Here is a 57,671-nt window from a genome sequence, read left to right as displayed (position 1 = left end):
TGCCGCCCGAGGAACTCCTGGTCGGCTCCGTGGTGCCGGCGCCCGCCAGCCTGCGGGTGGGTCTCGCCCGCACCTTCGACCGCGCCGCCGCCGTCGCAGAGGCCGCTGCTGCCAGCCGCCGAGTCGCCCCACCCGCCGCCCCCGCGGCGCCCCGAGAGATCAGCCTCGTCAAGGCGCCGGCTGGGCCCCCAGCTACCCCCGTGTCCGACGCCGCGGAGACATTGATCGCCCCCGCCACCGTGCGCGCGCTGCCGCTGATGCGGATGGACGCCGAGGTCGAAGCCACCAACACCGCTCCGGCGTTCGGCCGAGGGACCCTGGCCTGGCGCAGCCGGCCTGCGATGGCTGCCGCGGCGGCGGTCGTCGTCGCCGCGGTCGGTCTCACCGCGGCGATGAACTGGCCGTCGTCCGATCCCCGCCTGATGTCCGAGAACGGCGTGGCGGTGGTGAGTCCGCCGCGGTCTCTCGACGTGGTTCGCCCCGCCACCGCGCCCGCCGCCCCCAGCGGGGGCACCGCGGCTGCCCCCACCGTCGTCCCGACGGTGGCCGGCGCCTTCACCAGCCGGGCCGCGGCGCCCAGGGAAGTACGGCCCCGCCTCGTGGAGCCAATCGCTCGAGACGTGCACAGGTCCGAGCCGTCCGCCGCGCCAAGCATCGACCGCCCCCGCGCAACCTCGGCAGCGCCCTCGACCACGGCGCCGCGCACCACTCCGCCGAAGCTCCCGGCCAGCACCGCTCCGGCCACGACGGCTGCGACCTCTCCGGCCTCTGGGACCCCTGGGACCCCTGGGACCTCCGCATCGACGACCCCGCCGAGGGCACAGGCGCCACAGCCGACAGCCACCGTCCCATCGCCGGGGAGCGCGCCACCAACCAGCGCCGCGTCGCCCCCCACGACGCCGCCGGGCGGAAATGTTCCGTCCGCGCCAGTCGCCCCGTCCAGCCCTCAACAACAATCCGCCCGGCCGCCGGCGGGCCAGAGCACCGGCAGTACTGGCGGCACTGGCAGTACTGCCGGCACTGGCGGCACTGGCGGCACTGGCGGCACTGGCAGTACCGAAGGCACCAGCCCGACCGGTGCCGGCCCGTCCGAATCCGACGAGCGCATCGTCGGCCCCGTCACCGCACCGGCACCGGTCTCCGTCTAGCCGACGCCCGTCAGCGGACGGTGTAGAACAGCGTCGTCACGTACTGGTCGAAGTCGTTGATCCGCAGGGTCAGCCGGAGCTGCCACTTCCCCGCCAGGGGCGCCTGCACCCGGTCGCTGCGTGCGTGCCCCGGCGCGGCCAGGTCTAGCGGTACCTCGAACGGCCCAAGATCCGCGGTCGGCAGGGATAGTGCCGCGCTTGCCTGCACCAGCTTCTGCGGCTTACCGCTGGGCGCCCAGGTGTACACGTCAAGCGATTCGGCTCCGATCCTGGTCGGGGCGACCCGCACCTTCACCGTCATCGGGCCGGCGAACGCCGTCCCGGTGAACGGCGGTGCATAGCTGGTGCGCGCGGGAACCATGTTCACCAGCGTCGCGGTAAGCCCCAGTACCACCGCCCCGACGACCAGCTCCGAAGCGACACCACGCCGCAGCCCGGTCAGCGCGCCGACGCTGGGCGCCGTCCCCGTCCCATCCGGACCGGAGCGGACATCGACATGATCATCTGCATAGTGACGGCGCACCCACCGCTGGGCGAGGGCGCCGAGAGCGATCATGCCAAGGACAAACCACACCTTGTAGAGCAGCAATCGCCCGTAACCGGTGTCGATGACCGCTCGGAGCGTTCCGATCTCCCGCCAGCTCTGGAACAGGCCGCTGATCACGATCACGGCCACGGCCACGGCTGCCACGCGTGACCAACGCGGAAGCACCTCCGCCAGCTCCACCGCCGCCGCCCGGCGGACCAGGAAGAGCGCGATGACCACCAGCCCGCCGATCCACACGGACATGCCAAGCACATGCACCGTCAAGCTGGCCGTCGCGAGCCACACCAGATCCCCTGCACTGCCGTGGCCGATCGCCGCCAGGGTCACCGCCACCACGAGTCCGAGACCCGCCAGCTCGCAGGTGCGCCACACATCCAGCGAGCCGATACGGAACATCCGGCGCAGCAGCGGAACCGCAAGGCAGAGCGCAAGCAGTCGGATCAGTAACAGGTGACCGAACCGCTCCTCCAGGGTCGCCGACAGCACCGACCAGCGGCCCAGTCCGCTCATTCCCAGGCCGGCGGTGTACGGCCCCTGGAGGAGTAGCTGCCCCAGCCCCGCGAGCGCCGACAGTCCCCATGCCCCCGCCACCAGTTGGCTCGCACCGCTCAACCGCAGGCCCTGCGGCCACAGCATCAGCAGAAAGAAGCAGGCCCCCAGCAGAACGCCGATACCTGCGTATCCAGCGAACCGCGCGACACCGAACAGGAATCCGACCGTCCGCGAACCGGAGGTGTCCGCCTCCGCGCTGGCAGCCCCGGCCTCCGGCGGTCCGCCCACACCGAAGGCGAAGGCACCCGAGATCGGGTGACTGTCCGCAGAGATGACCCGCCAGCTGGCCACGTAGGTGCCCCTGGGCAGATCGGGTCGCAGCGCAACCATCGCCTGGGACGCCTTCTGCCCCGAATGCGCCTGTCCGTCGTCGACCCGGGCACCGGCCGAATCGAGCACTCGGATGGAATCCCGCGAGACCCGAACCGACTCGCTGTAACTGATCACAACTCGAGTCGGCGCCGCGGCAAGCGCCGCACCGTCCGCCGGACTGGTGCCCGTCATCAGGGCGTGAGCAGACGCCGGCGCGACGCCGAGCCCAAGCCCGATCGAGGTGGTGACCATGGCCAGAACGGCCATGGTCACCACCATCACTCTTCGCATGGAGTTACGCCCGCCGCCGCGAGGTCACCAGTGCGAAGGCACCGGCCAGCAGACCGAGCGCGCCCAGGACCACTCCGACTATCCCGAGCCAGCGGGCGGTCCCGTCGCTGCCATCCGGCTGCGAGGTTTCCGCGGCGTTCTGCGTCGACACCGAATCGTGGGCGCCGGTGGATGAACCCGCGTCCGCTCCGGCTGCGGTTACCGTCAGCGACGGCGCCGGCTTCTCCGGTTCCCCGGCTCCAGGCTGCGCCACATCGACCCACCGCACCACGTCCCCGTTCGAATAGGTCTGCAGCGTCTTGAACGTGAGCTGTCCGGCCTTGTCCGGCAACGGACCGGCGGAGACGGTGAACGTGTCAAACTCCCCCGGCTTGATCCCCTGACTCCCCTGCGCCGACCAGGTGATGCGGGTGACCACCTCGCTCACCTGGCCGTCGTCTGTACTCAGAGGCTTCGCTGGCGCCGCCTTCGCGACCTTGTAGGTCCAGCCGGCCTTGGGCTGCACCGACACCGACGCGAGCGGTGTGTCCACGGGGAACTGAACATCGATACCAGTGGTGGACGCGTTGTCCTCCTCGGTCGGCACCTTGAACGAGAGCGTGGCGTAGCTACCTGCGGACGCCGTGGACGGTTGAAGGGTGACGTGCGCGGAGGCCGGCACTGTCATGGCGAGTACGGCCGCGCCGGCAACCACGCCGAGTACGCCCGCACGACTAAAGAGGCGAATCATATAAATCCTTCCAAACGGTCCCACAGCGCAGCGGGAACACAGAGATTCCGTGTCTCTCGGGCGCCGGAGTGTCGTTCGTCAGGCCATGGCNAAAAGCAGCGATGAGCAATCTGTGGCACACCGCTCCATCCGACCGATCTCCGGCTGGCCCTGCGGCGGACCACGCCTACGGGCGGATGGCCCGAGCGGTCTGGTATGGGGACGGGGGGCCCGTCGGCGGACGTCGACGCGTGGCACTGGCGGGACCGAGGGCACGGCCCGATCCGCCACCGGCCGGAACAGACGGAACAGGACCGCATGGGGACGGAGCCCGGACGCCGACCACAGCACACGCTCCGCGCGGCGCAGCAGCACCGCGACGCACACCGCCGCCAGACCGTGCGCGAACACCATCCGCGCCTCGATCGAGCAGCCGCCCGCCCGATGCGTGTGCGGGTGCGCGAGAGCAAAGGTGATGTGGAGCAGAACCTGGGTCCCCGCGACGCCTGCCACGAGCATCGGAAGGCGCCGCTCCCGGCCACCGAGGCCATAGGCGATCCGGGTGAACAGGAGAAAGGCAATGATCATCGTTGTGGCCGGCGACCGCTGGGCACCACCGACCACGTGCGCCGCCCACGCCAGGCACACGGAGGACGACGCGAAGGTGGCAGCTCGTCCAAGGCGAGCCGTCCCTCCACCCGCCGACCAACCTGTGCTCACAGGGACCAAGACTGCCATGTCCGACCCGCTCATCGCCACACCCCCTCCCGCAACGTCGTCAAGCCGTCAGTTGTCCTGCTGGCAGCTCCCCCCGAAATCCGTCAACCTCGGACGGTCAACACCCATCCACGGGTAGCGTCGGNCTTCTCCGACGCCGGAGCCCAGGATCCCGAAGAAGGGCTGATGCATCGTGCGGGTGGTCATCGCCGAGGATTCGGTACTGCTCCGTGAGGGGTTGCGTCGCCTTCTCACCGACGCCGGTTGCGAAGTAGTCGCCACGGTCGGAGACGGGCCCGGCCTGGTCGATGCGGTGGTGGCGCACCAGCCCGACGTCTCCGTCGTGGACGTCCGAATGCCTCCGTCCCACCGCGACGAAGGGCTGCGAGCCGCGATCAGGGCCCGCTCCGAGGTCACCGGCTCACCGGTTCTCGTCCTGAGCCAGTACGTCGAGAAACAGTACGCGGCGGAGCTTCTCGCTGACGGCGCTGGCGCCGTCGGCTATCTCTTGAAGGACCGCGTCGCCGACGTGCGTGAGTTCGTTGACGCGGTACGTCGGGTCGCCGCAGGCGGCACCGTCATGGATCCGGAAGTGGTGGCACAGCTTCTCGTCCGGAATCGTCGTAACGACCCCATGTCCGCATTGACCCCTCGGGAACGAGAGGTCCTCACTCTCATGGCAGAAGGCCGATCGAACACCGCGATCGCCGCACACCTGGTCGTGAGCAGTGGCGCGGTCGAGAAACACATATCAAACGTCTTCTCGAAACTCGGACTCGAGCCGACCACGAAGGACCACCGTCGGGTCCTGGCGGTCCTCGCCTATCTGCGGAGCTGAGCGACTCGATCGGCAGCTCACCCCCTCCAGCAATTCGAACATGTGATCGATTATGTAACTCGCGCGCACGCTTGTCAAGCGGACCCGGCGTTCACCCCACAACAGCATGGCCATCCACGGNCGCTCCCGTGGACGCGCCGGCGATCACAAGAACGAGATGTGCACCGCGGAGCAGAGAAGCGTTGACATTGGCAGCCACAACCCCAAGAGAGGCAACCGCGACCGACCGCGATGCTGGATGACCTCCTCGACGTGAATTGCGGTGATGCGCGGCACTTGACGAGGAGGCCGACGTGACGCAAAATCGAACACATGTTCGACGATGATCTGAACGCCCTCCCCCTCCCCGACCTTGAGGTGGAAGTCTGCAGCTGGGCTGGTCGCATCTCGGCAGCGACCTGCCGCTGGCTGACTCTGATCGCCGCCTTCGACCGCCGGAAGGGATGGTCCGCAACCGGGCTGCCGACCTGTGCGCACTGGTTGGCCTGGCGCTGCGGGATCGGCCTGCGCGCGAGCTACGAGTATCTGCGCGTCGCTCGCGCACTCCAGACACTTCCACAGATCAGTGCGACCTTCGCCCGAGGCGAGATCTCCTACTCCAAGGTCCGAGCCGTCACGCGCGTCGCAACCCCGGACACGGATGCCGCGTGGGCTCACGAGGCGGCGCGATGCTCAGCCCGCGAGCTCGAACGACTCGTCTCCCTCCAGTCGAAGATCGATTCAGACGGCCAGGACGACCGCGAGAAGAACAGCGGCAAGAAGGACTCCGTGCGCTGTTCCTGGCATTGGAACGAGGACGGCACCTTCTTTCTGATCGCCCATCTCGATTCGGAACGTGGCGCGGTGGTCGCCAAGGCCCTCGCGATGGCCGCGACAAGTCTCGACCAGTCGGCCGGACCACGTGACGACGAGAAGATGTCTATCGATTCAGCAGACGACCCGGAAAAGGTGGTGCCACAAGCCCTGCGAGTCGACGCGCTCGCGGGAGTCGCGGAGTCCTTCCTTACCCACGGCGCGCCGGGACTGACTGATCCGACTTCATACACCGTCAACGTACATGTCGATGTCGACACTTTGATAGGCGGGGCCGAAACTCGTCGGGACGACCGAACCCAAAAGGCCGAGAAGAAGGATCCTAGCGGTCGGACCTGCGAGATCGAGGGCGGTGCCACGCTCGCGCCGAGTGTCGTCCGCCGGCTGTCCTGCGACAGCCTTCTCCGTGCGGTTCTGACCGACCCGAAGGGAAACCCGCTCGCGCTCGGACGCACCCGACGGAGCCCATCCACCAAGCTGCGGAGGGCTATCTATGCGCGAGATAAGGGCGTCTGCCGGTATCCCGGCTGCCGACACACCCAATGGCTTCAGGTTCATCACTTGCAGGAATGGGGCATCGAGAGCGGGCCGACGGATCCCGTGAATCTGGTTCTGCTCTGTTCACTCCATCACCGGCTGATTCACGACAGAGGCCTGGTTCTCGAACGGCGACCGGCCGGAGACCTCCTGGTCTTCCATCCGGATGGTACGGTCACGCAGGAGGCGCCAACGATCAGCAGCGATCCTGACCCGCTGCGCTTCTTCCGCTCTGCCACGCCCCGTGGGCCTGGCCACGGATCCTCGGTCGGACAGGCGGCGTGAGCGCCTCCGCCCAAGCCGAGTGCCGGTCGATCCGCACACGTCGCACTCGACCAGATGCCCCGTCTCGTGACCCAGTCTGGCGTGACACGAGGTCGGTTGCCTGGCTACGTGAGGCGATGCCCGTAGGCTCCCGGTCTTGTGAGCCCCATCCTCGCGTCCGGACGAGCTGGGAACTTCCTCCGATCTGTGTTGATCATTCTTCTGCTCGTTCTGATGATGCGGACGGCCTACCTCCTGTGGTTCTTCCACACCCCGGCCTGGACGTCGCGACCGCACGACGTCCGCTACTGCGGCGGATGGTACGAGCGAGCCGACGCGCCGGATGTCACTGGCCGGCAGGCCAGGAGGACCGCTGGCGGCGACCTCAAGCCAGTGATGCGGTCACCGGTCTTTCGGCCGATCACCGCCTACCGTCCGTCCTCGACCTGCCCGCAGTATCTGTTCGCCAAGGTCGGCAGGGACGTCTACGTGACCTACCGCGCCACCGAAGACTGAGCGGAGTCACTCAAAGCCGGTCCGGTGAGCACGTAGACCCGGGCGTGTATCGAGGTGCGCTGCTGCAGCGCCGCGCGGACCGCCCGATGCAGCCCATCCTCGAGGTAGAGAGCACCCCCCCATTCGATCACGTGCGGGAAGAGGTCTCCATAGAAGGTCGAGTCCTCATCGAGCAGCACATCCAGCGCCAGTACCCGTTTCGTCGTGACGAGCTGATCGAGCCGGACCTGGCGAGGGGGAATGGCCGCCCAGTCCCGCTGGCCAAGGCCGTGCTCNGGGTACGGGCGACCGTCTCCGACCAACTTGAAGATCACCGGCACCTCCTCCTCGAGGGCGAGACATCCGTCGACTACGACAGCCTAGAATCCCCGCCCCGTCCATAAGACCCCGGTCGGCCCAGAGCGGGAACCGGGTGGACATCAGGACCACGGCCGTGTGGCGGATGCCCACATCGGGCCGGCGTATCCCTTGACCTCTGCATCCAGCCTGGCTTAAGTAAGCCTTACCTGAATACATGGAGGTCTCAGTGACGTCGCCAGCCCACACCCAAGACATGATCACTATGGCTCGACAGGCGAGGACGGTCCTTGCCGGTGGCCGCACGGCACTGCTGACCCTCCCCTGTGAGCAGGCACGGGGCTGGGTGGGAGTGATCGATGACGGGGGTGAGCCGGTGCTGATGGCGAGCGCCGTCGGCCGGCTGGCCAGCGCTGCCAGGAATGGGAGGCGAAGCTGGGTCGAGGTGCCAGGGCACTCTGGCGAACGGCTGATCCTGACCGGTCCGCTGCGGGTGGTGCCCGGTACCACAGAGCAGATCCTGAGCCGGCTCGACGATCTGGGTCGCATGGTCAGCACGGAGGACGGCGTCACCGATGGCCTTTCCGTGCTGGCGCTATCGGTCGAGGACGTGGTGCTCTGCCTACCCACTGTGGCCAGGGACGGCCGTCCACGCCGGTGGCCCTCCGCCACGGTGGGTCGGCGCATCGACCTGGCCTCCTATGCGTTTGCCGAGCCGGACCTGATCAGCGCCTACGCGGCGGAGCTCATCGAGCATCTCAACGTCGGACATGCGGATCAGATGCGCCAGCTCGCCCGACACGCTCTGCCGGCGACGATCGAGGGCGACATCGCCGGCGTCCAGGTCAGCGGCCTGGATCGGTACGGCATGGACCTGTGGCGGGTGGACGGCGCCGGAGCCGAGCAGGTACGGGTCGCCTTCCGGCAGCCGCTCGTCGAACCGCGCTCCCTCGGACGCGAACTGCGTCGATTGCTCGACCAGTCGGCCAACGCCTCGGAATGACGCCCATAATCGGCGCCGGACGTTCCTGCCCCACGCCCGGAGGCTCAGATGCCGCGATCACATCACCGTCTGAGCCTTGCAGTCACGGCACTCGTCACGCTTGCGACGCTGACTACCGCAGCCTGTTCCGGCGGATCGGACGGTCCCGACGCTTCCGGTCCAGCCGCCGGATCCGCGCGGCCGGCGAGCCCGGCGTCGCCGAGAAACGAGAACCCGGCGGTCACCCGAACCACTCGGCTCACTGCCGGCAAGGATGGCCCCGTCGAGATCGGGCTCGTCGACCTGCATGTCAGCGGCAGACTCGCCGTCCTGCGGCTGATCTTCACACCGCACCTGCGCACAGACCGGCCCGGCGGCGTCTCCCTGTTGGACATGGCGGGTGGTCGAGGCGCCAGCGTGAGCCTGGTCGATACCGAGCACCTGCGCCGCTACCTGGTCGTCCGCGACAGCCACAATGAGCCGCTCGGTCCGAACCCGGTCCTGGCTCGCACCGCCAACGACAGTCCACTGGCTGCGACCTTCACGTTCGCCGCGCCGCCGGCCGAGGTCAAGAAGATCGACGTCTATCTGGACGATCAGATCGTCTTCGACGGTGTGGACGTCGCCTCGTGAGTGGACGTCGCCTCGTGAGTGGGACGGCCCGAGCGATGTTGGCGTTGGTCGCCGTGCTGGCGCTCGTCGCTGCGGCCCCCGTGCCGGACGACGAGCTGCGTACCGCGGTGCACGAGCTGCGGACCGATGAGGCGGTCCGCCCGATCGACCTCGCCAGGAGCGTCGTCGAGCTTCGCACCGAGGAACATCGTGGCACCGAGACCACGCTCACCCTGAGCGCGGACGTGCTGTTCGCCTTCGACTCAGCCGAGCTCACCGCGATCGCGCGCCGCCAGATCGCCGACGTGGCGGGCCGGCTCGCCGACTCCGTCACGCCGGTCCGGGTAGACGGGTACACCGACAGCTTCGGCACCCCGGCCTACAACGTGATCCTGTCCCAACGGCGCGCCAGCGCCGTCGCCGATCTTCTGCGTCCCGCGGCGCCAGCGGGGGTGCTCGTCTCCGCCAGGGGACATGGATCCGCCGATCCGATCGCCCGCAACACCCTGCCCGACGGCTCGGACGACCCGGCCGGACGAGCGATCAACCGCCGAGTGACCATCACCTTCGGCGACCAGTGAGTCCAATTTGACATCGGCATCGAAAATCGTTTCCAATTAGGTCATGTCCCGACCCGCCGCGATCGTCTTCGACCAGGCGAGCATCGCCTATGGGCGGGTGCCTGCGTTGGAGCAGGTCCACGGCACGGTGCGCCGAGGGGAGATCGTCGCGCTCGTCGGGCCCAACGGCGCCGGCAAGTCAACCCTGATCAAGGCGCTGCTTGGCCTGGTGCCGGTCGCGTCGGGTTCGATCACCGTCCTCGGCCAGGCGCCCGCGCAGGCGCGCCGGCTGGTCGCCTACGTGCCGCAGGCGGACACGCTCGACCCGGACTTCCCGATCTCGGTGGCACAGGTCGTCCTGATGGGCCGCTACCGGCGGATCGGCTGGCTGCGGCCACCCGGGCGGGCTGATCGAGATGCGGCCGCCGAAGCACTGGCGGCAGTGGGCCTCGCGCACCGGGCGGCAGACCGGTTCGGCACGCTGTCCGGGGGGCAGCGGCAGCGGGTGCTGCTCGCGCGGGCGATCGCGGCGCAACCGGAGGCTCTACTGCTCGACGAGCCCTTCAACGGGGTCGACGCGGTCTCCCAGGAGGCTCTGCTGGACACGATCAAGACTCTCGCCGCCGGCGGCGCCGCGGTCGTCGTGTCCACCCATGACCTGGGCCTGGCGCAGTTGACGTGCGACGGTATCTGCCTGCTCAACCGGCATCAGTTCGGTTTCGGCCCGCCTGCCGACGTGCTCACCCCCGACCTGCTGCGGGCCGCCTACGGCGGGGCGGCGTTGGAGCTGGGCGATCGCGGGCTGATCGTCGCTCGCTCATGATTGACATCCTGGTCACGCCGTTCGACCGGCCGTACATGACACGGGCTCTCGTCGAGGCACTGCTCCTCGGTGCGCTCTGCGGCGCGGTCGGCGTGTATGTGCTGCTACGACGGCTGGCGTTCCTGACGGACGCCGTCACCCACACCGTCTTTCCCGGGGTCGTCGTCGGGTTTCTGGTCTCGGGCCGGTCCGGCATCGTGCCGGGCGCGCTCGTCTGCGCGGTGGCCGCCGCAGCCCTGTTCACGGCGATCGCGGCGACCCGGCGGGTGAACGAGGACGCGACCCTGGCCGTGCTGCTGACGGCCTTCTTCGCGGTGGGGGTGATCCTCATCTCGCGGCAGCATTCCTACACCGCCGATCTCACCGCCTTCCTGTTCGGGCACGTGCTGACCATCGACACGACGGACATCGTGGTCACCGCGGCGGTGACCGTCCTGGCCGGCCTGGTTCTGCTCGGGCTGGGCAAGGAGCTGCTGCTGCGGGCCTTCGATCCGGAGTGGGCCCGGGCGACGGGCTACCGGATCACCGCGCTCGATCTGGTCAGCAACATGCTGATCGCGCTGGTCGTGGTCGCCTCGGTCCAGGCTGTCGGGACCGTGCTCGTGATCGCGATGCTCGTCGTGCCGGCTGCGGCGGCGCGGCTGCTGTCCGAGCGGCTCGGCGTCATCGTCGCCGTGGCGGTGCTCGTCGGCATGGTCGGCGCCTGGCTGGGTCTCGCCACCAGCTACGAGGCGTCGGTCGGTCACGACCTGCGGCTCGCCGCCGGGGCCACGATCGTGCTCGTCCTCGTCGCCTTCTACGCCCTGGTGACGCTCGGCCAGGCCACCCGCCGGCTGGTGCGGCGGTGATTCTGCTCACCTCGCTCGGCGACGGCTACGTGCGGCGCGCGCTGCTGGAGGTCGTGATCGTCGGGGTGCTCTGCGGTGCGGTCGGCGTCCATGTCGTGCTGCGTCGGCTGAGCTTCCTGACCACGGCGTTGACCCACGCGACCTTCCCCGGAGTGGTGATCGCGACGCTGCTCGGCCTGGGCCTCGTCCTCGGCGCGGGGGTGTTCGGCGTGCTTCTCGTGGCTGTCGTGGCGGCGCTGACCGGCCCGCGCGGCGCTGAGCACGGGCGGGAGACGACCAGCGTCACCGCCGTGGTGCTCTCCGGCGGCTTCGCCCTGGGGATGGCGCTGATGTCGACACAGGAGGGCTTCAGCCGGGACCTCACCGCCTTCCTGGTCGGTTCGGTGCTCACCGTCCAGCCGAGCGATCTCGTCGTCAGCGCGGTGACGGCGGCGGTCGTGCTGGGGATGCTGGCGGCGCTGCGCAAGGAACTGCACCTCGCCGCCTTCGATCCGGACGCCCTCGCCGCCGCGGGCTATCCGGCCCGCCGGCTCGATCTCGTCCTGCTGCTGGCACTCGAGGCGACGGTGGTGACCTCCCTGCCCGCTGTCGGCACGATCATGGCTGTCGCCCTGATCGTGGGTCCGGCGGCAACCGCCCGGCTCTGGTGCTCCCGGACATCCACGATGACCGCCGTGGCCATCGGCGTCGGCGTCGCCTCAGGGGTGATCGGACTCGCTGTCAGCGAGCAGTGGAATGTCGCGGCCGGCGGTGCAATCGTCCTCTCCGTCGCCGCATTCTTCATGACCTCGCTGGTGTTGCGGTCACTCCCGTGGGGTGAACTGGCCGTCGCGGTCGTGGGCCGCCGGAAATCCGCTGGACGCCCCACCTACTCTGGGTAGATGGAGTTCACCCAGTCCGACAAGCTCGCCGACGTCTGCTACGACGTCCGCGGGCCTGTCCTCGACGAAGCGACCCGGCTGGAAGCCGCGGGCGCGCGCATCCTCAAGCTGAACATCGGCAACCCGGCGCCGTTCGGCTTCTCCGCACCGCCGGAGGTACTTGAGGCCGTCGTGGCAAACCTGGCGGACGCACAGGGGTACAGCGACTCCAAGGGTCTGCGCGCCGCGCGCGAGGCGGTCGTGGGCTACCACAACCGCAAGGGCATCACCGGAATCACGTCCGACAGCGTGTACCTGGGCAACGGCGTCTCCGAGATGATCATGATGTCGTTGCAGGCGCTGCTCAACAACGGCGACGAGGTGCTGCTGCCGGCGCCGGACTACCCGCTGTGGACGGCCGTGGTGAGCCTCTGCGGCGGGCGGCCGGTGCACTACCTCTGCGACGAGACCGCCGGCTGGGCGCCGGACGTGGCGGACATCGCTCGCAAGGTCACCCCGCGGACCAGGGCGATCGTCATCATCAACCCGAACAACCCCACCGGCGCCGTCTACGACCGGCGGGTGCTGGAGGACATCGTCGAGGTCGCGCGGCGCCACCATCTGATGCTGCTGTCCGACGAGATCTACGATCGGATCCTCTACGACGACGCTGAGCACATCGCGACCGCGTCGCTGGCTCCGGACCTGGTCTGCATGACCTTCAACGGGCTGTCGAAGGCGTACCGGCTGGCTGGGTTCCGCTCCGGCTGGATGGTGCTGTCGGGCCCGCGTGGACACGCCTCGTCCTACATCGAGGGGCTGAACATCCTCGCGAACATGCGGCTGTGCGCGAATGTGCCCGGGCAGTTCGCCACGCTCGCCGCACTCGCCGAGAACGGCGGTGCGGGTGATCTCGTCCTGCCCGGCGGCCGGCTGCGGGAGCAGCGGGACACGGTCGTGAAGCTGCTCAACGACATCCCGGGCGTGTCCTGCGTGCCGCCGCGAGGCGCGCTGTACGCGTTCCCGAGGCTCGACCCCGAGGTCTATCCGATCGAGGACGACGAGCGGTTCGTCTTTGACCTGCTGGCGGCCGAGAAGATTCTTCTTGTGCAGGGAACCGGCTTCAACTGGCCACATCCCGACCATGTCCGGATCGTGACGCTGCCCTCGGTGGACGATCTCACCGACGCCGTCGGGCGGATCGACCGGTTCCTGGCCCGGTACAAGCAGAACTAGTCCTATCGACACCATCGACGAGGTTGTCCACAGGCAGGCGGCGGCTTGTGGACAACCTGTGGACAACTCGCGCCGCGACCTGCGGGTCGCGCTTCTGCTCGCCGTCGCCGTCATCGCGGTGGAGATCACGCTGCACGCCCGGATCGGGCGTCCGCTCTGGTACGACGAGCTCTGGCGCCCGCACTTCGCCGGCGAGCCGTGGCCGACGTTCTGGCCGGAGCTCAAGTCGGCAAACGCGCCGTCGTCGCTGGGATCGATCGCGCTGACCCGGCTGACCGGCAACGTTCTCGGCTGGCATGCCTGGACGCTGCGCACCGTCACGGCCGGCATCTGGCTGCCGGTGCTGGCGGTGGCGACATTCCTGTCCGCGCGGCGCTTCACCGGCGTCCTCCCGGCCGCGGGCGGCGCGGTCGCGGTGGCGCTGAGCGGCACCGTCGTCGACTCCGGCACCCAGCTCAAGCCGTATGTCCTCGAGGCCGTCGTCTCCCTCGCGGTGTTCGCCCTGTGGACGGCGCCCGGCGCGCCGCTGCGGAACCGAACTGCCGCCGGCGCCCTGGCCGCGGTCTCGCTGCCCGCCGTGTTCCTGCTGGTACCGCTGGCCGTGGGCGACCTCGTCCGCGACCGCCGAACCGGCTGGCGCGCCGCGCCGGCGCTGCTGCTGGCCGGCGGGCACACGCTGCTGTTCGTCTCCCACCAGTCCAGCCAGCGCGCGAGCCACTTCTGGGACGATCAGTTCCTCGCCGGGCGAGGCGTTCTCGGCGGGCTGCGCTTCACCGCCGACCAGGCACTCGCGGTGCTGGGCGGCGCGCCACCCGGCATCGACCGCTACGACCCCAACCTGGTGCATTCCCTGCTCGAGGGCCACCGACTCGCCACGGCCCTCGTGGGAACCGCGACGGCCGTCGCCATGCTCGCGGGCGCCCGGGCGCTGCGCCGCCGGACGGACGGCGCGACCCTGCTGTGGAGCCTGGTCGGCGCCGAGCTCCTTCAGCTCGCGGCGAGCGGCGGACGTTACTGGCCCTTCGGGGCCTGCCGGCCGAACCTGTTCCTCGTCCCGTTGCTGACCATCGTCGCGGCGGTCGGCGCGGGCGAGCTGGCGGCCGCGGCCTGTCGGCGCCGCGGTCACGTCATCAGGGCGGCCAGCGTGCTCTGCCTCGCGGGCGTCGCGGCGACGCCGGTCTGCGCGGCCGCCGGGATCGGCACCATGTGGCGGGAGCGCCACGATGTGCGCCCGATCGAGGGCATGGTGGACGCCACTCTGGCAGTGCGCGACCAGTACCGCCCGGGTGACGCCGTCATCGTCGGCGGCCGCCTCGCTCGGGCGGGCTGGCTGTACGGGATGGAGCTCAGCGCCGACGGCCCGCGGCGACCAGGTGCACGGGTGCCGCGCTCGGCGACGACGTTCCTGACCGCCATCGGTCGCGGTGGGGCGGAGCGGGCCGTGCGGACCCGCCAGCATCCCCCGCGGCGCGTCCTGCTGTTCGTCCTCGCCTACGACCGCCGGGGCACGGCCGCAGAGCTCGCCACCCTGCGCCGCGGCGGATGGTGCAACCGCGGCGTCCGCTCGTTCCCGCTGACCGGGACGTTGCACGAGCTGGACCGCTGCGCGGTCACGGGGCGGCGGGGGCCGCCGTCGCCATCGGCTGGCCGATGATCGCCGCCAACGCCGCCCACTCCCGGTCACCGTCGGCCAGCGAGGTGCGGATGCGCTGCTGCAGAACGCCGACCTCGATGCGGGTGCCGTCGAACAACTGGGCGCAGGAGGCCGTCGCCGCGGTATAGCCACGGCCTCCTGCGTCGTAACGGGCCCGTGCCCCGGCGGTGGGTGGCACCGGCGCGGTGATCGCCGCCGAGATGTCGGTTCCAAGGGTGGCGCACGCGGGTTTCAGGGCGGCGCCGTTCTGCGCGGCGAGCTGGGAACGGACGGTGGCCACGTCGGTGGCCACCCGGATCCGTAGTCCCTCGCTCCCGTGGTACCAGGACGCCAGCTCCGCGGCGTCGTTCTCGGCGGACACCGGGACGGCCGAGACGGGGGCCGTCGAGACGGGGGCGGGGGTACTCGCGTGCGTGCCACCGGCGGGCAGGCCGGATGCGGGCTGCTCGCCCCCGGTCACGATGGCCACGGCGCCACCGATGATCAGCGCGATCATGCCGAGAATGGCGAGCCGGCTCCCGATCGGATTCTGCAACGGGTCCGGCTCACGCAGCCAACCCGGCCGGCCGCCCTGCCGCGCCATGCCGATCCTCCTCCGCCCATCCGGCCCTGACACCCGACGCAGGGCAAAGGTTATGCCGCGGGGAGGGGCCGGCCGGCGCCGGGGGAGCTCAGCAGTTGACGAGCTCGGGCTTCTGATTGAGGATCTGCGCCTCGCGGGACACGAACTGCCGGTACTGCTCCCCACCGATCGCGTCGAGGCCGAACATCCCGACCCGGTGGCAGTTCTGAAACACGAGGGCCACGCCGAAACGCCGCTCCAACGCTGAGCGGATGGAGGTGCTGGCCATCGCGCGCAGTAGCTGGCCCCCCTCCGCGTCGGTGGGCGGCGTGCCGTCGAAGGCGGTGAAGTCCGACCCGGCGGCTTGGGCCGGCCCGAGCTCGGCCGCGAGCCGCTCGACCAGCTCATAGGCGAACGGCAGCGAGGTGCGGACGCAGTCCAGGAACGCCTCGTCGGTCAGTTCGCCGACACGGGCGGCCTCAACGAGCTGCGGAGTGACTGTGAGTGACATCGGAACCTCCGGGAGTGGTGGCGAGCCTGTTCCCGCCGCGATCCACCTTTTCGGAAATGAATTCCATTGTCAATAACGTTGCCATCGGAGTGCCATCCGGGTCGGCCGAACGGCCCTGACAGCGCGCGAAGGTGAGAAAATGAGATCGTGAAGCACCCCGAGCCGCGACCCGAGCCGCGAGGACGTCGCGGCCCGGCCGGGGTCGACGGCGCCTCGGATCTCTGGGGCGTCTCGGACCTCCGGGGCGTCTCGGACCACAGCACGGACGCGGCGAAGGGAGTGACGGTGAGCATCGCGAGGAACGAGCCCAGATCGCCCGATGCGGACCCGTCCCCTCGGCCGGTCCCCGGCGCGGCGGCGCGCGGCGCACCCGGCCGCGGCACGACGGTGCGCGCCACCCGGCAGGGCGACGCGGTGTGCGCCGCCCTCGCCGAGACCGACGCCTTCACCAGCGCTCAGGACCTGCACGCCCTGCTGCGCTCACGGGGCGCCGGGGTCGGGCTGACCACCGTGTACCGCCATCTCCAGGTGCTGGTGGACCGGGGTGAGGTCGACATGATCCGCCGCGACGACGGCGAGACGGTCTACCGACGCTGCGCCACCGCGGCGCACCACCACCACCTCGTCTGCCGGGTCTGCGGGCGGACCGTGGAGATCGCCGGCCCGGAGATCGAGGCGTGGACCGCCGCCATCGCCGACGCCGAGGGCTTCGTCGACGTCGAGCACACCGTGGAGATCTACGGCACGTGCGCCGACTGCGCGGCAGCGTCCGCCGCCTCCTGAACCATCACGGACCAAACCAGCACGGATCAAACCATCACGGGGCGGTGGCCGCGAGGCCGGTGCAGCCACGCAGGGCGTTCCAGGCGGCGAGCGCCTGGCTGCCGGCGGCNCCGCTCAGCGGCCGCGGTGCGCCCCCCACGATCCGGGCGGGCACCCAGGTGGCGTCGGTGACCGCCCTGCCGGCCACGGTCAGGCGCAGCACCCCGGACTCGGTGTTGCGTCCGGTCCCGGAGGAATAGAAGACGAAGTTCCCCAGGCCGTAGTCGACGTAGACGCCGTCGCTGGTCCAACCCGCCCCGAGCAGGACGTGGGCGTGGCTGCCGACGACGACGTCCGCCCCGGCTGCGGCGAGCCGGGGGACCAGGGATCGCTGCGTGTCGCTCGGGCACTGCTGCTGCTCGACCCCCCAGTGCAGGAACACGACAACGGTGTCGGCCCGCGCCCGCGCGCCCCGCACAGCGGCGACCAGCTTGTCGACCTCCTTCGCCGAGGCGAGGCCAGGCTTGTGCGGCCCGGCGGTCCAGGCGGCGATGAGCTGGTCGTCGAGGACCTGGGTCGCCCCGATGACGGCGATGCGCTGCCCCTTCACCGTCGTCGTGTACGGGGCGAAGGCGCTGGTGTCGTCCTCGCCGATGCCGATGACCGGGAAGTGGGCGTCGCGGGCGTGGCGCAGCGAGTCCTGCAGCCCGGTCAGGCCGTAGTCCATGCCGTGATTGTTCGCCATGGTCACGACATCGATGCCGGCGGCGCGCACCGCGTCGAACGCGGTGGGCGGGGCACGGAAGGTGAACTCCTTCGGCGCCGGGGTGCCGCCGTCGGTCACCGCGGTCTCCAGGTTCGCGACGGCGAGGTCCGCGGCGGCCAGGGTCGCCGAGATCGGCCCGATCGCCGTGGCGGGATCGGCCGCGAGGCGCTGGCCGGGCGTGCCGGCAAAGTGGATGTCACCGCCGAACGCGATCGTGACGGGCTGCCCCGTCGGCCGTCTCGCACCGTTCCCGACCGGGCTGGAACCGTCGGCCGAACCGGTGCCCCCGGCGGCCGCACCCGGGGTGGCCGGGGAACCGGTCCCGCCCCGGCTGGCCGCTGTGGCGGTCGCACCGGTCGGCGCGGGAGTCGGATCCGCGTCGTCGCCGTAGGGCATCGAACAGGCGACGAGCCCGACCAGCAGGACTCCGGCCGTGCCGAGGGCCAACCCCGCGACTGCCGACCGACGCCCGGTCAACCGCCGCGCGAACCCCCCGCCCATGCCGCGTTCCTCCGTCCGACGTCCCCGTCCGGCAAGCCTCGCCGACCCGGCCGCGCCGGGCCAGTGGACGTCACCGGACCGACAGCCGGGACAGGGTAACCAGCCGAGACCGCGCTGACGGCCACCCGGCCGACAGCGGTCACAGGGCCGACAGCAGTTACAGGGCCGACAGCGCCGGTGCCAGTTCGCGCCACTGCCGGCGGGGCAGCCCGCGGCGGTCGAAGTCCAGGACCTGTACGGCGACCTGGTCGGCCCCGGCGTCGAGATGCTCCTTGATCCGGCCGAGCAGGACGTCGGGGTCGCCCCAGGGGACGATCGTGTCGACCAGGCGGTCGGAGCCCGCGCCGGCGAGGTCGTCGTCGTCGAACCCGAACCGGCGCAGGTTGGACGTGTAGTTCGGCAGCCGCAGGTAGGACCCGGTGTGCCGGCGCGCCAGCTCCCGAGCCTGCTCGGGGTCGTCGTGCAGGACGAACGCCTGTTCGGGGACGAGCAGCTTGTCCGGGCCGAGGATCTCGCGGGCCGCCGCGGTGTGCTCGGGCGGGACGAAGTAGGTGTGCGCGCCGTCGGCGCGATCGCGGGCAAGACCCAGCATCTTCGGCCCGAGCGCGGCGAGGACCCGCGGCGGCGGCTCGGCCGGCGCCACCGCCCGGTACTGCTCGGCGGCCATCCGGTCCATCTCGTCGAGGTAGGCCGCCATCTGCGCGAGCGGGCGGGTGTAGGCGGCGCCCCGGATGTGCATCAGCTCGGCATGGGAGACGCCCAGCCCGAGCAGGAAACGGCCGGGGAACGCTTCCGCGAGGGCGAGCTGCGCGGCGGTCATCGTCAGCGGGTTGCGGGCGAGGATCTGCGCGATCCCGGTCGCGATCGTGATCCGTGAGGTGGCCGCGAGGGCGAGGCTCGCGGTGACCAGGACCTCCCGGCCCTTGACCTCACCCGTCCACAGGGTGGGGTAGCCGAGCTCGTCAAGCTCGGCGATGGCCTCCCGGACGACGCCGGCCGGGGAGAAGTCGAACTGCCCGCTCCAGATGCCGACCTTCCCGATGTCGCGGCGGGCCGGCGGGCGGGGCACGTCCTGCGCACTCGTCACCGCGACACCGTACCGACCCGCGGCCCCGGCACCGAGCGGGGAGGCGTGACCACCCGCGCGGCGGACTCGCAGATCGGGTTGCCGGCCTCCGTCTGAGGTCTATCGTTGCCGAGTGTGACGGAGCTCATGCAGCTACTCACTCCGACCGGTCATCGGATCACCGTCGCGTCCCGGGCCAGGACGCCCGAACCGGACGCGCCGCCCGCCGCGCCGCCCGACCGGCCGGCAGACACACCGCCGACCCCTGGCCGTCCGACGCCCGGCCGACCGACCCCCGGCCGTCCGAAGGCTGGCCATCCGAAGGCTGGTCCGGACGCCGGACCGCCGAGTGGAGAACTCACCGCCGTCGACATCGACCTGCCCGCGTACGTCGCCGACCTCACCGACGACGAGCTGTTCGGTNTGTACCGGGACATGGTGCTGGTCCGACGCATGGACGAGGAGGCGACCAGCCTGCAGCGGCAGGGCGAGCTCGGGCTGTGGGCGAGCCTGCGCGGCCAGGAGGCGGCGCAGGTCGGATCCGGGCGGGCGCTCGGGCCCGACGACATGGCGTTCCCGTCCTACCGCGAGCACGGGGTGGCCTGGTGTCGCGGCGTCGACCCGGCGGCGGTCCTGGCCATCTTCCGCGGCGTCAACCTCGGCGGTTGGGATCCGGCCACGCACGGCTTCGCCCTCTACTCGATCGTCGTCGGTTCGCAGACGCTGCACGCCGCCGGCTACGCGATGGGGATGACCTGGGACCGCTCGGCCGGGGCCGCGATCGTCTACTTCGGGGACGGCGCGTCCAGCGAGGGCGACGTCAACGAGGCGTTCGGCTGGGCGAGCGTGTTCTCCGTCCCCCTGGTGTTCTTCTGCCAGAACAACCAGTGGGCCATCTCGGAGCCGACCCGCCGGCAGAGCCGGACCGAGATCTTCCACCGGGCGGCCGGATTCGGCTTCCCCAGCGTGCGCGTCGACGGTAACGACGTGCTGGCCTGCCTCGCCGTGTCCCGGTGGGCGCTGGCGATCGCCCGGGCCGGTCGGGGGCCGGTGCTCGTCGAGGCGGTGACCTACCGGATGGGCGCGCACACGACGGCCGACGACCCCACCCGCTACCGGTCGCCGGTCGAGCTCGAGGTGTGGCGTCGGCGGGATCCGCTGGACCGGATGCGCGCCCATCTTGCGGCCCGTGGCCTGCTCGGTGAGGAGCGTGACCGGCACCTGGCCCTCGAGGCCGACACCTTCGCCCACGAGCTGCGCGCCCGCTGCACGGCGATGCTCGACCCGGACCCGACCAGCCTGTTCGACCATGTGCAGGTCACCGAGAATGGGCTGGTGGCGGAGCAGCGTTCGGCGTTCGCCGCCACGCTCGATCCGGGTGACGGCGGGACGGACGACCGGCTCGACCGGGAGGATCGACCCGGCACCGGGGATCGACCCGGCACCGAGGATCGACTCGGCGTGAGGAATGGGCTCGGCGTGAAGGGTGGACTCGTGGCGGGCGAGACGCACGTACCAGGCGAAACGCAGCTACCAGGGGAGGCGTGGTGACCAGCGGAGCCGTCATCACCGGCGAGCAGCCCGCCGAGGTCGGCGGGGAGCGAACCGGCGAGCCCGCCACCCCCGTGCCGATCACCCTCGCGAAGGCGTTGAACCTGGGCCTGCGCTCGGCGATGGCGGCCGATCCCAAGGTGATCGTGATGGGCGAGGACGTGGGCACCCTCGGCGGCGTGTTCCGGGTGACCGACGGCCTGCAGAAGGAGTTCGGCGAGGCCCGGGTGATCGACACGCCGCTGGCCGAGTCGGCGATCATTGGAACCGCGATCGGGTTGGCCATGCGCGGCTACCGGCCCGTCTGCGAGATCCAGTTCGACGGCTTCGTCTACCCCGCGTTCGACCAGATCGTCAGCCAGCTCGCGAAGCTGCACTACCGCTCCGGCGGGCGGATCAGGCTGCCGGTGACGATCCGCATCCCGTTCGGCGGGGGCATCGGCGCCGTCGAGCACCACAGCGAGTCCCCGGAGGCGTACTTCTGCCACACCGCGGGGCTGAAGGTCGTCGCCTGCTCGCACCCGGTCGATGCCCACCAGATGATCCAGCAGGCGATCCGCTCCGACGACCCGGTCATCTTCCTGGAGCCGAAGCGGCGGTACTGGGAGAAGGCGGTGGTGGACCCCCGTCCGCTGGGCGAGGTGTCCCCGGATGGGACCACCGGCCTGCACAGCAGCGCGGTGGTGCGGGCGGGCACCGACGCGACCCTGGTCGGCTACGGCCCGACGGTGCGGACCTGCCTGGATGCCGCCGAGGTCAGCGCGGCCGACGACGGCCGGTCGTTGGAGGTCGTCGACCTGCGCTCGTTGTCCCCCCTCGACCTCGAGCCGGTGCTCGCCTCCGTGCGGCGGACCGGACGGCTGGTCGTGGTGCACGAGGCGCCGTCGAACGTCTCGGTCTCCGCCGAGGTCGCCGCCCGCGTCGCCGAGCAGGCGTTCTACTCGCTGGAAGCGCCGGTGCTGCGGGTCACCGGGTTCGACACCCCTTACCCTCCCGCCCGTCTCGAGGACCACTACCTGCCCGACGTCGACCGCATCCTCGACGCGGTGGACCGGTCCTTCGGCTACTGACCCGCCCGCACTATCCGAACTGGGGTTCCCCGTGGCGCAGCGACAGTTCCGGCTCCCTGACCTGGGCGAGGGTCTGACCGACGCGGACATCGTCCGCTGGCTCGTCCAGGTCGGCGACTCCGTCACGGTGAACCAGCCGCTCGTGGAGGTCGAGACCGCCAAGGCGGTCGTCGAGATCCCGAGTCCGTTCGCCGGGGTGCTGGTGGAGATCCACGGCGAAGCGGGCAGCACCCTGGCCGTCGGCGAACCGCTGCTGACGGTCCGGACGGCCGATGCCGGGCAGCCCGAGCCCGCGGACGCAGCCCCCGCACCGGCGACGGCCGCGTTCGGGTCCGCCGGCGGTGCGGCGGGCGGGGGGCGGCTGCCGGCCTCCCGCGACGGTGGTGCCGGCGAGCGCGTGCCCGTGCTCGTCGGCTACGGGCCGCGCCAGGGTCAGCAACGTCGCCGCAGTCCCCGCCGCCAGGCTGCCCCGGGACCCGCCCGCGGGAGCGGACCGGCGCGGGTGGACGGCGCGGGGCTCGACAAGCCCGCGGTGCTCGCCAAGTCCGCGGTGCTCGCCAAGCCACCCGTCCGCAAGCTGGCTCGCGACCTCGGTGTCGACCTCGCCGGGATCGCCGGTACCGGCCCCGACGGCACGATCAGCCGGGACGATGTCCAGGCCGCCGTGCACACCGTCGCCCGAGCGGCGCCCGCGGCGACTCCGGCGTCGCAGCCGACCGCACCGGAGGCGCCGGCTACGCCCACCGCACCGGAGGCGACGCCGCCCGCCAACCGGCGGATCGGCGCGGTCCCGGCCGACGCGGCTTTCTCCTCCGCGACCGGGGCCTGGCACGTGCCCGTCGTCGGGGTACGGCGGTCGATGGCTCAGGCCATGGTCGCCAGCGTCACCGCCGCGCCGCACGTCACCGAGTTCCTCAGCGTCGACGTGACCGCCACCATGGCCGCGCGCGAGCGCGTGGCGGCGCTGCCGGAGTTCGGCGGCATCAAGGTCACGCCGCTGCTGTTCGTCGCCAAGGCCCTGCTCGTCGCCGTGCGCCGGCATCCGATGATCAATTCTCGCTGGGTCGAGGACGGGGGCGCGGGGCGGGCGGAAATCCAGGTCCCCGACCGGGTGAACCTCGGCATCGCCGTGGCGGGGCCGCGCGGCCTCGTCGTGCCGAACATCCCCGACGCGGGCCGGCTCGATCTCGTCGGCCTCGCGCGGGCACTCGCGGGGCTCACCGCATCGGCCCGGGCGGACCGGCTCGACCCGACGGATCTTCGTAGCGGGACCATCACCATCACCAACGTGGGGGTGCTCGGCGTCGACGTCGGAACGCCGATCCTGAACCCGCCGGAGGCCGCCATACTTGCTCTGGGCTCGATCCGTCCCACTCCCTGGGTGCACGACGGTCAGCTCACGGTACGTACGGTGGTGCAGCTCGCCCTGTCCTTCGATCACCGCATCGTCGACGGGGAACTGGGTGCGGCGGTGCTCGCGGATGTGGGTGCAGTGCTGACGGATCCCACGCTCGCCCTCGCCTGGTCGTGATCGACTCATCGGATCCACCAGCACGCCACAAAGCACACGAGAGGGGCGCACAACGGCGCACAGTCGGCCCCCTGGTACGGTTGCGCCTCTGACCGGCTTCCGGCACAAAGAGGTGGAACCATGACGCGAGTGGAGGCACTTCAGGCCGCGGACGAGTTCGTCGCCAAGGTTCTGACCTCCGCCAACTCCAGCGGCCGGTTCACCGGCACGCTGAACCTGGCCGAACGGGTCGACCTCACGCTCCGGGTGGCCCGGTTCCTCCTGGAGGGGCAGTCCTCCTCGGACACCGACGACCTGCTGAAGCGGGACATGCGCAACGAGCTGGACCAGGCCTTCCCGCCGCTGCGCACGTCCTGACGCCGACCCCGGACGAACAAGCCGCCCGGAGCCCGGTTCCCCGGACCCGGATCACGGGTCGTTCGGGGAGCCGGGTCGTTCGGGGAGCCGGGTCGTTCGGGGAGCCGGGTCGTTCGGGGAGCTGGGCCGGGCGGCGGCGGGCAGGCGGACGGGCCCGGCAGGAGACAGGAGACAGGAGCTCACCGCCGCGACGCGGAGCGCTCCTCGCTGCCGACGTGCACGACGGGCTGCGGCTCGGGGTTCGCCTCCGGGTGGCGCGCGGAGTTCAGCTTGCGGTCCTCCTCGGGCGTGAGGTCCGGCTCACGCCGACGCGGTGCCTCGACCGGGGTGACCGGGTCGACCAGGATTGTGTCGTCGACCGAGATCGGCGTCGGCACGCCGCTCTCCACCGACTCCTCGACGATCTTGCGGCGCCACTGGTTCTGGTACAGCGTGATGCCGAGACCGACTGCGCTGACGAGCATCATGATGAGGCCGACCATGTCGAGGCTGAGGCCGGAGGGATCGGAGCGGACGGCGAAGGCGAGGATGGCGCCGAGGGCGAAGAAGGCGAGGCTCAACGGGATTCCCATGCCGCCCCATCTACCCGCGGAACCGCCCAATACANCCCCGCCGGGCCGGCAATTGCCACGGACCGCGCGAGACCTTCCGCGATCCGTGGCAACCCTCGCGGACCCACCGCGACTCGTGGATCATCGAGCTCAGAACGCATCCTCGGGGAGATCCATGAGTCCGAGCCCGGTCGACTCGACCACGGCCCGGCGCGCCTTCAGCTCGGGCAGCACGTTCGCCGCGAACCAGCGGCCCGCGGCCACCTTGCCCTGGTAGAAGGCCGTGCCCTGGTGCCCGGCCCGGGCCGGGCCGGTGCCCGCCTCGTCGAGGGCGCGCAGTGCCGCCTCGGCGCCCCGCAGCAGCAGCCAGCCGATGAGCACATCACCGATGCTGAGTAGCAGGCGGGTGGAGTTCAGGCCCACCTTGTAGACCTGCCGGGCGTCGTCGGCGGCACCGGTGAGGTAGCNGACCAGCGAACCCACCATCGCCTGGACGTCGTCCAGCGCGGCTCCCAGCGCCTCCCGCTCGTACTGCAAGGCGCCGTTGCCGGCCTCCGCCTTCACGAAGGTCTGGATCTCCCCCAGCACGGCGGTCAGCGCCTGCCCGCGATCCCGGACGATCTTCCGGAAGAACAGGTCCTGGCCCTGGATCGAGGTGGTGCCCTCGTAGAGGGTGTCGATCTTGGCGTCCCGGATGTACTGCTCGATCGGGTAGTCCTGCAGGTAGCCGGAGCCGCCGAAGATCTGCAACGAGGTCGAGAGCAGCTCGTAGGACCGCTCGGAGCCGACCCCCTTGACGATCGGCAACAGCAGGTCGTTGATCCGGACCGCGAGTTCGTCGTTCTCGCCGCGTGCCGCCGCCTGGGCCACCCGGTCCTGGAACGTCGCGGTGTACAGCACCAGTGAACGCATGCCCTCGGCATACGCCTTCTGCAGCATGAGCATCCGGCGGACGTCGGGATGGTTGATGATCGCCACCCGGGGCGCGGTCTTGTCGGCGGACCGGGTGAGATCGGCGCCCTGTACCCGGGTGCGGGCGAAGTCGAGCGCGTTGAGGTAGCCCGACGACAGCGTGGCGATGGCCTTCGTACCGACCATCATCCGGGCGTACTCGATGACCTGGAACATCTGCGCGATGCCCTCATGCACGTCGCCGACCAGCCAGCCGACCGCCGGCGCCCGCTCGCCGAAGTTCAGCTCGCAGGTCGCGGAGACCTTCAGGCCCATCTTCTTCTCGATGTTGGTGACGTACACGCCGTTGCGCTCCCCGGGCGCTCCGGTCGCCGGATCCGGCATGAACTTCGGCACGACGAACATCGACAGGCCCTTCGTGCCCGGGCCGTGCCCCTCCGGCCGGGCGAGGACAAGGTGGAAGATGTTCTCCGGAACATCCCAGTCGCCGCTGGTGATGAACCGCTTGACGCCCTCGATGTGCCAGGTCCCGTCGGTCTGCTCGACCGCCCGGGTCCGGCCGGCGCCGACGTCGGATCCGGCGTCCGGCTCGGTGAGCACCATCGTCGCGCCCCAGTGCCGCTCGATGGCGTAGCCGGCGAGTGTGCGCTGCCACTCGTTGCCCAGCCGGTGCAGGATCGCCGCGAAGGTCGGACCGGCCATGTACATGAACACGGCCGGGTTCGCCCCGAGCAGCAGCTCCGCGGCAGCCCAGGCAACCGTCGGCGACGCGCCGAGGCCCCCGAGGTCCGTCGGGACGAACAGCCGCCACCACTCGCCGTCCTGGACCGTCCGGTAGGAGCGTTTGAAGGACTCGGGCAGGGTGACCGAGCCGGTGGCCGGGTCGANCGTCGGCGGGTTGCGGTCGGCATCGGCAAACNACTCCGCGACCGGGCCGGTGGCCAGATGCTCCAGCTCGGCGAGCACCTCGTGCGCGGTCTCGGCGTCCATCTCCTCGAACGGAGCGGTGCCGAGCGTGCGATCGACGCCGAACACCTCGAACAGATTGAACTCGAGATCCCGCAGGTTGCTCCGGTAGTGGCCCATGAACGGCTCCTTTCCGGGAGCGCCGGGCGGCGCGCACGGCCGGGACCGGCTTGCTACTCGTGAGTACGGTGTTCCCATGCTACCCACGAGTAACCCGTTGACAAGTAGGGCGACGCAGTAAACAGCTCCACCAATCCGCACCGACCGCGACAAGCGCGGATCGGGCGATGTCCGGCACGTCTACCCTTGCCACCATGCGTGACGAGACGACCCAGGAAGTGCGGCTTGCGGTCGTCATGACCGGTGGCGCCAGCCTCGCCGTGTGGATGGGCGGAGTCGCCACCGAGATCAACCTGGCCACCAGCCCCGGGCACACCCGCGCCGACGATGCCGACGCCGCGGTCGCCGCCCGGTACGCGCGGCTCGCGGCCATCCTCGACGTCGAGCTCAGCGTGGACGTGCTCGCCGGGGCCTCCGCCGGCGGGATCAACGCGACCATGCTCGGCTTCGCGAACGCCCGTCACGGCGACCTCGCCCCGCTGCGCGAGCTGTGGCTGTCCCTGGGCTCGCTGGACACGCTCATGCGCACCCCGGACGAGAAGGCGTACCCGTCGCTGCTGCGGGGGGACGCCGCCGTGCTGCCCGCCCTGCACACCGCCCTCGGCGCCGTGGCCGGGACGACCGCACCGCAGCAGGCCGCCGCCGCCCGGCCGACCTCGGTGTTCGTCACGACGACGATCCTTCGGGGCGAGGTCGCCGAACACTCCGACTCGCTCGGCGGCACGATGTACGACGTCGACTACCGGGGCCTGTTCGTGTTCGGCACACCGGACCTCACCGATCCCGCGGCGATCCCACGCCTGGCGCTCTCCGCCCGGGCCAGCTCCGCGTTCCCTGGGGCGTTCGAGCCGGCCTACGTGCCGGTCGGTCACGCCCTCGACGACACCCACCCGGACATGGCGCGCTTCGTCAACGCCGCCCGTTCCTTCCACGCCTCCGACGGCGGGATCCTCGTCAACCGGCCGATCGGCCCGGCGCTGGCGGCCATCTTCGACCGCCCCGCCGAACGCCAGGTCCGCCGGGTGCTGACCTACGTCGTGCCCTCCCCCCGTCCGACCCCGGCGACGCGCGACGCGCAACCCAGTGACCGGCAGACCCCCGGAACGCACCAGCTCCCCGAAACGCACCAGACACACGGAACGCACCAGACACACGGGCCTGGGCTGTTCCGCGGAACCCGGCTGTTCCGCGGAACACAGCCCGAGCCGGGGCGGGCGACCGATGCGCCGCCAGCGCCGCCGCTGCCGTCGGTGAGCGGCACCCTGCTGGGGGCGCTCGGCGCGGCCCTGAACCAGTCGATCGGCACGGACCTCGCCGCGCTGCGCGAGCACAACGAGGCCGTCCGCGGAGCCCGGGCCGGCCGCCGGCGTCTGCTGCGGCTGGCTCCGGCGGGCTCGGCCCGGCTGGCCGACGACAGCGTCTACGACGCCTACCGGCGCGCGGTGGCCGAACAGATCGCGACGCCGGTCATCGAGGCGCTGCTGCGCGTGCTCACCGACCGCTCGGACCTGCCGCGCCCGCCGGACGCCGATGCGCTGCGCACCGATGCCGCGGGCCGTGCCCGGATGACCAACGCCGCCAGCGGCGCCGTCCTGGAGACGTTGCCCGGCCGGTTACCGGGCGTCGGGGACCTCGACGAGCTGTGGCGGCTCGGTCAGCCCGCCCTCGACGGTGTCCGGGGCATCCTCGTCTCCATGATCAACGAGGGGTACGTGCTGTGCCCCGAGCCGGTCGAGCGGGCCCGCCTCGCCCGGCTCGCCGCCGCCGTGCACGACGCCGCCCTGGCCGGATCCGGCAGCCCGCCGCACCCCACCGGATCCGGCCGCGCAGGGGGGTGCGCGGCCGGGTCGGAAACCGCGGACGCGCGCGGGCCCGCTTCGCTCTACACCTCGTCGCCGCGGCCGGGGGTGTTCACGACAGTCAGCGAGACCCTCGCCGCGATGCCCGGAGCCCCGCTGCTCGACGTCCTCAAGGAGGCGACCCGCCGGTGGCTGCGCTCCGATCCCGCGGGGGCGGCGGATTCAGCGGGTCCCAGCGTTCCAGCGGGTCCCAGCGTTCCAGCGGGCCCCGGCAGCCCAGCGGGGCCCAGCGTTCCAGCGGGGCCCACCAGCCCGGCGGGCCCCGGCAGCCCAGCGGGGCCCGACGACCCAGCGGGGCCCGACGACCCAGCGGGGCCCGACAACCCGGCGCAGCCGGGGTCCGGGTGGGCGTCCCTCGCGCCGGTCGTCGGCGAGCTGCGCGGTGAGATCGCCGCCCTCGTCCGCCGCTGGACCCCGCCCACACCACCCCCCACGGGGCCCGGGATCCAGCCGGCGGGGCTCAGCGTCGGGCAGCGCCGGGCGCTCGCCGCCCGCACGCTCACCGACTTCGTCCACTACCTGCCGACGACCGGTGCGGACGCATTGATCGCCCTGCTCGATCTGCACCTGGTCGAACGCGCCACGACCGGCGGCGTGCTGGACCAGCCGGTCGAGCTCGTTCAGATCAGCGCCGACCTTCCGACCGCCCTCGACCCCGCCCNCCGCCTCGCCGAAGACAAGATCACGGGCCTGCAACTGGGCAACTTCGGCGCCTTCGCGAAGTCCTCCTGGCGGGCCAACGACTGGATGTGGGGGCGGCTCGACGGCGCTGGCTGGCTCGTGCGCATCCTGCTCGACCCGCGCCGGCTCGTGCTGCGGCGGGACCTCGCCGTGCCCACCGGCCCCCCGGCCGGCCCAGGCGGTGCTGCCGACGACGGGCGGGTCGCCGGCACCGCGGCGCTGGCCCGGCGGGGCTGGCTGGTCGCGCTCGTCGACGACCTCGCCGAGGTCGCGGGCACCCCCGTCTCGCAGGACGCGCTCGACGAACTCGCCTTCCTCGCCGATCCGGAGGCGCCGGTGCCGCCCAGCCTGCCGGTCACGGCCACCTGGGTGGCCGCCGGAATTCAGCGGGACATCGCGGCCAAGGAGCTCGTCGGCCTTGCCCGGGCCGTCCGCCAGGACAACGACTCCGGCCTCGATCCGCGACCCACCGCCGACTTCCTCGCCGCCGTCGACCGAGCCCTCGCCCCCGAGCCGGCCAGCACCCCACCGGCCAGCACCCCACCGGCCAGCACCAAGCCGCCGACCAGCACCTCCCCGGCCGGGAACGCTGACGGGACGATGGCGGGTGCTTCCACCGGTGCGGAGGTGATCTCGCTGGCGGCTGCCGCAGCCGCCCGGGTCGCAGCATCGCAGCGGGCCGCGGGAGCGCCGGCGACCGCGCAGGAGCCGCCACCCGCCACGACCGCCACCTCACAACCGTCAACCCCGCCACGACCGCCGGGCCTCAGCGGGGTGCCGGTGGCACCGGGAATGCTCGCGCCGCGAGCCGTGGACGACGTGCTGCGGGCCTGCCAGGTCCCGGCGGAACGCATCACCGACCGGGCGCAGGGCCCGATCCTCGTCACCGACCTGGTCCAGATCGTCGCCGTGGTCGCCGCCTGGATTGCCACGATGCGGATCCTGCCGCGGCCCCTGCGACCGGCGGCGTTCGTGGTGCGCACGGCGGCGCGGCTGGCCTGGGAGCTGGTCCGGGACGTGTCCCATGGCCGGCGGCGGGTGGTGATCGGGCTGGGGGCGGCGCTGGTGGTCCTGGGGATCGTCGGTGGTGTGGTCAGTTCCGGCGTGGTCGGGGGACTCGGCATCCTCGTCGCCCTGCTCGGCCTGCTGATGATCGGGCTGACGAGCTGGCGACGGGTGCCCGGCGGGCTGGCCGTGCTCGCCGCCGGGCTGATCGCGGTGATCGCGGCGGCGGGAGTGTTCCCGGTGCTGCACGACCGGCTGTTCGACTGGTTGGAGGACGACGCGGTTCCCTACCTCGCCGACCATCCCTGGGCCTGGGCGACCGTGTTCGGCGCGCTCGTGCTGCCCGGTGCCTGGTCGCTCGCGGAGGCCCTCACCACCCGCCGGGCCCGCCGCCGGGGCTGAGCGCGGGCTGGCCGACCCCTCCGCGGTCGCTCAGGAGACGTCCGACCAGCTCAGCAGGCCGTTCGGGTCCCGCAGACAGGACACCGGCCGCCCGGCGGAGTCCCGCAGGACCCGGCCGACGTCCGCCGGCTGGCACGACCCGCCCTCTTCCGGCCGCGACTGGGCGGAGGACGTCGGCGGCTCGGTGGACCACCGGCCGTCGGCGGAGGACACACCACCGACGGCGGAGGACGCACCACCGTCGGCCGGGACGCAGTACAGCACCAGGCCGTTGACGGCCATCGCCGGGGCTTTGCTGCGGTCAGGCGCGCACGCCTCGCCGAGGAATACCGCCGACGGCTGCGGGGTCGGCACCGCAGTGGTCGCGGCGGCCCCGCCGGCACCCCCGCTGGTCGCGCCGGGGGCGGGGCTCGCCCCGGGAGCCGCCGGCGCCGCGCCCGCACCCGACCCGGCCGACCCAGCCGCGCCCCCCGACCCAGCCGCGCCCCCCGACCCAGCCGCGCCCCCGGACCCGGAGGCGCCGGACGAACCACCGCCGGCCGTGGCGCCGTCGGGCGCGGCGCTCGCCGACTCGGTGGCACCCCCGGCGGCCGGCGGGGTCGCCGCGGGCGCGGCCGACGTGCCCTGGTCCGGCGGGAAGGGGCTGGTTGTGACCGAGGTGTCCGACCGGGCGGCGACGTCCTCGCCCGTCGAGCCGGACTCCGAGCAGCCGACCAGAACCGCGAGCAACAGTCCGCCCGTCATGGCCAGACCGAGCCGCCCCGGGCCCGAACGGGCGGCCGGCCGGCCGTTCCCCGGACGCGGGCGGGCGGACCCGTGCCGTCCCGGTGCTTGCGCACCACTCACGGCGAACCTCCCGTCGCAGGTCGGGAGCCGAGTCATACCCGGTTTCGGGCCCGGCCGACCAAGGCCCCCGGTCCAGCTTAGGTAGCCTCCTGCTCCCGCCGGGGCAACTTGCCGGGAACTGGGCCGTCCGGGCTCGTTCCCGGCGATGTGGGGACCCGTTGGGCAACGCTGCGCATTGTCGCGGCCGCCTCCACGTCACGAACGCACAACGCAAGCACCGCCACCACCAATGCAAGTTCCGCCACCACCAATGCAAGCTCCACGGGGACGAGGAGGGCCCAACGTCTCGCGGGCGCGTCGGCCGCGCCGAAGCCCGCGGCCGGCAGCGCCAGAACGGTGGCCACGAGCGCGACGCCGAACGCGGAGGCGAGCTGCCGCTGGGCGGTGGACAGCGCCGAGGCGTCGCCGGTGCGAGCCGGGGTGACGGTCGCGAAAGCCGCAGTCTGGGTCAGCAGGAAGACGAAGGACTTGAGACGGGCCGGTCGACAGGGCGTACCGGATGCCGGCCAGCCCACCCCCGGCGAGCAGGTAGCCGACGAGGTCGAATCCACGCGCCGCCGTCGTGGACGTCGGCGGGGCGCAGCACGCGAATCGCGGCCACCTACCCGACCGGGCCCGAGCGCGCCGAACCGACCGGCTGCACGGCCCCGGCGGTCGTCGCGACCTGGTCCGGGACGGCTGCGGCGACGGGCCGCAGCGTGCCGTCCACGGCCAGCTCGGCGGCGACCTGGTCGAGCGGGACCGCGGGCCGCGGCGGCAGCGGCGCGGCCTGGGCCTGCGTGCCGAGCTCGACCCAGCCGACCAGCTCCTCGCCGTCAGCCAGCCCGAAGGCAGCCCGGACCTGCGCGCTGTCCGGCAGCGGCACCGACTTCCAGGCCGAGGCCAGGCCGAGGGCGTGGGCGGCCAGGCAGATGTTCTGCGCCGCGGCGGCGGCGGAGGCGTCCTGCTCGGCGACGGGCACCTTCGACTCGACGCGGGCCGCGACGACGGCGATGAGCGCCGGGGAGCGGGTGGCCTTGCCGGCGGCCTTGCGCACGACCGGCTCGGGCAGGGTGCCGACGGCCTGCGCGGCCGCGGCGATGGCGCCCGCGAGGGTCGCCCGCGCGTCGCCGCGGACGACGACGAACCGCCACGGCCGCAGCATCTTGTGGTCGGGCGCCGTGGTGGCGGCGCCGAGGAGGACGGCGAGCTGCTCGGTCGTCGGCCCGGGCTCGACGAGTCGGGTCGCGGTGCGACGCGTCATGAGGCAGGCGAGGGCATCCACGTGGGACTCCTTCATTGGCGAGGTACCCTCACTATGAGGAATACCATCCTAAGATAACGCCATCACCACCGTAGACGAGGAGGGCGCCCGGATGCCGCCACCGGACACCGGCGACGAGGTCGTGAACCTGCTGCTCGCCGCCGGCCACCAGGTGCGGAACGCGGTCGACGAGGCGTTGCGGGCCAGCGTCGGGCTGACCCTGCGCCGGTTCAAGGTCCTGCAGTTGCTCGCGGACAGCGGGCCCTGCCGGCTGCGCGACCTCGCGGACGCGGTCGCGGTGGCGCCCCGGACGATGACCGAGACGGTGGACGACCTGGAGTCCGACGGCCTGGTGGCGCGCCGCTCGCATCCCACCGACCGGCGTGCGGTGCTGCTGGCGCTCACCCCGGCGGGCCGGGAGGCGCTCGCCGTCGGCCGCCGTCGGCGGGCGGCGACGGTGGCCGGCTTCACCCGCCATCTCACCGCGGCGCAGCGGGCCCAGCTCATCGAGCTGCTGGCGTCCATCCCGCGGCACGTACCCGCCGCGCCCGGACCCACCCCTTCCGGGGCAGCCCAACGGGAGACCGCGGGGAGCGAGCCGCTACCGTAGAGGTCGCCCCGATCGGACGATCCGCCGGGAGGCTCCCGTCACCGCCGTCGTCCAGGTAGACCGCCTGACCAAGCGATACGGGTCGCATCACGCCGTGCGGACCATCAGCTTCGCGGTTCGCGAGGGCGACGTCACCGGGTTCCTCGGCCCGAACGGCTCCGGGAAGACGACGACGCTGCGCGCCCTGCTGGGCCTGGTGGCCCCGACCTCCGGAGCGGCCCTGGTGTTCGGTCACGCCTACCGTGACCTCGATCATCCCGCCCGCAGGGTCGGCGCGGTGCTGGACAGCGCGTCCCATCCCGGCCGCAGCGCCCGTGACCACCTGCGCGCCCTGGCGCTGCCGCTGCGCGTCGGCCGGCGCCGGGTGGACGAGGTCCTGTCGACGGTCGGGCTGGACGCCGCCGCGGACCGCCCGACCGGCGGGTTCTCCCTCGGCATGCGGGGCCGCCTGGCGCTCGCCGCGGCCCTGCTCGGCGATCCCGCGCTGCTCATCCTCGACGAGCCGACCGGCGGCCTGGACCCGCAGGGCATCCGGTGGCTACGGGGTTTCCTGCGGTCGTGGGCGGCCGAGGGACGCACCGCGCTGCTGTCCAGCCACGTCCTCGCCGAGGTCGGCCAGACCGTCGACCACATCGTGATCATCAGTCGGGGTCGCGTCGTGCTCGACGCGCCCGCGGACCGGCTGGGAGGCGGCCACGTCGAGGTGCGCACGGCCGACGCGGCGCGGCTGGCCGGCCTGCTCGCGGAGCAGGGTCTGGTCCCCACCATCGTCGGACGCGACGGGCTGCGGCTGCCGGCCGGAACGGCCGAGCGGGTCGGCCGGGTCGCCGCCCGGCACGGGATCGCGCTCGTCGAACTGCACACCCACGGCCAGGACCTGGAGGAGATCTACTTCGCACTGACCAACCCCGGCGCCGCCGGCCCAGACGGCCCAGACGGTCTGGACGGCCCAGACGGCCCAGCCGGGCCGGACGGCCCAGACGGGCGACCCGGTCCGGGCGGCCCAGCCGGCCGGGCGGGGCCACCGCAGGGTGCCCGCTGAGATGCCCGGACGACAGGCCGGAACAGGCCTGCTGGTGCGTACCGAGCTGTTCAAGATCGCCAGCAGTCGCTGGCAGCCGGTCGCCCTGACGGCGGTCCTGATCCTGCACGTGCCACCGATGCTGTGGGCCGGCCAGGACGCGGCGGCGAGCTGGAACGGGCTGCGGTCGCGCTCGGGGTTGTTCACCGGCTACGCCATGATGGCGTTCGGTGTCCTCGTTGTCGCGCAGGAGTACCGTCACCGAACGGCGGCTCTGGCGTTCCTCGCCGTTCCGGGGCGCCGTCGGATCACGATCGCCCAGTACCTCGCCGTCGCCGCCGTCGGCCTGGTGCTGAGTGCGGCGCTGTTCGCCGGGTGGCTCGCCGTCGGGGCCGTCCGCTACGGCAGACCCGGAATGCACCTCGACCGCCCGGCCGACGTCGCCGCGGCCTACGGGATCGTCGCCGTCACCGTGTGCGCGGCGGGCGCCGTTGGCGTGGGAGCCGGCACCCTGCTGCGCGGATCGACGGGCGCGCTGCTCGCCCTGGGCTGCTGCGGCGCGTTCGAGCCGCTGCTGGACGCGACCCGCTTCCGCGGACCGGTCACCGCACCGTTGGGCGTGCTGGCCTGGCCGACGTCCGAACTTGACACCGCCTCTCTGGCGAGTGCCGTCGGCTGGGGGATTCTTGCCCTGGTCGCCGGGCTGTTCGCGGTGGGACGGGACCTGTCCTCGTGATCGAGGCATCTCGCCCGGCAGCCGGCGGCCCACGCGGTCCGGACCGATCACCCCGCCCCGCGGGCCCACCGTACGGACGGGGCAGAAATGTGGCACCAGTGTGGGACGGATCACCTCCGACGCGTCGGGTAGGCGCATCCCCCACCGCGCCGGCCCGAGATCGGCCTACCATCCGGCACATGGTGCCGTGCCCGACATGCGCGGAGGACAACCCCGAGCGGGCGCGCTTCTGCTCCGGGTGTGGGAACCCCCTGCCCACCGCGGGAAGCGGGGCGCGCAAGACTGTAACGATCATGTTCGTGGACATCGCCCGGTCGACGGACATCGGCGAGAAGATCGACTCCGAACCGCTGCAACAGGTGATGTGGCGGTTCTTCACCACGGTGCGCGAGGTGATCTACAACCACGGCGGCTCGGTCGAGAAGTTCATCGGCGACGCCGTCTTCGCCGTCTTCGGCATCCCGGTGCTGCACGAGGACGACGCGCTGCGCGCCGTGCGCTCGGCACTGGACATCCGGGCCGCCATGGAGGCGCTCAACGCCGACCTGCAGGAGAAGTGGGGCCTGCGGCTGCGGGTGCGGATCGGGATCAACACCGGTGAGGTCACCGTCGCCGGCGGCGGCGTCACCGGGGACGCGGTCAACGTCGCCGCCCGGCTGGAGAGCGCCGCACCGCCGGACGAGATCCTCATCGGTGACACCACCCACCGGTTCATCCGCCACAGCGTCACGGTGACCCCGGTCGGCCCGCTGGTCGTGCAGGGCAAACGTGACCCACTGCGGGTGCACCGGCTCACCGGCCTGGTCGACCCGACGGCGGGCCCGGGCAGCCGGGCGCAGATCCACGGCTTCACCGCGCCGGTGATCGGCCGCAACCGGGAGCGCCGCCGCCTGCAGGACGCGTTCGAGGCGGTCGTCGAGGAGCGCGCCTGCCACCTGTTCACCGTGCTCGGCTCGGCGGGCATCGGCAAGTCTCGGATGGTCGGCGAGTTCTGCACGTCCATGGCCACCAGGGCCACGGTGCTCACCGGCCGTTGCCTGTCCTACGGCGAGGGCATCGCCTACTGGCCCCTGATGGAGATGGTGCGCCAGGCCACCGGGCTGACCGCCGACGAGGCCGCCCCGGACGGCCGGCGCCGGCTGCGCGAGCTGCTCGACGGCGTCGGGCAGGCCGCCGAGATCGTCGAGGCGCTCGCCCCGCTGGTGGGGCTCGGCGGCGCCGAACTCGGCCCGCAGGAGAGCTTCTGGGCGGTCCGCTCGTTCTTCCAGGCCCTGGCGGCGCGCCGGCCACTGATCCTGTGGTTCGACGACGTCCACTGGGCCGAGCCGACGCTGCTCGACCTGATCGAGAACATCGCCGACTGGTCGCGCGACGCACCGATCATGCTGCTCTGCCTGGCCCGCCAGGAGTTGCTGGAGGACCGACGGGACTGGGGCGGCGGCAAGTTCAACGCCACCTCGATGCTGCTCGCCCCGCTGACGGAGGCCCGCTGCCAGCGCCTGATCCGTAGCCTCATGGGCTCCGACGACCTCGATCCGGCGCTGGTCACCCGGATCACCACCTCGGCCGCCGGCAACCCGTTGTTCGTCGAGCAGATGGTCGCCGCCCTCGTCGACGACGGGCTGCTACGCCGGGAGGGCAGCCGCTGGATCGCCACCGGCAGCCTGCGCAACGTGACGGTACCGCCGACGATCTCCTCGCTGCTCGCCGCCCGGCTCGACCGCCTCGACCCGCCCGAGCGCCGCGTGCTGGAACGCGCCGCCGTCGTCGGGGAGCGCTTCTACCTCGACGCCGTCATCGACCTGTCCGATCCGGCCGAGCGGGCAATGGTCGCCGTGCACTGCCTGAACCTGGTCCGCAAGGAGCTGGTCCACCCCGACCGCTCGGACCTGCCCGGCGTCGAGGCCTTCCGGTTCCTGCACGTCCTGCTGCGCGACTGCGCGTACGAGTCCACCGCCAAGCGCCGCCGGGCCGATCTGCACCAGCAGTTCGCCCACTGGCTGCAGGCCCGACTTGTCGGCGGCCCGGGCGAACACGACGAACTCGTCGGCTACCACCTGGAGCAGGCGTTCCGCTACCGGGTGGAGATCGGCCAGCGCGACGCGGAGACCGTCGAGCTGGGCAGGTCCGCGGCGACCTGCCTCATCGAGGCCGCCGACCGGGTGCGTCAGGGCGACGAGACGGGCGCCGCCCAGCTCCTCAAGCGTGCCATCACCCTGCTGCCCGAGACCGACCCGCTGCGGCTGCGCGCCGAGATCGACCTCGGCTGGGCGCTGCACTCGTTCGGCCGGTTCTCCGACGCCGAACGCATCCTTCGCCAGGTCACCGAGCGGGCCCGGCGCGCCGGTGAGGATGGGCTGCGGGCGCACGCCCGGCTCGCCCATCTGCGGGTGCTGTTCTCCACCGACCCGGAGGGCCTGGTCGCGACCACCCTGACCGAGGCCGCAGCGTCGCTGGCCAACTTCGTCCGCTCCGGCGACGACGTCGGCGCGGCACTGGCCTGCCGCAGCCAGGCCAACGCCTACCTGGCCGCCGGCCAGTTCGCCGCGTCCGAGCGGGCGATGGAGAACGCCGTGCGCCACGCCGAGGAGTCCGGTGTGCCGCGGGCGGCGCAGTCATTGCGCCGCGAACTCACGCTGCTGATGAGCTGGGGGCCGCGGCCGGTCGCGAGCAGCCTGGCGCGCGCCGGCGAGGCCCTCGACGCGGCCGGGGACGACCGGGCCCTGCGCCGCGCCCTGCTCGCCCAGCTCGCCGTCCTTACCGCGATGTCGGGCGACCTGGAGGGCGCGCGCATCCACCTCAAGGCCGCCGAGGAGATCGTCCACGACCTGCGGGCCCCGCGGGCCGATCCGTTCCACGGCGGGTTCATCGTCGCCCGGGTGGCCCTGCTCGCCGACGAGCTGATCGTCGCCGAGCGGGAGCTGCGCCGCAGTTGCCGGGCCCTGTCCCGGATGGGGGAGCGGGCGCTGCTGGCCAACCGCGCCGCGGCGCTGGCGGACGTGCTGGTGCGCCTCGGCAAGGTCGACGACGCCGGCAAGTACGTGACCCGCTGCCGGGACGCCGCCGCGGCCGACCAGCTACCCGCCCAGGCCGGCTGGTGCGGGGTGCACGCCAGGCTGCTGTCTCTGCGCGGCCGGGACGCGGAGGCGCTGCGCTTCGCCGACACCGCCGTCGACCTCGCCGGGCGCACCGACGACGTCGACGGGCAGGGCCACGCGTTGCTGTCGCGGGCGGAGGTGCTCTACCGGGCCGGGCGCAAGGACGACGCCGCGGAGAGCATGGAGGCCGGCATCACCCGGTACCTGCAACGCGGCAACATCGCGGCGGCGAATCTCGGGCGACGGCTGTTCGAGACCCTCGACCGGCCATCGTCGCTGTCCGGCTGAGCTCGCCACCGGGCCTGGGTCGCCACCGGGCCTGGGTCGCCACCGGGCCTAGGTCGCCACCGGGCCTAGGTCGCCACCGGGCCTGGAACCCGGGCCGTCAGCGCAGCAGGCCGCGCAGCCGGGCCTGCTCCTGCAGCCAGTGCAGCTCCTGGGCCCACAGCCGCAGCCGCTCGACCGCGGCGAGCTGCCGGGCGAGCGCCTCGGCGACCGCCGGCCGGCTCAGCGCCTCGACCCCGGACGGCGACCACTGCCAGTCGGCCTCCTCCTCGCAGGCCCGGCGGTAGGCGGCGCGCCGCAGGACGATCTCGGCGAGGGCGTAGTCGACCTGCTCGGTAAGCAGATGAAGCCGCGCCAGCAGGTCCGCATCACCGACCCCGGGACGGCCGCTGTAGGCGGGCAACGGTACGGGCCGCACAGACATGTTGTTCGAAGCGTACGAGCGAACCGCCCGCGGGAACAGTACCGGGGGTGGACAGATCGGTGACCTTCCACCCCACCCCGGGGGATACCCGGGTCGGGTGAGATGGCCGCCCGGATGTGAGCAACCGGGGTAGGAGGGAAGGCATACGGTACGGCGCCGGCGGCGTCGATCGGATCCGTAAGTCGGCCTGGGGGTCTTTCGGTGAGTCTCACACCACCCGTCCTGCTGATGGTGCTTGGATTTCCGCTTCTCGTCATGGCTGGAATGCTGATGATGGGTGGGATCGAGAAAAAACTGATCGGTTCACGCAGCATGCTGTCCCGGGTCGCCGAGGAGGCCGCCGCCGCGGTCGGGTCCGCGGCCGCGGGCGGCACCGAGAACCCCGCCGGTGGCGGGTTCCCGCCGTATCCGGCACTTATGGGCCCCTTCCGGACAGACGACGTCCCGACCGCCCCGCTCCGCTTCACGCTACGGACAGTGATGTCGGACGACGGCGTCCGCGCTCCGCGGAACACCACCGCGCCCAGCCTCGCGCCCAGCCTGGCGGCCGCGGTGGCGAGCTCCGCCGCGGTCTCCGCCGCCCACACCCACCCGCTGGACCGCTCCCAGCCGGCTCCCGCCGCCAGCCCCCCACCACTCGCGGGCTGACGGCGGCAGTCAGCGTCGGCGAGCGCCCTCGCCGACGCGGAGGCGACCGTCGAGGCCGGTCTCGTGCACCAGGGCGGCGAACGCCGGGGTCGGCGAGGAGATCCGCAGCTCGCAGTGCACGCGGCGGAGCAGCAGATCGGCCCGGAGCAGGGCGGCGAGCCCCGGGATGTCGATCGAGCGCAGGCCCGCGACGTCCACGGTCACCGTCCCCCCGCCCCGGCCCAGCAGCTCGCCGATCTGCTCCCGGAACCGCAGCCGGCCGGCGGTGTCGAGCTCACCGGCGAGCTCGATGACCACATCCTCGCCCGACCGCCGCACGGACATGGTCAGGGCTCCGGCGTCGACCCGCATGCTGCCCCCGCCCCCCGAAGTCCTCGTCACCGTGCGGGGCCGCCCCCCCGAACTGTTTACGGAGAGTAACATGACGAGGTCGGCCCGATGCCCGTCCGGCGGCCCTCAGGCGCCGCGCAGGCGCCTGATCAACGCGTTCGTCGAGCTGTCGTGGCGCGGCTGCGAGTCCGGGGCCGTCAGCTCCGGCACGATCCGCCCGGCGAGCACCTTGCCGAGTTCGACGCCCCACTGGTCGAAGCTGTTGATGCCCCAGACGGTCCCCTGGGTGAACACCTTGTGCTCGTACAGCGCGATGAGCTGCCCGAGCACGAACGGGGTCAGCTTCGGGGCGAGCAGGGTGTTGGTCGGCCGGTTACCCGGGAACGTCCGGTGTGGGACGAGTTCCGGCGCGACCCCCTCCGCCGCCACCTCCTCGGCGTTCTTGCCGAAGGCGAGAGCCTCGGTCTGTGCGAGGAAGTTGGCCAGCAGCAGCGCGTGCTGATCCGGCCCGTCCGCCGGTCCCACGCCAGGATGGTTCGGCTGGGCGAAGCCGAGGAAATCGGCCGGGACGATCGTCGTCCCCTGGTGCAGGAGCTGGTAGTAGGCGTGCTGGCCGTTCGTCCCGGGCGTTCCCCAGACAATCGGGCCGGTCTGTGCCCCCACCGGCCGGCCGGCGAGATCGACGCTCTTGCCGTTGCTCTCCATGTCGAGCTGCTGGAGATAGGCGGGAAAACGGTTGAGGTACTGGCTGTAGGGCAGCACGGCGTGCGCGGTGAATCCGTGGAAGTCGCGGTACCACACGCCGATCAGCCCGAGCAGCACGGGCAGGTTCCGCTCGAACGGCGCGGTCCGGAAGTGCGTGTCCATCGCGGCGAACCCGGCCAGGAACTCACGGAAGGCCGCCGACCCGATCGCGATCATCACGGACAGGCCGATCGCCGAGCCGACCGAGTAACGGCCGCCCACCCAGTCCCAGAACTCGAACATGTTCTCGGTGTCGATGCCGAACGCCGCAACCTTCTCCGCATTCGTCGAGACCGCGACGAAATGCCGGGAAACCGCGTCCTCACCGAGGGCCGCCGTCAGCCAGGAACGGGCGGCCCGCGCGTTGGCGAGCGTCTCCAGGGTGGTGAACGTCTTCGACGCGACGATGAACAGGGTCCGCGCCGGGTCGAGGTCGACCGTCGCCTCCCAGACGTCGGTCGGGTCGACGTTGGAGACGAACCGGACCGCGATCCCGCGGTCGGAGTAGTCGCGCAGCGCGTCGTACGCCATGGCCGGACCCAGATCGGAGCCGCCGATGCCGATGTTGACGACGGTGGTGATCCGCTCGCCGGTCGCCCCGCGCCACTCCCCCGAACGCACCTTGTCCGCGAACGCGGACATCCGGTCGAGCACCCGGTGCACCTCGGGCACCACGTCCACGCCGTCGACCTCGATGCGGGTTCCCGCCGGGGCCCGCAGCGCCACGTGCAACACCGGCCGGTTCTCGGTGACGTTGATCCGCTCGCCGCGGAACATGGCCTCGATGCGCTCGGTGAGCCGGGCGCGGCGCGCGAGCGCCACGAGCAGCTCGACGGTGCGTGCCGTCAGCCGGTTCTTGGAGTAGTCGAGGTAGAGGCCGTCCGTTTCGGCGGTGAACGCCTCACCCCGGGCGGGATCGGCGTCGAACAGACCTCGCAGCGACACCTCGGACATCTCACGCAGATGCGCCCTCAGCGCCGTCCATTCCTCCGTCGCGGTGATGTCGGGCGGAGCCGCCAGGGCGGCGGACTCGGTTGTCGACATGACGTGGGACGCCCTTCCTCGCAGGTTCAACACGTTGCCGCCACAACCACCATCGGTGTCCGTGGCACGTCATCCGGACTCCTGCCCGTCATCCCGACACCTGTCGCATCATCCCGACACCTGTCGCATCATCCGGACCGTGGCGGCGCCGACACTCGTCGGCCCCAGCAGCATGCACATGTCGCCGATCCGACGTCACAGGGCGCCCCCGGACGGGCGGCGGAATGGGAAGGTCGTGGTCGTAGGATCGCCAGGAACCCGACGAAGGCGTCATTGCAGGCCAGGATGCCGCGGTCGGGACGGGGACGGCGGTGCGGCGGGCTGCCCGACGGCGTTAACGGACGGATCTGAACCTTGTTGATTGACAGATCACTCGTGGAGGCGGCGCTTCCGGGTTACACCGTCGAGGGCGACCTGGGCCGGGGTGGCTACGGGCTCGTGCTCGCCGGGCAGCACCGACTCATCGGACGCAAGGTCGCCATCAAGATCCTGCTGGACACCTCCGACGACGCCGATCTGCGCGCCCGCTTCCTGGCCGAGGCCCGGGTGCTGGCCGAACTGGACCACCCGCACATCGTGCGCATCCACGACTACGTGGAGCACGAGGGCACCTGCCTGCTGGTGATGGAACTGCTCTCCGGCGGCACCCTCAAGCAGCGGATCAGCACGGGTCCGGTGTCCCCGGAGACGACCTGCTCGATCGGCCTGGCGGCCGCCGCGGCCCTGGCCAACGCGCACACGCAGGGCGTGCTGCACCGCGACGTCAAGCCGGACAACATCATGTTCGCCGGGGACGGCCTGCTCAAGGTCACCGACTTCGGCATCGCCAAGATCTTCGACGGGGCGGAGACGACCGCCAGCGCGATCCTCGGCACCCCGCGGTACATGGCCCCCGAACAGATCATGGGCGTGCGACTGTTCCCGTCGACCGACCTCTACGCCCTCGCCGGGGTGCTCTACGAGATGATCGCCGGCCGGCCCCTGTTCGGCCGCCAGATGGCGGTGCAGCCGCTCACCCACCACCACCTGACGGTCATGCCGGAGCCGCTCACCACGGTTCCGCCGCCGATCTCCACCGTGATCATGCGGGCGCTGGCGAAGGACCCGAACGCCCGGTTCGCGGACGCGACCGACTTCGCCCTCGAACTCGCCCGGGCCGGCAGCCGGGCCTTCGGGCCGAACTGGCTGTCCCGGTCGGAGATCAAGGTCCGGGTGGACGACGAGATCCGCGAGGCGGCGCTCGGCGTCTCGACCACCCCGCGGCCGCCGCTCTCGGGCGCGCCGGGCTACCCGGCCGGACCCGCCCACGGATCCGGCCCGGCCCGCCCCGGCTACCCGGCGGGTCCGGGCGCGTTCGGCAACCCCGCCGGCGCCGGTGGCCCGGGCCGGGCCAGCGGTCCCGGCGGACCAGGCGGTCCCGGCGGACCAGGCGGACCAGGCGGACCGGGCGGACCGGGCGGACCGGGCGGACCCGGAGCCCGGAGTGGGCCTGGGCCTGGCGGTCCTGGGCCTGGGCCTGGGCCCGCCGGATCTGGGGCTGGGCCTTCCGGACCTGGGGCTGGTGGACCGGGGGCTGGTGGCTACCCGCCGCCCGGCGGCTACCAGAGGCTTCCCGGCACGCCGGCCGGCCTCGGCGGCCAGCCGGGTTCCGGCGGCGGCCCCGGAGGGCTCGGTGGCCCCGGCGGCCCCGGGTTCACCGGCGCCCCCACGGTGCGGGGCAACCAGGGGCCCGGACCGGGCGGGTGGGGCGGATACCCGCCGGGAAACACGCCTGCGCCGTACACGCCGCCGCCACGCCCCCTGGGCGGTGGTTACGGCGGCGCGCCCGGGGCCGGCGGACCGGGCGGCGCGCAGTTCGGCCCGCGTCCGGGCGGCGTGCCGCTCGACCCGACCAGGCAGGCCGGGCACCACCAGACCGCGGGCACGCGCATCCGCGCCTCCTGGATCATCGGCGGCATCGTCTTCGCCTTCGTCGTGGCGGCCACCGTCGGCATCGTCCTGGCCGTGGCGACCTCCGGCGGCGGAGGCGACGACCGCGCCGCCTCGGCCGCCCCTCGGGTCGCCACCGCGTACCGCGGGCAGGCGCTGACCGTGCAGGGGCTGAGCCCGTACAGCCTCGCCCTCGACCCCGACGGGTCGCTGCTCGTGTCCAGCCTGGCGACCGACCGAATCCAGAAGATCACCTCGGTTGGTGCCGAGAACGACTTCGCGGGCACCGGCGCGGGCGGGAGCGCCGGCGACGGCGGCCCGGCCACCGCGGCCCAGCTTGACGGCCCGGGTTCCACCACCCGAGACAAGGCCGGAAACATCTACATCGGGGACGCGAAGAACAACCGCATCCGCAAGGTCACGCCCGCGGGGGTGATCTCCACGGTCGCCGGCACCGGCACCGCGGGTTACAGCGGCGACGGCGGCCCGGCCACCGCGGCCCAGCTCAACAGCGCCGAGAAGGTGACCACCGGACCCGACGGCAGCGTGTACTTCTCCGACTACGAGAACCACCGCATCCGGAAGATCGACCCGGCGGGGATCATCACGACGTACGTGGGCACCGGCGTCGCCGGCTACACCGGTGCCGGCGGCGCGGCGACCCAGGCGAAGATCAACGGCCCGAACGACATCACGATGACCGACGACGGCACGCTCTACTTCGCCGATCTCGGCAGCGACACCATCCAGAAGGTCACCCCGGACGGCATCATCAGCACGATCGCCGGCACCGGGGAGGCCGGCTACGCCGGCGACGGCGGCCCGGCCCGGTCGGCCAAGCTGAACGTGCCATCCCTGTCGATCGGACCGGACGGGAAGACCTTCTATATCGCCGACTACCGCAACAACCGGGTTCGGAAGATCGACCCGAACGGCATCATCACCACCATCGCGGGCACCGGCACCGAGGGCTCCGGCGGCGACGGCGGTCCGGCGACGGCGGCCCAGTTCAAGAACCCGAGTTCGGTGGTGGTCGACGGCAGCGGCGCCGTGTACGTCGCGGACAACGGCAACGACCGGGTCCGGCGCATCGACCCGGCCGGCACGATCGCGATGATCGCCCAGCCGGGCTGAGCCGACCGTCCGGGTCCGAGTTTCCGGTCGTGGGCGCCCGGCTCGGTGTCCTCGCGTGGGCCTCGACCGGCCACCGGCAGCCCACTCGTGCCGCCAAGGCGCCGTCGCCGCCTGAATTGGCATACCTTCGCCGTGAGACCTGCCTGCCGGTCAGGCCTGCCTGCCGGTCAGTCTCGCCCTCCGGTCAGACCACAGGCCCGGTCAGACCTGCAGGCCCGGTCAGTCCCGCAGGCCCGGTCAGTCACGGTCAGTACCGCAGGCCCGATCGGTGCCGCCCGCCGGACGCTGCCGCTCCCGGTCGGTTCCACGGGCCGGAGGTCGATGCTGCCCCGGCCGGTCGGAGCGCCCGTGGCACACAGTGGCGAGCGGGTGGTGGGTTGCGGACGGCTCTCTGGGAGGACGCGTGGGCGGACCCGACCGCCGGTCGGTGTTACGGGCCGCGGGCGGTGGGCTGGCGCTCGCCGGCGCCGGGCTGGGCAGCACGCTGCTCGCCGGGTGCCGCGGGGATACCCGTCCCGCACCCTCCGCCGTCGACTGGCAGGCCCTCGACGCGCGCCTGACCGGCCCGCTGCTGCGCCCGGCGGACCCGCGATACGCCGCGGCCAGCACGCTGTTCGACCCGGCCTTCGACGCGATCCGACCGCAGGCGGTCGCCCGGGCCACGTCCACCGCCGACGTCCAGGCCTGCGTCGAGTTCGCCCGCCGGACGGGGCTGCCACTGGCCGCCCGCGCCGGCGGGCACAGCTACGGCGGCTATTCGACGACGACCGGCCTGGTCGTGGACGTCACCCCGATGGCCGAGGTGGCCGCGGCGCCCGGCCAGGTCGCGCGGATCGGGGCGGGCGCCCTGCTCGTCGACGTGTACTCCGGTCTCGCGCGCGGGGGGCTGGCGCTGCCGGCGGGTTCATGCCCGACCGTGGGCATCGCCGGACTCGCCATGGGCGGTGGGATCGGCGTGCTCGGCCGGCGCTACGGCCTGACCTGCGACCGGATGGTCTCCGCCGAGGTGGTGCTCGCCTCCGGGGAGGTGGTGCACACCGACGCGGACCACGAGCCGGATCTGTTCTGGGCGCTGCGCGGCGCGGGCGGCGGCAACGTCGGCATCGTCACCTCGTTCACCTTCGCCCCCCACCGGGCGACGCCGTTGGTGCTGTTCACCTATCGCTGGGCCTGGGATGGCGCCGCCGACGTGGTGGCCGCGTGGCAGGACTGGATCTCCGCTCCCGGCGGCGCACCGGAGAGCCTGTGGTCGACATGCGTCGCCTTTTCGGCGCCCTCGGCCGGTGTCGGCGGCACCCCGACGCTGCGGGTGAGCGGGGTGCTGTCGGGCGGTGCCGGTGACGACGCGATGGCCGGCCTGCGCGCGCGGCTCGCCGACCTGGTCGATGCGGCCGGCCACCGGCCCACCGGGACCTACGTCACCACCCGGGGTCACCTGGAGGCGATGCTCATCGAGGGCGGCTGCGCGGGCCGCGCGGTCGAGACCTGCCATCTGCGCGGCCGGACGCCGGGCGGCACACTGCCACGGGTCGCCCAGCGGGCCGCGTCGGCGTTCCTGCACAGGCCGATGCCGTCGCGCGGCGTCGAGGTGCTACTGGGCGCGGTCGAGGAGCGCCAGCGGACCGCCGGGGCGGGCTCGGGCGGGGTGATCCTGGATTCCTGGGGCGGAGCGATCAACCGGGTCGCCCCGGGCGACACGGCGTTCGTCCACCGCGGCGCGATCGCCAGCGCCCAGTACGTCGCCGGCTACGCCCCGAACGCCACGCCGGCCGCGCAGGAGGCCAACCGCCGCTGGCTGCGTTCCACCGTCGAGGCGACGGCGCCGTTCGTCTCCCAGTCCGCCTACCAGAACTACATCGACCCCGAGCTCGCCGGCTGGGCGCAGGCGTACTACGGGACGAACCTGGATCGGCTGCGGCAGGTGAAGCGGGCCTACGACCCCGACGACCTGTTCCGCTTCGCCCAGGGCATCACGCCGGCCTGATCGCGGCGGCCGGGTGATCCGGCCGGTCCACGCCCGGCTTCACCCCGCCAGGCGGGAGGCGACGCCTCAAGCCGCCGGCCCGCAGCGATGATCAGTCACCTCTGGTAGCCACCCCGTGCCAGGAGTCGACGTCAGCCGGCCCGGGGTGGCTTGAACTATTAGAGCCTGTCGCTTCCACGTCGCCAAGTGGCTACCAATGGTCAACTCGCTGTCCGTTCGGTGTCCCGGCGAGGGGTACGCCGTGTCCGCGACGGTGTCCGCCGGCGCGTCCGAGGACGGGCGGGGCTGCGGGTCACCCAGGCCGGGTGGAGAGGCGGCCGTCCGTGGGGGTGCCACCCGCCCCTCGGCGATTCCCCTTGCGACGACTACTCAAGGTGAGTACACACATGCTGTCGGTGACTTATCGACGTTGGTGTCCGTCCGGCCTTATCGGCTGGCTGTGCTGCGAGGTCCTGCATGAAGAGACTGATCTGGCCGTGGGGTATCGGGTTGTTCATCCTGTTCTTCGCGGTGACCGCCCCGAGTGACGCCGCTGACGTGGTGCACAACACCGTGGGCGTGCTGGGCGGGGTGGCCAACGGACTGTCGGACTTCGTGTCCGAGGCGACCGCTTGAACCGTCGCCGATCCGGCCGGCCGCCCGCGACACCAGTCGGACCGGCCGGGCGGACCGGCCGGTCTAACGGAGTTCCTTGGCCAACGGCCTGGTCACCGCGACCGTGCCGGTCCAGTCCGAGATGTCGGACTCCACGACACCCCAGCGCGCTCCCTTGGCCGCGATGACCCGGCCGTCACCGATGTACATGCCGACGTGGCCGGGTGCGTCCGCGGTGCCGTCGGTGCCTGGCGTGAACAGCAGGTCCCCGGGTTGCGGGTCGACCCCGGCGACCACCGGGCCGAACCGAAGCTGGTCGGTGGTCACCCGGGGCAGCTCGATGCCGATGTTCCGGTAAGCGGCCTGCACGAGCGAGGAACAGTCCCAGGCGTCCGGCCCGATCGCCCCCCAGACGTAGGGCTTACCGATCTGTGACTCCATGAACGCGACCACGGGGGCGATCGTGCCGGCGGGGATCTCCACGCCGAACTCGAGCGAGTCCCCGTAGACCTGTGTCTGGGCGAGGATCGTGCGCACGTAGTTGCGGGTCTCGGTGTAGGGAGGGATGCCCGCGAAGGCGAGCACCGCCCCGGCGCCGGCGTTGTAGGCGGCCAGCATCTTCTCCTGCCCGTCGCCGGGCACGGAGGCGACCGACGCCGCCACCGCGCAGTCGTAACGGGCTGCGGCCGGGATCGCGTCGGTGGGGTTCCACACGTCGCCCTGGCCGTGGCTGGCCCAGGTCGCGGGCATGAACTGGGCGATCCCCATCGCCCCGACGGGCGAGCGGGCCTGCGGGTTGAACCCGGATTCCTGATGGAGCTGGGCGGCCAGCAGGGCCGGCGTCACCTCTTCGCAGCCGGCACCGTTCNCCGCGTCCGTGATCAGTTGCACGTACTCCGCCGGGATGCCGTCGGCGTTCTCGATCGACTTGTTGCCCCGGCCGTGGTCACCGACGAACGGCCCGGCGAGGGACATGATCAGGATCGAGATCAACAGGATGATCCCACCGATGACGATCGCCGAGCCGGTGCCCAACCACACCAGCCACCCGGTTCGCTTGGGCGGGAAGCGGCGGGCCATCCGACCTCACCGCCCCGGCGCGTCGCCGGCGACGCTCGCGAGATCCGCCCCGGCGACCCGCCACGTCCCGTCGGCCTGACGCAGCAGCGTCAGGGCGGGGGTGGACAACGTCGCTACCGGAGCCTCGTTGCCCGTCGTGCTCTCGCGACGCACGTTGAGCTGGAGCACGACGCGGCCCGTGGCGGTGGTGTCGACGCCGCCCAGGGGTGTGGTCGCCAACACCGACACCTGCGAGCGGGCGCCGTGGGCCCGTAGATCCTCCCAGGCCTGTCCGTCAGCGCCACCATCAGCGGCGCTGGTGGAGCCCGCGCCGAGCGAGGCGGCGAAGTCCTCGGTGAGGCAGTCCCGGGCCCGCCCGACGCCGGCCGATGGTCCCGAATCGGTCCGGGCGTCGAACGACTGCCAGCGGGTGAAGCAGTCGGCCGCGACCGCGGCCGGGTTCGTGCGGTCGACCTCGCCGGTCGCCGGGGCGGTCGCGGTGGCCAGCGGGGGCCCCGGAGCCTGGCTGGCACCCGGCGGCGGGCCGGTGGTCACCGGCGGACTCGGGGTGGGGTCCGCGGCCCGGCCCAACGTCCCACAGCCCGCCAGCACCGCCAGCACCGCCAGCGGGATCAGCAGGGCACGCAGCGGCGCCGACCCGCCCTGGATCACTAGCACGTCCGGGCGCCGCTACGCCGAGCCGCCGTGGCGCCCGATCATCGGCACGCCGCCGCATTCGGGGGCGCCGGCATCGGCGATCCTCGTGGCCGCCCTTGCCACGCCGCCGGTCATTCCCGGCCGTCCAGCCAGTCCCGCACGCGGCCGCGGCGCACCCGCCACTGGTGGCCGACCTTGCGGGCCGGGATCGCCCGTTCGGACAGAAGCTTGAGGACCGTGCTCTCGGACAGGCGGAGCCAGGCGACCAGCTCGTCGACGGTGAGCACGTCGTCGTCGTCGGCGGGCCGGGCCGCCGGTCCACCAGCCGTGGGCGTCGTGCCCGCGCCGCTCGTGGGAGCGCCGACGGCCCCCAGCCTGGTGGCCCCGCCGGTGCCGCCGGACACCGAGGTCCTGGTCCCCGGCGGGGACAGCGGCGGCGCGAGCGGCGCGACCGGAGGCGCCGCAGCGGCGGGCGCGCCGGGCGGCGTGCCCGGGGCGGTCGCGGACGGCATGCCCGCCGGCCCGCCGGAGCTCGCCCGGGGCCGACTCGCCCCGGTGAGCGTGGAGCGCGCAGGAGACGATCCGATCGGCGCGGTCCGGCCGGACAGCGGCGCACCCTGCGGGGCGCCCGAGCGCCCCGGACGGGCGGAGGGCCGGGGCGTCGCCATCGAGAAGCCGTCCTGCGCCACCGACGCTCCTTTCGCTCTGCCGCACGATTCGCGCCGCGTGAACCTGGCCGCCCCCGCCGGCCCCCGGCGCGGATCTTCCACCGGACCCGCCACCGGTTCGCCTCGGTAATGGCGGATCGCACATCTCCGGTTCCGGAAGGTACACCGACCCATCCGTTGTGGGTAGCCTCAACCAGAGCTTGTCATACTCGAATGGCTCGTGTTACATCGATCCGACCGCAGCCAAAGGCAAGTAACCGTAAGTAACCTTAACTGGCACTAGCTAACCTGTAGAGAGCCGGGAGGGCGACGGCGCGTGAGCGATGTGCCACAGGCACCGTACGGTGAGGAAGGCGACGCGCGGCCCGTTTCGCTCATAGGAGCCCGCATCCCCACGTCGGCCTCCCGTTCCAACCGGCTGCCTGACCGAGACGACCAGTACGGGCGCGACGAGTCACCGAGCACCGAGGACGCCGAGTCACCTCCCTACGCGCGCTCCGGGCGCCGGCGGCATCGGCGGCGGAGCGGGTCCGACTCGCCGCAGCCACCCGACGAGGCGTGGCAGAGCGAGGCGTTCCACCTCGATGATGCGACATCGGCGACCGAACCGGGTGCGGACCGTGCAACCGCCGCGGAGGCCACATCCCCGACGGATCCGCCGGGTGCCGGGCGCGGCGTCCAGACGACGCCGGGCGCCGAGCCGGCCGAGGACCTCCGGCAGACGCGCGGCAGCCGGACGCGCCGCGCCGGCCGGCCGGCCGCGATCGCGCCACGCAACCAGGCAGACCCTTCCCGCCGCCCGGCGCCGCCCGGCGGCGCCGACGCCTCGGCCCCGGGATCGTCGCGGGACGCGATGGTCCCGTCCCGAGCGGACGGCTCCGACCATGCCGCCGGCACCGGAGTAGGCACCGGCACAGGCACGACCGCACAGACCGCGGGCTCCGGTCCCGGGGCCGATCACGGCCCCGCAGCCGCCCCCGCCGAAGCAGTCGCCGCAGGTCCCGGGCCTACCGCGATCCCCCCGCACGCCTCCGGGCCGCTGCCCGTCCCTGATCCCCCCGCCGCCGCGACGCCCCCGCGCAGCCGGCCGCCCAGGGCATCGGCTCCACCCCGGGCGGCGGCCACCCGGCCGGTCCCGGCCGGGGGACCCCCGGGGGCCCCCGGTGCGGCTGCCACGGAGCGGGGCGACCGGCCCGTCACCGCCGTTCCGACGCCCGCGACCGGCCCGATCGTGGTGACCGATTCGATCGCTGTGGGCGACTCCATCCCCATGACCGACTCCGTCGCCGTGACCGATTCCATCGCCGTGACCGGCCCGATCGAGGTGACCGGCCCCACCGGAGTGCCCGGTTCCGGCACGGCGGCCCCGCCCGCCCCCGTCACCGGGCCGGCCCCGGCGGAGCGGACCACCGCCGCCACCGGACCCATCGCCCGCTCGGCCCCGCCGACGCCGAGCCGCACGCCCACCCCCAGCCGCACGGCCACCCCCAGCCGCACGCCCACCCCCGGCCGCACGGCCTCACCGACCCCGAGTCACACGGCCTCACCGACCCCGAGCCACGCGCCGACCACGCCCCGCCCGACCTCGCCGCCCACCCCGCCCCGGGCGCGCGCGGCGGCGGGCGGGCCCGCGGCCCCCGCCACGCCGACGGGCCACCGCGGTGCGAAGCCGGACCCGTCCACCTCGCCCGCCCGGACAGCGGCGCTAGCGCCGGCACCCGGCGCGGAGCCGGCGCCGGCGCCGCAGACCGCTCGCCCGTCCCGCCCCTCCCGTAAGGCGACCGTGCCGGTTCCGGACCGGCCGGGCTCTGCGCGCCGGCCGGAATCGGACAGCCAGCTCAGGCCGTGGCAGGAATCGCGCCGGGAAGCGGGCGGTCTGCAGCCATGGGAGGAGATCCCGGTCCGGCTCTCGGTTCGCGACCGGGCCCGCATCCCGCTGCCGGGCTCCTGGCGGGTCACCGTGACGTCGCTGTTCCCGTACTCCGGGACGACGACGCTCGCCGGCGTGATCGGCCTGACCCTGACGGGGGTGCGTGCGCATCCGGTGCTCGCCGTCGACCTGTGGCCCGGGGAGTTTCCGGCCGGGGGCACGGCACCGGCCTCGGGCGGCGACGAGGACGAGCCCCGCGGCGACCCGCTGACCAGTCGGGTCGGCTCCGCCGGCACGACCACGGTCGCGGACGTCGTCCGCTACCAGTCCGCCGACGGGTCAGCCGCGGAGCTGCGCCTGATGATCAGCGGCCACCGTTCCGGGGGCGCCCGGGACCTCGATGTCCTGCCGGTCCGGCCGGACGCCGGCCAGATCACCGCGGACTCGCCGTCCGCCGACGACGGCCCTGAGGGCCAGGACGCGCCCGCGGTCCCGTCCGGCGCCCAGCCGGTCACACCGACCGGGCTGCGCTCGGCGTTGGGCCTGCTCGCGCACTCCTATCCGCTGGTACTGGTCGACGCGCCGACCGGGGCTCCACTCACCGAGGCCGCGGTAGAAGCCGCGGATCTCGTCGTCCTGACGACGCTCGCCACGGCGGCCGATCTCGAAGCGACTCTCATGCGGTTGCGGGCGTTCCGCGAGGCGCCGGGCCGCCGGCCGGCCCGCGACGGGGGGCCGCCGATCGTCGCGGCGATCGTCGCGCCGCGGCGCGGTCGGCCGTCACCCCGTACCCGAGCGGCCGCGGCACGGCTCGGGCGGCAGGTGGACTCCCTCGTGCGTATCCCCTACGACGCCCGACTGGACCCAAGCCGGCATACGCCGGTCCGTATCCCACGGCTGCGCCGACGTACTCGCCGTGCCTACATGCGACTGGCCGCAGCCACCGTGGAAAGCCTGTTCGCATTGGCAAAGGCCGAGGTAGCGGCCCCTCCGGCGGCCAGCGAGCGGCCGACAGGGACCTCACACGACGCCATCGGACCGGTCACCCCACGCAAGGAGGCCGGCGCGACCAGCGGCCCCACGAGCACTACCGGGGATCACCCCACGCCGCCAGGCGTATCATTCGGCGACCTACGGTCACCAACGGCACCCTCAAGGATCGCCGGACCGGATCGTCCGGGCGGACCCCGCCCGTGAGAAAGGAACCCCGATGATCCTGGACGCCGCCNCCAAGGCGACCGTCATCCTGGCCGACGTGAAGGTGAACCCGGACGACACCAAAGCGCCCGGCATCAACGCGCTGAAAGACCTGGTCAACGGCCTGGCCGCCTATGCGGTGATCGCTGCCGTCGCCGCCGTGCTACTCGGCGGGATCGCCTGGGCACTCGGCGAACGGATGGGACTCGAGCGAGCTTCCACGGTCGGAAAGAGCGGCGTCATCGCCGGCTTCGGTCTGGCATTCCTCGTCGGCGCCGCCGCAGCCTTCATCAACTTCTTCCTGGCCACCGGCGCAACGGCCACCGCCCCCGCGCCCAACCCAGGGGGACAGCGCCCACCCGCCGTCGTTGTCACTGTCGCCGTTGACCCCGGCGTGGTCCATGACCCATCGTCAACGCTCTTCTGACCGGTTCCCCGGGTACCGGCGGGCGGACATTGCGATGATGACCGTGCCGTCTTGTGAGGGGAGTGGGCGTTGCCGGGCCTGATGGAGAGTGTGGCCAGACGCCTGATCATCATCATCGTAGCCACCGGCGCGGTGAGTGTGATCGGCGGAGTGGTGATCGGACGCTATGTCATCCCAGACAAGGGCGCGAGTCCAGACACCGCCTCAGTCGCGCCCGCCCCCGCTCCTAGTACAGCTCCGGCCACTAGTCCGGCGGCCATATCACCCACGCCCACTCTGGTCCCGAAACCAGATTCCGCCGAAGGGAAACCACTAGACTCCGCGAGTGGTAGCCAGGTCCCCGGCCTTCCCGCGCGGATCAACGAGTTCGGCATCCCAGTTGGTTACCCTCACAACAAGTCGGGCGCCGTAAGTGCCTGCGCCAACTACGTTGCAGGCTATTTGAATCCCTCGAACCGTGAGCCGGCGCGACTGCGAGAAGTTTTTAGGTCTGTATCAACACAACCTTCCGTCGCCGATCACATCAGTCAGCGGCTTATTGAATCAAACAATGGTACCGCGAAAAACTTTGGCGTATCCTCCGTCAACTCTCCTAACTTTCTGTTTAGATATCGAGTACTTGGCTACGCGGTTGATAACTTCGGTTCCGACGAAGCCAGAATTCGCATATGGCTCAACACAAACGCCGGCAACCTCAACGGATCGCCGAATTTCAAGCCGCGCGACTTCTGGGGCACCGACCTGTGTAGCGTGAATTGGAGCGGATCGGATTGGAAACTTTCCGATTCTAGTGATGGCCCAGATGGCCCAGACCCGGCCGAGCAACGGTCCGAGGAATTCCAGAATTTTCTTCTGATCGGAGCGGGTGCATGACGACTGGTAACTCAGGCGACGGCACGGTAATTCTGGCCTTCAACCCAAATCCCCTAAGCGCAATTAAGGGCGCTATTTCGGGGAGCGTGGATGCCTACTTCAATTCGATGGGGACTGCGTTCTGTGGGATGGCCGCGGACCTGTCGAGTTCCGTGTTCAGTTTCGCGGCGCAGAAGACGACCATCGATCTGAAGGCCGACTACGTCGTCGAGAACTACAACATCGCGTTCGGGATCGCGGTGTTGATCGTCACCGGCCTCTTCCTCTGTGCCTGCATCATGGGGGCGGTGCGGGGTGACCCGCACATCTTCGTTCGGGCGCTCACGGCGACCGGCACCTCGATCCTGGGCTCCTTCATCGCGCTTGCCCTGCTTCAGATGATTCTGACCGCCTCGGACGGAATCGCCGACGCCTTCGGCAACGGGAAACCNCTGGGATCCGATCTCGTGGCTCAGGTACGCGCGCTACCGGAACAGGGCAACTTCGCCCTCGATCTCGTGCTGTCGCTGCTCGTCGCGATGTTCTCGTTCGCGCTGTTCGTGGTGCTCTACATCCGCAAGGTCGCGATCATCGTGATGGCGGTCTTCATCCCGCTCTACCTCGCCGGGCAGCCGACGATGTCGACGAGCGCCTGGCTCAAGCGTGCCACCGAACTCCTCCTGGCCCTGATCTTCGCGAAGCCAGTCATATATGCCATTTTCACGCTCGGCGCCGGGATGGCCAGCGACTCGACCGGGTCTACGGTCGATCAGACCCTGACGATCCTCGGCGGGACCGTGGTCATGATTGCCGCGGTGTTCGCCCCGTTCGTCCTCATGCATCTGATGGGATTCGCCGACGTCCATCTGATGCGGGCCGTCGGCTCGGCGGGCCGGCGCAGCGCCGCATCCTTCGGCCAGGGTGCGGGCGCGCTGCTCGGATCGACGTCCCGGGAGACCTTCCGCGGAATTGGTGCCCGGCTCCAGACGCGTAATCGCGGCGTCCTCGGAGACACCGGCGGCATTGGTATGGAGCCCGGACTCGCTCGGCCGGCCGCGCTACGGACCGGACGCAGTGGAATCGGCGCGCCCGTGGGTGGGTCCTCCCGGGCCGGTGCCGCGACCGCGTCGGTGCGGGGCTCCGGCGGCAGACCCCGGACCGGCGGCTCCGGCGCGGGCGGCGCCGTGCGGCAGCCAGCCCGGTCCGGCGGCCCCAGCCGGACGGCCGTCCCGGTCGGCGCCAGTGCCCGGCCGAACGGTGCGACCCCCCGGACGGCCGCCCGCGTAGCACCGGCCAGGAACGGCGCGTCCCCGCGGACGAGTCAGGCCCGACCGCCGGTCGCTCCGGCGGCCCGACCGGCCACGGTCGCGGCACCAAAACTGCCACCGTCCCGCACCGGCGGTCAGTGAGCACGACATGCGAGCTGGCCGCAGCGTGCGGGCGGCCGGCACCGCGCAGAGGATCAACCGGCGAGTGAGGTAGTAGATGGTCGCGGAACGCAGCTATCGGTTCGGACCGCTCGAACGCGGCGGCGTCATGCTCGGCATGCGCTGGCCACAGCTCGCTCTGATGATCGGCGTGATGCTCTGCGTCCTCGGCGCCCTCCGGTCACCGTTGGTAACCATTCCGATCTGGGTGCTGCTCGCGGTGGCCCTGCTGTTCGTCGCCTTCGTCCGGGTGGAGGATCGTAACCTCGACCAGTGGGTGCCGATCCTTTTCGGCTTCACGATGCAGAAGGTGACGGGCGAGACGGTGTTCCGTGGCGCGTTCTTCCGGCTCGGCGCCGGGGAGGACCAGCTCAGCCGCACGGTCCTTCCCGGGCCGCTGTCCTCCCTGGTGATGTTGTCCGTCCCGGTCGGTGGCGGCCGGTACGTGGCGGTGGTCAAGGACGCCAAGAAGCAGACCTACACCGCCGTCCTGCAGGTGCAGGGCAGCCAGTTCGCTCTGCTGGAGTCCGGTGACCAGCAGGCCCGGGTCGACGCCTGGGGTGAGCTGCTGGCCGGGTTGACGGCCGGCGGCGGCAAGCTGTCCCGCATCCAGTGGCTGGAGCGCACCCTGCCCGATTCCGGGGACCAGCTCCAGCGCCATTGGCGGGTGCGCGGCCACCATGACGACTCCTGGGCCGCGGATGCCTACCAGCAGGTCATCGACGCCGCCGGTCCCGTCGCCCAGCGGCACGAGACGTACCTGTCGTTCCAACTGCGCGCCAAGGACGCCCGTCGGGCGATCCAGCGGGCGGGCGGCGGCGACCAGGCAGCCTGCGCGGTCCTGCTCGGCGAGCTGCGCACGATGGAGGCGGCGCTCGCCCGGGCGTCGATCAACACGGTCGGCTGGCTGCCCCCGCGGGCGCTGGCTGCGGTCATCCGCACGACCTACGATCCGTACTCGATCGAGATGATCGACGCTCGCGGCGGCGCGAGCACCGACCTCGCCGGCGGGTTGAAGGGCCTGGCGTCCGGAATCGACCCCGCGGTGGCCGGACCGGTACGGACCGTCACCGCATGGGATCACTACCGTACGGACTCGGGCTTCCACACCACCTACTGGATCAACGGCTGGCCCCGGGTGCCCTCGCCCGCCGCCTTCCTCGCCCCGCTGCTGATGGAGACGACCTGTCGGCGCACGGTGTCGCTGGTCGTCGAGCCGCTGCCCGGCCGGAAGGCGGAGAAGGCGGTGAACCGGCGGCGGATGGCGCACCTCGGCGAACAGCAGATGCGGGACAAGGTCGGCAAGGTCACGACACAGCGGGACGTGGCCGAGGCCGACGAGGTGGAACGGCGCGAGCAGGAGCTGATCGCCGGTTTCGGGGCGTTCCGCTTCCACGGGTTCGTCACCGTCTCCGCCGACGATCTCGATGGCCTCGCCGACGCCTGCGGCGAGGCCGAAACGCTGGCGTCACGCAGCCGGCTGGAGATGGTGCGCCTCGTCGGGGAACAGGACCAGGGCTTCAGCGTCGGGGCCCTACCGTTGGCGGTGGGAGTGGCGTGATGAACGNCAACGGCAACGGAGCGGTCGACGGCAACGGAGTGAGCCCCGATCCGGCGAGTTCGGCCGGCGGTCGGGGCGGCTTCATACCGATCCCGGCCGCGTACCCGACGGGTGACCTCGCCTCCGCGGTGGCCGGCCCCAACGGGGCCACCCCCGAGGCCGCCTACCAGGCGAACGGGTATGGCGGCGCCGGCGACGAGGTCGGATACGACGGCCAGCCCGGATACGACGACAGGCCCGGGTACGACGGCCAGCCCGGGCACGAGGACGAGGCGGGCTTCGAGGATGCCGGCTTCGACGACCTCGACCCGCCCAGCTACGACGAGGCCGGCTACGACCCGGACGGCTATCAGGCCGCGGCCTACGAGGCGGCCGGGCACGACCCGGGACGTGACGCCGAGGGTTTCGTCGACCTGGGTGGCGGTCCCCGCCGGCGCCGGTCGACTCCCCCGGCGGCCCCGTCGCCCCGCCGCGGCCGCCGGGCGGAACGGGCAGCCGCCGCCGCGGAGAAGGCCGCGATGCGTCGCGCCCAGGCGGCGTTGCGCCGCGGGGCGCAGCCCTCGAAGCTGCTCGGCCCCTTCGCCGGGCGTGCGTACCACAAAATGCGGCTGCCCGCGCATATGGAGACGACCGCGCAGATCGCCGGGATCTACCCGTTCGTGGTCGACTCCGGGCTGGCCGCACCCGGGATGTACATCGGCCGGCACGTCTGGTCGGGGAACTCGTTCGACTTCGACGTCTTCGAGCTGTACCGCCAGCAGGTCATCGAGAACCCGAACTTCGCCGTGTTCGGCGCGGTCGGTTCCCGCAAGTCGGCGCTGCTCAAGACGCTGATCTCCCGCGGCGCGGCGTTCGGCTACCAGGCGGCGGTGCCCTGTGATCCCAAGGGCGAGTACACCCGGCTGGCTCGCCGGCTCGGCTGCGAGCCCACCTACATCGGTCCGGGCATGGCGACCCGGCTCAACCCGCTGGACGCCCCGCCGCGCCCGATGGG

At 72.2% G+C, this 57,671-nt stretch carries 47 protein-coding genes and 6 pseudogenes (2 of these 53 running past the window's edge); 34 read left to right on the top strand and 19 right to left on the bottom strand.

Features of this window, described 5'->3' with window-relative positions:
• Nucleotides 1-1,148: the 3' portion of a hypothetical protein gene (locus UK82_RS01225; protein WP_055406037.1), read on the top strand. 295 nt of this gene lie to the left of the window's left edge; only the last 1,148 of its 1,443 coding nucleotides appear in the window; its start codon lies off the left edge, out of view; the stop codon is at nt 1,146-1,148.
• Nucleotides 1,149-1,158: 10 nt separating this feature from the next.
• Here UK82_RS01225 and UK82_RS01220 read toward each other — a convergent pair whose 3' ends face one another.
• Nucleotides 1,159-2,826, bottom strand: coding sequence for a copper resistance CopC/CopD family protein (locus UK82_RS01220; protein WP_236705334.1), 1,668 nt, complete (start codon nt 2,824-2,826; stop codon nt 1,159-1,161).
• Nucleotides 2,827-2,854: 28 nt separating this feature from the next.
• On the bottom strand, nt 2,855-3,580 hold the full coding sequence (locus tag UK82_RS01215) for a YcnI family protein (protein ID WP_055406036.1): 726 nt from the start codon (nt 3,578-3,580) through the stop codon (nt 2,855-2,857).
• Nucleotides 3,581-4,469: 889 nt separating this feature from the next.
• Here UK82_RS01215 and UK82_RS01205 point away from each other — a divergent pair.
• The 3 genes from UK82_RS01205 (at nt 4,470) to UK82_RS01195 (ending at nt 7,244) form a co-directional block, all read left to right on the top strand.
• Nucleotides 4,470-5,114, top strand: coding sequence for a response regulator transcription factor (locus UK82_RS01205; protein ID WP_044885443.1), 645 nt, complete (start codon nt 4,470-4,472; stop codon nt 5,112-5,114).
• A 312-nt stretch (nt 5,115-5,426) separates the two neighbouring features.
• Nucleotides 5,427-6,749, top strand: coding sequence for an HNH endonuclease signature motif containing protein (locus UK82_RS01200; RefSeq protein WP_199865390.1), 1,323 nt, complete (start codon nt 5,427-5,429; stop codon nt 6,747-6,749).
• A 138-nt stretch (nt 6,750-6,887) separates the two neighbouring features.
• Nucleotides 6,888-7,244 (top strand): hypothetical protein, encoded by a 357-nt coding sequence (locus UK82_RS01195; RefSeq protein ID WP_055406035.1) that lies wholly within the window; start codon nt 6,888-6,890, stop codon nt 7,242-7,244.
• On the opposite strand, the pseudogene UK82_RS01190 reads toward UK82_RS01195, so the two are convergent.
• A pseudogene (locus tag UK82_RS01190) lies at nt 7,223-7,519 on the bottom strand (type II toxin-antitoxin system VapB family antitoxin); the annotation flags it as partial. The gene UK82_RS01195 and the pseudogene UK82_RS01190 overlap by 22 nt on opposite strands.
• A 287-nt stretch (nt 7,520-7,806) precedes the next feature.
• Here UK82_RS01190 and UK82_RS01185 point away from each other — a divergent pair.
• From UK82_RS01185 to UK82_RS01150, 8 genes are all read left to right on the top strand, one after another.
• Entirely contained in the window at nt 7,807-8,544 is a 738-nt protein-coding gene (locus UK82_RS01185) for a DUF2470 domain-containing protein (protein WP_236705333.1), read from the top strand.
• Nucleotides 8,545-8,940: 396 nt separating this feature from the next.
• The gene (locus UK82_RS34870) at nt 8,941-9,156 is read left to right on the top strand and encodes a hypothetical protein (RefSeq protein WP_236705332.1); all 216 of its coding nucleotides are present in this window, start codon (nt 8,941-8,943) and stop codon (nt 9,154-9,156) included.
• Between the two features lie 35 nt (nt 9,157-9,191).
• Nucleotides 9,192-9,716, top strand: a complete 525-nt coding sequence (locus UK82_RS01175; RefSeq protein ID WP_063897415.1) for an OmpA family protein — start codon at nt 9,192-9,194, stop codon at nt 9,714-9,716.
• Nucleotides 9,717-9,759: 43 nt separating this feature from the next.
• Nucleotides 9,760-10,518 carry a metal ABC transporter ATP-binding protein gene (locus UK82_RS01170; protein ID WP_044885439.1) on the top strand — a complete coding sequence of 253 codons (759 nt, stop codon included), beginning with the start codon at nt 9,760-9,762 and terminating at the stop codon, nt 10,516-10,518.
• Nucleotides 10,515-11,366: a metal ABC transporter permease gene (locus tag UK82_RS01165; protein WP_044885438.1), complete on the top strand. Its 852-nt coding sequence runs from the start codon at nt 10,515-10,517 to the stop codon at nt 11,364-11,366. Before UK82_RS01170 ends, UK82_RS01165 begins: the two co-directional genes overlap by 4 nt.
• Nucleotides 11,363-12,247 (top strand): metal ABC transporter permease, encoded by an 885-nt coding sequence (locus tag UK82_RS01160; protein WP_044885437.1) that lies wholly within the window; start codon nt 11,363-11,365, stop codon nt 12,245-12,247. The genes UK82_RS01165 and UK82_RS01160 overlap by 4 nt, the downstream gene beginning before the upstream one ends.
• Nucleotides 12,248-13,462 carry a pyridoxal phosphate-dependent aminotransferase gene (locus UK82_RS01155; RefSeq protein ID WP_044885436.1) on the top strand — a complete coding sequence of 405 codons (1,215 nt, stop codon included), beginning with the start codon at nt 12,248-12,250 and terminating at the stop codon, nt 13,460-13,462.
• A 58-nt stretch (nt 13,463-13,520) separates the two neighbouring features.
• The gene (locus UK82_RS01150) at nt 13,521-15,116 is read left to right on the top strand and encodes a hypothetical protein (RefSeq protein WP_044885435.1); all 1,596 of its coding nucleotides are present in this window, start codon (nt 13,521-13,523) and stop codon (nt 15,114-15,116) included.
• Here UK82_RS01150 and UK82_RS01145 read toward each other — a convergent pair.
• Both UK82_RS01145 and UK82_RS01140 read right to left on the bottom strand, forming a co-directional pair.
• Nucleotides 15,073-15,699 (bottom strand): hypothetical protein, encoded by a 627-nt coding sequence (locus UK82_RS01145; protein WP_044885434.1) that lies wholly within the window; start codon nt 15,697-15,699, stop codon nt 15,073-15,075. The two genes, UK82_RS01150 and UK82_RS01145, sit on opposite strands and share 44 nt — an antisense overlap.
• 88 nt (nt 15,700-15,787) lie before the next feature.
• Nucleotides 15,788-16,189: an SCO5389 family protein gene (locus UK82_RS01140; RefSeq protein ID WP_044885433.1), complete on the bottom strand. Its 402-nt coding sequence runs from the start codon at nt 16,187-16,189 to the stop codon at nt 15,788-15,790.
• A gap of 387 nt (nt 16,190-16,576) precedes the next feature.
• On the opposite strand from UK82_RS01140, the gene UK82_RS01135 reads away from it, so the two are divergent.
• Nucleotides 16,577-16,972, top strand: a complete 396-nt coding sequence (locus UK82_RS01135; RefSeq protein ID WP_044885490.1) for a Fur family transcriptional regulator — start codon at nt 16,577-16,579, stop codon at nt 16,970-16,972.
• A 110-nt stretch (nt 16,973-17,082) separates the two neighbouring features.
• Here UK82_RS01135 and UK82_RS01130 read toward each other — a convergent pair.
• On the bottom strand, nt 17,083-18,218 hold a 1,136-nt coding region (locus UK82_RS01130), incomplete at its 3' end, for a CapA family protein (protein WP_236705330.1).
• Nucleotides 18,219-18,375: 157 nt separating this feature from the next.
• The gene (locus UK82_RS01125) at nt 18,376-19,305 is read right to left on the bottom strand and encodes an LLM class F420-dependent oxidoreductase (RefSeq protein ID WP_396230429.1); all 930 of its coding nucleotides are present in this window, start codon (nt 19,303-19,305) and stop codon (nt 18,376-18,378) included.
• 403 nt (nt 19,306-19,708) lie between these two features.
• Between UK82_RS01125 and UK82_RS01120 the strand changes: the two genes are divergently transcribed.
• The 4 genes from UK82_RS01120 to UK82_RS01105 form a co-directional block, all read left to right on the top strand.
• The coding region (locus UK82_RS01120; RefSeq protein WP_236705329.1) for a thiamine pyrophosphate-dependent dehydrogenase E1 component subunit alpha at nt 19,709-20,835 on the top strand (1,127 nt) is incomplete at its 5' end.
• On the top strand, nt 20,832-21,905 hold the full coding sequence (locus UK82_RS01115; RefSeq protein ID WP_082121903.1) for an alpha-ketoacid dehydrogenase subunit beta: 1,074 nt from the start codon (nt 20,832-20,834) through the stop codon (nt 21,903-21,905). The genes UK82_RS01120 and UK82_RS01115, both read left to right, overlap by 4 nt.
• 31 nt (nt 21,906-21,936) lie before the next feature.
• On the top strand, nt 21,937-23,436 hold the full coding sequence (locus tag UK82_RS01110; RefSeq protein WP_055406033.1) for a dihydrolipoamide acetyltransferase family protein: 1,500 nt from the start codon (nt 21,937-21,939) through the stop codon (nt 23,434-23,436).
• Nucleotides 23,437-23,556: 120 nt separating this feature from the next.
• Complete coding sequence (locus UK82_RS01105; protein ID WP_009741405.1) at nt 23,557-23,793, top strand: hypothetical protein; 237 nt, start codon at nt 23,557-23,559, stop codon at nt 23,791-23,793.
• Between the two features lie 701 nt (nt 23,794-24,494).
• Here UK82_RS01105 and UK82_RS34860 read toward each other — a convergent pair.
• The 3 genes and pseudogenes from UK82_RS34860 to UK82_RS34855 form a co-directional block, all read right to left on the bottom strand.
• Nucleotides 24,495-24,811 (bottom strand): annotated as a pseudogene (locus UK82_RS34860) (acyl-CoA dehydrogenase C-terminal domain-containing protein); the annotation flags it as partial.
• 1 nt (nt 24,812) lies between these two features.
• A pseudogene (locus tag UK82_RS01095) lies at nt 24,813-26,143 on the bottom strand (acyl-CoA dehydrogenase family protein); the annotation flags it as partial.
• A gap of 33 nt (nt 26,144-26,176) precedes the next feature.
• Nucleotides 26,177-26,342 (bottom strand): acyl-CoA dehydrogenase N-terminal domain-containing protein (locus tag UK82_RS34855; protein WP_236705361.1); only part of this gene is annotated, 166 nt, incomplete at its 3' end.
• Between the two features lie 167 nt (nt 26,343-26,509).
• Here UK82_RS34855 and UK82_RS34850 point away from each other — a divergent pair.
• Both UK82_RS34850 and UK82_RS34845 read left to right on the top strand, forming a co-directional pair.
• A pseudogene (locus UK82_RS34850) lies at nt 26,510-28,862 on the top strand (patatin-like protein); the annotation flags it as partial.
• 1 nt (nt 28,863) lies between these two features.
• Nucleotides 28,864-30,289, top strand: a 1,426-nt coding sequence (locus tag UK82_RS34845) for a DUF3376 domain-containing protein (RefSeq protein ID WP_236705328.1), incomplete at its 5' end; no start/stop codon positions are given.
• 30 nt (nt 30,290-30,319) lie between these two features.
• Here the strand turns inward: UK82_RS34845 and UK82_RS41800 are convergent.
• The 3 genes from UK82_RS41800 to UK82_RS01075 form a co-directional block, all read right to left on the bottom strand.
• A complete protein-coding gene (locus UK82_RS41800) occupies nt 30,320-31,033 on the bottom strand; it encodes a hypothetical protein (RefSeq protein WP_055406030.1) in 714 nt (237 codons plus the stop codon).
• Nucleotides 31,034-31,212: 179 nt separating this feature from the next.
• Complete coding sequence (locus tag UK82_RS01080; protein ID WP_201784149.1) at nt 31,213-31,686, bottom strand: hypothetical protein; 474 nt, start codon at nt 31,684-31,686, stop codon at nt 31,213-31,215.
• Nucleotides 31,687-31,736: 50 nt separating this feature from the next.
• Nucleotides 31,737-32,399: a nitroreductase gene (locus tag UK82_RS01075; protein WP_055406079.1), complete on the bottom strand. Its 663-nt coding sequence runs from the start codon at nt 32,397-32,399 to the stop codon at nt 31,737-31,739.
• A gap of 91 nt (nt 32,400-32,490) precedes the next feature.
• Between UK82_RS01075 and UK82_RS01070 the strand changes: the two genes are divergently transcribed.
• The 4 genes from UK82_RS01070 (at nt 32,491) to UK82_RS01055 (ending at nt 38,131) form a co-directional block, all read left to right on the top strand.
• Nucleotides 32,491-32,988 carry a MarR family winged helix-turn-helix transcriptional regulator gene (locus UK82_RS01070; RefSeq protein WP_044885425.1) on the top strand — a complete coding sequence of 166 codons (498 nt, stop codon included), beginning with the start codon at nt 32,491-32,493 and terminating at the stop codon, nt 32,986-32,988.
• A gap of 94 nt (nt 32,989-33,082) precedes the next feature.
• Complete coding sequence (locus UK82_RS01065) at nt 33,083-34,030, top strand: ATP-binding cassette domain-containing protein (RefSeq protein WP_236705327.1); 948 nt, start codon at nt 33,083-33,085, stop codon at nt 34,028-34,030.
• A 1-nt stretch (nt 34,031) separates the two neighbouring features.
• The gene (locus tag UK82_RS01060; RefSeq protein ID WP_044885424.1) at nt 34,032-34,745 is read left to right on the top strand and encodes an ABC transporter permease; all 714 of its coding nucleotides are present in this window, start codon (nt 34,032-34,034) and stop codon (nt 34,743-34,745) included.
• 179 nt (nt 34,746-34,924) lie between these two features.
• The gene (locus UK82_RS01055; RefSeq protein WP_044885423.1) at nt 34,925-38,131 is read left to right on the top strand and encodes an AAA family ATPase; all 3,207 of its coding nucleotides are present in this window, start codon (nt 34,925-34,927) and stop codon (nt 38,129-38,131) included.
• 97 nt (nt 38,132-38,228) lie between these two features.
• Here the strand turns inward: UK82_RS01055 and UK82_RS01050 are convergent, their stop codons facing one another.
• Nucleotides 38,229-38,552 carry a hypothetical protein gene (locus UK82_RS01050; protein ID WP_082121896.1) on the bottom strand — a complete coding sequence of 108 codons (324 nt, stop codon included), beginning with the start codon at nt 38,550-38,552 and terminating at the stop codon, nt 38,229-38,231.
• A gap of 201 nt (nt 38,553-38,753) precedes the next feature.
• On the opposite strand from UK82_RS01050, the gene UK82_RS01045 reads away from it, so the two are divergent.
• Complete coding sequence (locus tag UK82_RS01045; RefSeq protein ID WP_044885422.1) at nt 38,754-39,200, top strand: hypothetical protein; 447 nt, start codon at nt 38,754-38,756, stop codon at nt 39,198-39,200.
• A 9-nt stretch (nt 39,201-39,209) separates the two neighbouring features.
• Here the strand turns inward: UK82_RS01045 and UK82_RS01040 are convergent, their stop codons facing one another.
• Nucleotides 39,210-39,551 carry an STAS domain-containing protein gene (locus tag UK82_RS01040; protein ID WP_044885421.1) on the bottom strand — a complete coding sequence of 114 codons (342 nt, stop codon included), beginning with the start codon at nt 39,549-39,551 and terminating at the stop codon, nt 39,210-39,212.
• A 105-nt stretch (nt 39,552-39,656) separates the two neighbouring features.
• Nucleotides 39,657-41,318 carry a glucose-6-phosphate isomerase gene (gene pgi / locus UK82_RS01035; RefSeq protein ID WP_055406028.1) on the bottom strand — a complete coding sequence of 554 codons (1,662 nt, stop codon included), beginning with the start codon at nt 41,316-41,318 and terminating at the stop codon, nt 39,657-39,659.
• A 354-nt stretch (nt 41,319-41,672) separates the two neighbouring features.
• Here pgi and UK82_RS01030 point away from each other — a divergent pair, with 354 nt between their 5' ends.
• From UK82_RS01030 to UK82_RS33930, 3 genes are all read left to right on the top strand, one after another.
• Nucleotides 41,673-44,381 (top strand): serine/threonine-protein kinase, encoded by a 2,709-nt coding sequence (locus UK82_RS01030; protein ID WP_055406027.1) that lies wholly within the window; start codon nt 41,673-41,675, stop codon nt 44,379-44,381.
• Between the two features lie 403 nt (nt 44,382-44,784).
• On the top strand, nt 44,785-46,365 hold the full coding sequence (locus UK82_RS01025) for an FAD-binding oxidoreductase (protein WP_055406026.1): 1,581 nt from the start codon (nt 44,785-44,787) through the stop codon (nt 46,363-46,365).
• A 456-nt stretch (nt 46,366-46,821) separates the two neighbouring features.
• A complete protein-coding gene (locus tag UK82_RS33930; RefSeq protein ID WP_173402669.1) occupies nt 46,822-46,980 on the top strand; it encodes a hypothetical protein in 159 nt (52 codons plus the stop codon).
• Nucleotides 46,981-47,043: 63 nt separating this feature from the next.
• On the opposite strand, the pseudogene UK82_RS01020 reads toward UK82_RS33930, so the two are convergent.
• The 3 genes and pseudogenes from UK82_RS01020 to UK82_RS41925 all read right to left on the bottom strand — a co-directional run.
• A pseudogene (locus tag UK82_RS01020) lies at nt 47,044-47,827 on the bottom strand (NlpC/P60 family protein); the annotation flags it as partial.
• A 218-nt stretch (nt 47,828-48,045) separates the two neighbouring features.
• The gene (locus UK82_RS01015) at nt 48,046-48,696 is read right to left on the bottom strand and encodes a hypothetical protein (protein WP_044885416.1); all 651 of its coding nucleotides are present in this window, start codon (nt 48,694-48,696) and stop codon (nt 48,046-48,048) included.
• A 110-nt stretch (nt 48,697-48,806) separates the two neighbouring features.
• Nucleotides 48,807-49,079, bottom strand: coding sequence for a helix-turn-helix domain-containing protein (locus UK82_RS41925; RefSeq protein WP_052681098.1), 273 nt, complete (start codon nt 49,077-49,079; stop codon nt 48,807-48,809).
• Between the two features lie 1,495 nt (nt 49,080-50,574).
• Here UK82_RS41925 and UK82_RS01000 point away from each other — a divergent pair.
• The 7 genes and pseudogenes from UK82_RS01000 to UK82_RS00980 all read left to right on the top strand — a co-directional run.
• Complete coding sequence (locus UK82_RS01000) at nt 50,575-52,410, top strand: hypothetical protein (protein WP_236705325.1); 1,836 nt, start codon at nt 50,575-50,577, stop codon at nt 52,408-52,410.
• A 32-nt stretch (nt 52,411-52,442) separates the two neighbouring features.
• Nucleotides 52,443-52,837: DUF6112 family protein (locus tag UK82_RS00995; protein WP_236705324.1), on the top strand; the 395-nt coding region annotated here is incomplete at its 5' end.
• Between the two features lie 69 nt (nt 52,838-52,906).
• Entirely contained in the window at nt 52,907-53,710 is an 804-nt protein-coding gene (locus UK82_RS30855; RefSeq protein ID WP_083506994.1) for a hypothetical protein, read from the top strand.
• Nucleotides 53,707-54,140, top strand: a pseudogene (locus UK82_RS34825) (hypothetical protein); the annotation flags it as partial. The gene UK82_RS30855 and the pseudogene UK82_RS34825, both read left to right, overlap by 4 nt.
• A 1-nt stretch (nt 54,141) precedes the next feature.
• Nucleotides 54,142-55,098 (top strand): hypothetical protein (locus UK82_RS00990; protein WP_236705323.1); only part of this gene is annotated, 957 nt, incomplete at its 5' end.
• 76 nt (nt 55,099-55,174) lie between these two features.
• Nucleotides 55,175-56,677, top strand: coding sequence for an SCO6880 family protein (locus tag UK82_RS00985; protein WP_011601304.1), 1,503 nt, complete (start codon nt 55,175-55,177; stop codon nt 56,675-56,677).
• A gap of 83 nt (nt 56,678-56,760) precedes the next feature.
• Nucleotides 56,761-57,671: the beginning of a conjugal transfer protein TraC gene (locus UK82_RS00980; RefSeq protein WP_044885484.1), read on the top strand. Its footprint extends 1,081 nt past the window's final position; the window shows 911 of its 1,992 coding nt (coding positions 1-911); the start codon lies at nt 56,761-56,763; its stop codon lies off the right edge, out of view.

The organism is Frankia sp. ACN1ag (assembly GCF_001414035.1).
Lineage (GTDB): Bacteria > Actinomycetota > Actinomycetes > Frankiales > Frankiaceae > Frankia > Frankia torreyi.
The sequence above is the reverse complement of the archived record's forward strand: the minus strand, read 5'-3'. Positions and strand labels throughout refer to the sequence as shown.

Coding starts and splice junctions, on each gene's coding strand:
- UK82_RS01170 (WP_044885439.1), top strand. CDS start 9,760: ATGTCCCGACCCGCCGCGATCGTCTTCGACCAGGCGAGCATCGCCTAT.
- UK82_RS01175 (WP_063897415.1), top strand. CDS start 9,192: ATGTTGGCGTTGGTCGCCGTGCTGGCGCTCGTCGCTGCGGCCCCCGTG.
- UK82_RS01070 (WP_044885425.1), top strand. CDS start 32,491: ATGCCGCCACCGGACACCGGCGACGAGGTCGTGAACCTGCTGCTCGCC.
- UK82_RS01165 (WP_044885438.1), top strand. CDS start 10,515: ATGATTGACATCCTGGTCACGCCGTTCGACCGGCCGTACATGACACGG.
- UK82_RS01155 (WP_044885436.1), top strand. CDS start 12,248: ATGGAGTTCACCCAGTCCGACAAGCTCGCCGACGTCTGCTACGACGTC.
- UK82_RS01040 (WP_044885421.1), bottom strand. CDS start 39,551: ATGCGGGTCGACGCCGGAGCCCTGACCATGTCCGTGCGGCGGTCGGGC.
- UK82_RS01185 (WP_236705333.1), top strand. CDS start 7,807: ATGGCTCGACAGGCGAGGACGGTCCTTGCCGGTGGCCGCACGGCACTG.
- UK82_RS01215 (WP_055406036.1), bottom strand. CDS start 3,580: ATGATTCGCCTCTTTAGTCGTGCGGGCGTACTCGGCGTGGTTGCCGGC.
- UK82_RS01050 (WP_082121896.1), bottom strand. CDS start 38,552: ATGTCTGTGCGGCCCGTACCGTTGCCCGCCTACAGCGGCCGTCCCGGG.
- UK82_RS01200 (WP_199865390.1), top strand. CDS start 5,427: ATGTTCGACGATGATCTGAACGCCCTCCCCCTCCCCGACCTTGAGGTG.
- UK82_RS01220 (WP_236705334.1), bottom strand. CDS start 2,826: ATGGCCGTTCTGGCCATGGTCACCACCTCGATCGGGCTTGGGCTCGGC.
- UK82_RS00985 (WP_011601304.1), top strand. CDS start 55,175: ATGGTCGCGGAACGCAGCTATCGGTTCGGACCGCTCGAACGCGGCGGC.
- UK82_RS33930 (WP_173402669.1), top strand. CDS start 46,822: ATGAAGAGACTGATCTGGCCGTGGGGTATCGGGTTGTTCATCCTGTTC.
- UK82_RS01060 (WP_044885424.1), top strand. CDS start 34,032: ATGCCCGGACGACAGGCCGGAACAGGCCTGCTGGTGCGTACCGAGCTG.
- pgi (WP_055406028.1), bottom strand. CDS start 41,318: ATGTCGACAACCGAGTCCGCCGCCCTGGCGGCTCCGCCCGACATCACC.
- UK82_RS01105 (WP_009741405.1), top strand. CDS start 23,557: ATGACGCGAGTGGAGGCACTTCAGGCCGCGGACGAGTTCGTCGCCAAG.
- UK82_RS41800 (WP_055406030.1), bottom strand. CDS start 31,033: ATGACGGGCGGACTGTTGCTCGCGGTTCTGGTCGGCTGCTCGGAGTCC.
- UK82_RS01055 (WP_044885423.1), top strand. CDS start 34,925: ATGGTGCCGTGCCCGACATGCGCGGAGGACAACCCCGAGCGGGCGCGC.
- UK82_RS01140 (WP_044885433.1), bottom strand. CDS start 16,189: ATGTCACTCACAGTCACTCCGCAGCTCGTTGAGGCCGCCCGTGTCGGC.
- UK82_RS01145 (WP_044885434.1), bottom strand. CDS start 15,699: ATGGCGCGGCAGGGCGGCCGGCCGGGTTGGCTGCGTGAGCCGGACCCG.